The sequence below is a fragment of the Flavobacterium sp. B183 genome (genome assembly GCF_023539155.1).
GTDB lineage: Bacteria > Bacteroidota > Bacteroidia > Flavobacteriales > Flavobacteriaceae > Flavobacterium > Flavobacterium tructae.
The window spans coordinates 1384115-1440497 of the sequence record NZ_CP097434.1 but is presented as its reverse complement, the minus strand read 5'-3'; the positions used below and the strand labels follow the sequence as shown (position 1 = coordinate 1440497).

The 56383-nt window shown below is 35.2% G+C and carries 61 protein-coding genes, 2 tRNA genes and 7 pseudogenes (2 of these 70 cut by a window edge); 28 read left to right on the top strand and 42 right to left on the bottom strand.

The annotated features are described in order from the left end of the window. The 14 genes and pseudogenes from M4I44_RS06530 to M4I44_RS06470 form a co-directional block, all read right to left on the bottom strand. On the bottom strand, positions 1 to 667 hold the 5' portion of the coding sequence (locus M4I44_RS06530) for a nucleotidyltransferase (protein ID WP_249966787.1). The gene continues 179 nt to the left of window position 1, outside the view; only the first 667 of its 846 coding nucleotides appear in the window; it begins with the start codon at positions 665 to 667; its stop codon lies beyond the left edge, outside the window. Then, complete coding sequence (locus M4I44_RS06525) at positions 667 to 969, bottom strand: hypothetical protein (protein ID WP_249966789.1); 303 nt, start codon at positions 967 to 969, stop codon at positions 667 to 669. The genes M4I44_RS06530 and M4I44_RS06525 overlap by 1 nt, the downstream gene beginning before the upstream one ends. Further along, entirely contained in the window at positions 944 to 1315 is a 372-nt protein-coding gene (locus tag M4I44_RS06520; RefSeq protein WP_249966790.1) for a phage holin family protein, read from the bottom strand. The genes M4I44_RS06525 and M4I44_RS06520 overlap by 26 nt, the downstream gene beginning before the upstream one ends. Before the next feature lie 172 nt (positions 1316 to 1487). Continuing rightward, positions 1488 to 1796 (bottom strand): hypothetical protein, encoded by a 309-nt coding sequence (locus M4I44_RS06515; protein WP_249966792.1) that lies wholly within the window; start codon positions 1794 to 1796, stop codon positions 1488 to 1490. Position 1797: 1 nt separating this feature from the next. Further along, on the bottom strand, positions 1798 to 2013 hold the full coding sequence (locus M4I44_RS06510) for a hypothetical protein (RefSeq protein ID WP_249966793.1): 216 nt from the start codon (positions 2011 to 2013) through the stop codon (positions 1798 to 1800). Further along, entirely contained in the window at positions 2013 to 2495 is a 483-nt protein-coding gene (locus M4I44_RS06505) for a hypothetical protein (RefSeq protein ID WP_249966795.1), read from the bottom strand. The genes M4I44_RS06510 and M4I44_RS06505 overlap by 1 nt, the downstream gene beginning before the upstream one ends. After that, positions 2492 to 3499, bottom strand: coding sequence for a hypothetical protein (locus M4I44_RS06500; protein WP_249966797.1), 1008 nt, complete (start codon positions 3497 to 3499; stop codon positions 2492 to 2494). Before M4I44_RS06500 ends, M4I44_RS06505 begins: the two co-directional genes overlap by 4 nt. Before the next feature lies 1 nt (position 3500). Continuing rightward, positions 3501 to 4151, bottom strand: coding sequence for a DUF6046 domain-containing protein (locus M4I44_RS06495; RefSeq protein WP_249966798.1), 651 nt, complete (start codon positions 4149 to 4151; stop codon positions 3501 to 3503). Beyond that, a complete protein-coding gene (locus M4I44_RS22525) occupies positions 4151 to 4276 on the bottom strand; it encodes a hypothetical protein (protein ID WP_256472444.1) in 126 nt (41 codons plus the stop codon). Before M4I44_RS22525 ends, M4I44_RS06495 begins: the two co-directional genes overlap by 1 nt. Before the next feature lie 59 nt (positions 4277 to 4335). Further along, complete coding sequence (locus tag M4I44_RS06490; protein WP_249966799.1) at positions 4336 to 4671, bottom strand: hypothetical protein; 336 nt, start codon at positions 4669 to 4671, stop codon at positions 4336 to 4338. A 71-nt stretch (positions 4672 to 4742) separates the two neighbouring features. Then, on the bottom strand, positions 4743 to 5162 hold the full coding sequence (locus tag M4I44_RS06485; protein WP_249966801.1) for a hypothetical protein: 420 nt from the start codon (positions 5160 to 5162) through the stop codon (positions 4743 to 4745). Beyond that, positions 5162 to 6417: pseudogene (locus tag M4I44_RS06480) on the bottom strand (DUF2586 family protein). The gene M4I44_RS06485 and the pseudogene M4I44_RS06480 overlap by 1 nt, the downstream one beginning before the upstream one ends. 19 nt (positions 6418 to 6436) lie before the next feature. Next, positions 6437 to 7354 carry a hypothetical protein gene (locus M4I44_RS06475; RefSeq protein WP_249966804.1) on the bottom strand — a complete coding sequence of 306 codons (918 nt, stop codon included), beginning with the start codon at positions 7352 to 7354 and terminating at the stop codon, positions 6437 to 6439. Then, entirely contained in the window at positions 7355 to 8467 is a 1113-nt protein-coding gene (locus M4I44_RS06470) for an ATP-dependent Clp protease proteolytic subunit (protein WP_249966805.1), read from the bottom strand. Between the two features lie 126 nt (positions 8468 to 8593). Here M4I44_RS06470 and M4I44_RS06465 point away from each other — a divergent pair, with 126 nt between their 5' ends. The 10 genes from M4I44_RS06465 to M4I44_RS06420 all read left to right on the top strand — a co-directional run bounded on the left by M4I44_RS06465 (position 8594) and on the right by M4I44_RS06420 (position 16452). Further along, on the top strand, positions 8594 to 9025 hold the full coding sequence (locus tag M4I44_RS06465; RefSeq protein ID WP_249966806.1) for a helix-turn-helix domain-containing protein: 432 nt from the start codon (positions 8594 to 8596) through the stop codon (positions 9023 to 9025). Then, positions 9025 to 10593 (top strand): hypothetical protein, encoded by a 1569-nt coding sequence (locus M4I44_RS06460; RefSeq protein ID WP_249966807.1) that lies wholly within the window; start codon positions 9025 to 9027, stop codon positions 10591 to 10593. Before M4I44_RS06465 ends, M4I44_RS06460 begins: the two co-directional genes overlap by 1 nt. Further along, complete coding sequence (locus M4I44_RS06455) at positions 10593 to 11051, top strand: phage protein Gp36 family protein (RefSeq protein WP_249966808.1); 459 nt, start codon at positions 10593 to 10595, stop codon at positions 11049 to 11051. The genes M4I44_RS06460 and M4I44_RS06455 overlap by 1 nt, the downstream gene beginning before the upstream one ends. A 55-nt stretch (positions 11052 to 11106) precedes the next feature. Continuing rightward, a complete protein-coding gene (locus tag M4I44_RS06450) occupies positions 11107 to 11712 on the top strand; it encodes a hypothetical protein (protein ID WP_249966849.1) in 606 nt (201 codons plus the stop codon). A 26-nt stretch (positions 11713 to 11738) separates the two neighbouring features. Beyond that, positions 11739 to 12002 carry a DUF935 family protein gene (locus M4I44_RS06445; RefSeq protein WP_249966848.1) on the top strand — a complete coding sequence of 88 codons (264 nt, stop codon included), beginning with the start codon at positions 11739 to 11741 and terminating at the stop codon, positions 12000 to 12002. A gap of 143 nt (positions 12003 to 12145) precedes the next feature. Then, positions 12146 to 12337, top strand: coding sequence for a hypothetical protein (locus tag M4I44_RS06440; RefSeq protein ID WP_249966810.1), 192 nt, complete (start codon positions 12146 to 12148; stop codon positions 12335 to 12337). Between the two features lie 107 nt (positions 12338 to 12444). Next, positions 12445 to 13665, top strand: coding sequence for a phage minor head protein (locus M4I44_RS06435; protein ID WP_249966811.1), 1221 nt, complete (start codon positions 12445 to 12447; stop codon positions 13663 to 13665). Between the two features lie 10 nt (positions 13666 to 13675). Next, positions 13676 to 15421: a phage tail tape measure protein gene (locus tag M4I44_RS06430; protein WP_249966812.1), complete on the top strand. Its 1746-nt coding sequence runs from the start codon at positions 13676 to 13678 to the stop codon at positions 15419 to 15421. A gap of 1 nt (position 15422) precedes the next feature. Beyond that, positions 15423 to 15911: a phage virion morphogenesis protein gene (locus M4I44_RS06425; RefSeq protein WP_249966813.1), complete on the top strand. Its 489-nt coding sequence runs from the start codon at positions 15423 to 15425 to the stop codon at positions 15909 to 15911. Positions 15912 to 15930: 19 nt separating this feature from the next. Beyond that, positions 15931 to 16452: a hypothetical protein gene (locus tag M4I44_RS06420; protein ID WP_249966814.1), complete on the top strand. Its 522-nt coding sequence runs from the start codon at positions 15931 to 15933 to the stop codon at positions 16450 to 16452. Here M4I44_RS06420 and M4I44_RS06415 read toward each other — a convergent pair. From M4I44_RS06415 to M4I44_RS06365, 12 genes are all read right to left on the bottom strand, one after another. After that, positions 16449 to 17036 (bottom strand): hypothetical protein, encoded by a 588-nt coding sequence (locus M4I44_RS06415; RefSeq protein ID WP_249966815.1) that lies wholly within the window; start codon positions 17034 to 17036, stop codon positions 16449 to 16451. The genes M4I44_RS06420 and M4I44_RS06415 overlap by 4 nt on opposite strands. A gap of 232 nt (positions 17037 to 17268) precedes the next feature. Beyond that, the gene (locus M4I44_RS06410) at positions 17269 to 17697 is read right to left on the bottom strand and encodes a hypothetical protein (protein WP_249966816.1); all 429 of its coding nucleotides are present in this window, start codon (positions 17695 to 17697) and stop codon (positions 17269 to 17271) included. A 6-nt stretch (positions 17698 to 17703) separates the two neighbouring features. Continuing rightward, entirely contained in the window at positions 17704 to 17841 is a 138-nt protein-coding gene (locus M4I44_RS06405) for a hypothetical protein (RefSeq protein ID WP_249966817.1), read from the bottom strand. Then, on the bottom strand, positions 17841 to 18020 hold the full coding sequence (locus M4I44_RS06400; protein WP_249966818.1) for a hypothetical protein: 180 nt from the start codon (positions 18018 to 18020) through the stop codon (positions 17841 to 17843). The genes M4I44_RS06405 and M4I44_RS06400 overlap by 1 nt, the downstream gene beginning before the upstream one ends. A gap of 139 nt (positions 18021 to 18159) precedes the next feature. Beyond that, a complete protein-coding gene (locus M4I44_RS22595; RefSeq protein WP_371923043.1) occupies positions 18160 to 18351 on the bottom strand; it encodes a DUF3850 domain-containing protein in 192 nt (63 codons plus the stop codon). Between the two features lie 463 nt (positions 18352 to 18814). Further along, positions 18815 to 19093, bottom strand: a complete 279-nt coding sequence (locus M4I44_RS06395; RefSeq protein WP_249966847.1) for a hypothetical protein — start codon at positions 19091 to 19093, stop codon at positions 18815 to 18817. Continuing rightward, complete coding sequence (locus M4I44_RS06390) at positions 19083 to 19718, bottom strand: hypothetical protein (protein WP_249966820.1); 636 nt, start codon at positions 19716 to 19718, stop codon at positions 19083 to 19085. Before M4I44_RS06390 ends, M4I44_RS06395 begins: the two co-directional genes overlap by 11 nt. 209 nt (positions 19719 to 19927) lie before the next feature. Beyond that, positions 19928 to 20575, bottom strand: coding sequence for a DUF3164 family protein (locus M4I44_RS06385; protein ID WP_249966821.1), 648 nt, complete (start codon positions 20573 to 20575; stop codon positions 19928 to 19930). A gap of 36 nt (positions 20576 to 20611) precedes the next feature. After that, the gene (locus M4I44_RS06380; protein WP_249966822.1) at positions 20612 to 20920 is read right to left on the bottom strand and encodes a hypothetical protein; all 309 of its coding nucleotides are present in this window, start codon (positions 20918 to 20920) and stop codon (positions 20612 to 20614) included. Then, positions 20917 to 21843 carry an AAA family ATPase gene (locus M4I44_RS06375; protein WP_249966823.1) on the bottom strand — a complete coding sequence of 309 codons (927 nt, stop codon included), beginning with the start codon at positions 21841 to 21843 and terminating at the stop codon, positions 20917 to 20919. Before M4I44_RS06375 ends, M4I44_RS06380 begins: the two co-directional genes overlap by 4 nt. A gap of 11 nt (positions 21844 to 21854) precedes the next feature. Continuing rightward, positions 21855 to 24023 (bottom strand): hypothetical protein, encoded by a 2169-nt coding sequence (locus M4I44_RS06370; RefSeq protein ID WP_249966824.1) that lies wholly within the window; start codon positions 24021 to 24023, stop codon positions 21855 to 21857. An 8-nt stretch (positions 24024 to 24031) separates the two neighbouring features. Continuing rightward, entirely contained in the window at positions 24032 to 24211 is a 180-nt protein-coding gene (locus tag M4I44_RS06365) for a hypothetical protein (protein WP_249966825.1), read from the bottom strand. A gap of 96 nt (positions 24212 to 24307) precedes the next feature. Between M4I44_RS06365 and M4I44_RS06360 the strand changes: the two genes are divergently transcribed. After that, the gene (locus M4I44_RS06360; protein ID WP_249966826.1) at positions 24308 to 25168 is read left to right on the top strand and encodes a LexA family transcriptional regulator; all 861 of its coding nucleotides are present in this window, start codon (positions 24308 to 24310) and stop codon (positions 25166 to 25168) included. Positions 25169 to 25383: 215 nt separating this feature from the next. Here the strand turns inward: M4I44_RS06360 and M4I44_RS06355 are convergent, their stop codons facing one another. From M4I44_RS06355 to trxA, 6 genes and pseudogenes are all read right to left on the bottom strand, one after another. Next, the gene (locus tag M4I44_RS06355; protein WP_249966846.1) at positions 25384 to 26205 is read right to left on the bottom strand and encodes an AraC family transcriptional regulator; all 822 of its coding nucleotides are present in this window, start codon (positions 26203 to 26205) and stop codon (positions 25384 to 25386) included. Positions 26206 to 26423: 218 nt separating this feature from the next. Continuing rightward, positions 26424 to 26497 (bottom strand) — tRNA-Asp (locus M4I44_RS06350). A 675-nt stretch (positions 26498 to 27172) separates the two neighbouring features. Next, positions 27173 to 27246, bottom strand: a tRNA-Asp gene (locus tag M4I44_RS06345). Between the two features lie 86 nt (positions 27247 to 27332). Further along, entirely contained in the window at positions 27333 to 28259 is a 927-nt protein-coding gene (locus M4I44_RS06340; RefSeq protein ID WP_017494711.1) for a DUF58 domain-containing protein, read from the bottom strand. Further along, a pseudogene (locus tag M4I44_RS06335) lies at positions 28256 to 30828 on the bottom strand (M1 family metallopeptidase). The gene M4I44_RS06340 and the pseudogene M4I44_RS06335 overlap by 4 nt, the downstream one beginning before the upstream one ends. Positions 30829 to 31118: 290 nt before the next feature. After that, a complete protein-coding gene (trxA, locus tag M4I44_RS06330; protein ID WP_012023423.1) occupies positions 31119 to 31436 on the bottom strand; it encodes a thioredoxin in 318 nt (105 codons plus the stop codon). Between the two features lie 244 nt (positions 31437 to 31680). Here trxA and M4I44_RS06325 point away from each other — a divergent pair, with 244 nt between their 5' ends. Then, positions 31681 to 33222, top strand: coding sequence for a hypothetical protein (locus M4I44_RS06325; RefSeq protein ID WP_249966845.1), 1542 nt, complete (start codon positions 31681 to 31683; stop codon positions 33220 to 33222). A 178-nt stretch (positions 33223 to 33400) separates the two neighbouring features. Next, on the top strand, positions 33401 to 34141 hold the full coding sequence (locus M4I44_RS06320; protein ID WP_249966844.1) for an AsmA-like C-terminal region-containing protein: 741 nt from the start codon (positions 33401 to 33403) through the stop codon (positions 34139 to 34141). Between the two features lie 15 nt (positions 34142 to 34156). On the opposite strand, the gene M4I44_RS06315 is transcribed toward M4I44_RS06320, so the two are convergent. The 3 genes from M4I44_RS06315 to M4I44_RS06305 all read right to left on the bottom strand — a co-directional run bounded on the left by M4I44_RS06315 (position 34157) and on the right by M4I44_RS06305 (position 35519). Then, positions 34157 to 34555, bottom strand: coding sequence for an HNH endonuclease (locus M4I44_RS06315; protein ID WP_249966843.1), 399 nt, complete (start codon positions 34553 to 34555; stop codon positions 34157 to 34159). Positions 34556 to 34656: 101 nt separating this feature from the next. Next, the gene (locus tag M4I44_RS06310) at positions 34657 to 35157 is read right to left on the bottom strand and encodes a hypothetical protein (RefSeq protein WP_249966842.1); all 501 of its coding nucleotides are present in this window, start codon (positions 35155 to 35157) and stop codon (positions 34657 to 34659) included. A 128-nt stretch (positions 35158 to 35285) separates the two neighbouring features. Then, positions 35286 to 35519 (bottom strand): hypothetical protein, encoded by a 234-nt coding sequence (locus M4I44_RS06305; protein ID WP_249966841.1) that lies wholly within the window; start codon positions 35517 to 35519, stop codon positions 35286 to 35288. A 580-nt stretch (positions 35520 to 36099) separates the two neighbouring features. On the opposite strand from M4I44_RS06305, the gene M4I44_RS06300 reads away from it, so the two are divergent. Beyond that, positions 36100 to 36414 carry an HPF/RaiA family ribosome-associated protein gene (locus tag M4I44_RS06300; RefSeq protein WP_070906039.1) on the top strand — a complete coding sequence of 105 codons (315 nt, stop codon included), beginning with the start codon at positions 36100 to 36102 and terminating at the stop codon, positions 36412 to 36414. A 106-nt stretch (positions 36415 to 36520) separates the two neighbouring features. Here the strand turns inward: M4I44_RS06300 and M4I44_RS06295 are convergent, their stop codons facing one another. Continuing rightward, positions 36521 to 37060, bottom strand: a complete 540-nt coding sequence (locus M4I44_RS06295) for an oxidoreductase (protein WP_249966840.1) — start codon at positions 37058 to 37060, stop codon at positions 36521 to 36523. Positions 37061 to 37609: 549 nt separating this feature from the next. Here M4I44_RS06295 and wrbA point away from each other — a divergent pair. Then, on the top strand, positions 37610 to 38770 hold the full coding sequence (wrbA, locus tag M4I44_RS06290; RefSeq protein ID WP_249966839.1) for an NAD(P)H:quinone oxidoreductase: 1161 nt from the start codon (positions 37610 to 37612) through the stop codon (positions 38768 to 38770). 308 nt (positions 38771 to 39078) lie between these two features. On the opposite strand, the gene M4I44_RS06285 is transcribed toward wrbA, so the two are convergent. Continuing rightward, entirely contained in the window at positions 39079 to 39744 is a 666-nt protein-coding gene (locus tag M4I44_RS06285) for a hypothetical protein (RefSeq protein ID WP_249966838.1), read from the bottom strand. Between the two features lie 345 nt (positions 39745 to 40089). Between M4I44_RS06285 and M4I44_RS06280 the strand changes: the two are divergent. The 6 genes and pseudogenes from M4I44_RS06280 to M4I44_RS06255 all read left to right on the top strand — a co-directional run bounded on the left by M4I44_RS06280 (position 40090) and on the right by M4I44_RS06255 (position 44334). Then, positions 40090 to 40580: pseudogene (locus M4I44_RS06280) on the top strand (nuclear transport factor 2 family protein). A gap of 259 nt (positions 40581 to 40839) precedes the next feature. Further along, positions 40840 to 42217 (top strand): annotated as a pseudogene (locus M4I44_RS06275) (ammonium transporter). A gap of 258 nt (positions 42218 to 42475) precedes the next feature. Then, positions 42476 to 43151, top strand: a pseudogene (gene trmB / locus M4I44_RS06270) (tRNA (guanosine(46)-N7)-methyltransferase TrmB). A gap of 43 nt (positions 43152 to 43194) precedes the next feature. Continuing rightward, positions 43195 to 43473 (top strand): hypothetical protein, encoded by a 279-nt coding sequence (locus M4I44_RS06265; protein ID WP_249966837.1) that lies wholly within the window; start codon positions 43195 to 43197, stop codon positions 43471 to 43473. Between the two features lie 67 nt (positions 43474 to 43540). Then, positions 43541 to 43828 carry a hypothetical protein gene (locus tag M4I44_RS06260; protein WP_232424312.1) on the top strand — a complete coding sequence of 96 codons (288 nt, stop codon included), beginning with the start codon at positions 43541 to 43543 and terminating at the stop codon, positions 43826 to 43828. 179 nt (positions 43829 to 44007) lie between these two features. Next, positions 44008 to 44334, top strand: coding sequence for an MGMT family protein (locus M4I44_RS06255; protein WP_017494699.1), 327 nt, complete (start codon positions 44008 to 44010; stop codon positions 44332 to 44334). A 15-nt stretch (positions 44335 to 44349) separates the two neighbouring features. Here the strand turns inward: M4I44_RS06255 and M4I44_RS06250 are convergent, their stop codons facing one another. The 4 genes from M4I44_RS06250 to M4I44_RS06235 form a co-directional block, all read right to left on the bottom strand. Next, entirely contained in the window at positions 44350 to 44505 is a 156-nt protein-coding gene (locus tag M4I44_RS06250; protein WP_249967411.1) for an ATP-binding protein, read from the bottom strand. After that, entirely contained in the window at positions 44442 to 44993 is a 552-nt protein-coding gene (locus tag M4I44_RS06245; protein ID WP_249966836.1) for a hypothetical protein, read from the bottom strand. Before M4I44_RS06245 ends, M4I44_RS06250 begins: the two co-directional genes overlap by 64 nt. After that, complete coding sequence (locus M4I44_RS06240) at positions 44993 to 45673, bottom strand: hypothetical protein (RefSeq protein WP_249966835.1); 681 nt, start codon at positions 45671 to 45673, stop codon at positions 44993 to 44995. The genes M4I44_RS06245 and M4I44_RS06240 overlap by 1 nt, the downstream gene beginning before the upstream one ends. Positions 45674 to 45755: 82 nt before the next feature. Then, positions 45756 to 47102, bottom strand: coding sequence for a sigma-54 dependent transcriptional regulator (locus M4I44_RS06235; protein ID WP_249966834.1), 1347 nt, complete (start codon positions 47100 to 47102; stop codon positions 45756 to 45758). Between the two features lie 157 nt (positions 47103 to 47259). Between M4I44_RS06235 and M4I44_RS06230 the strand changes: the two genes are divergently transcribed. From M4I44_RS06230 to M4I44_RS06220, 3 genes are all read left to right on the top strand, one after another. Beyond that, positions 47260 to 48504, top strand: a complete 1245-nt coding sequence (locus tag M4I44_RS06230; protein ID WP_249966833.1) for an efflux RND transporter periplasmic adaptor subunit — start codon at positions 47260 to 47262, stop codon at positions 48502 to 48504. A 159-nt stretch (positions 48505 to 48663) separates the two neighbouring features. Beyond that, on the top strand, positions 48664 to 49371 hold the full coding sequence (locus M4I44_RS06225) for an ABC transporter ATP-binding protein (protein ID WP_017494695.1): 708 nt from the start codon (positions 48664 to 48666) through the stop codon (positions 49369 to 49371). A gap of 147 nt (positions 49372 to 49518) precedes the next feature. Then, positions 49519 to 51948 (top strand): ABC transporter permease, encoded by a 2430-nt coding sequence (locus M4I44_RS06220; RefSeq protein WP_249966832.1) that lies wholly within the window; start codon positions 49519 to 49521, stop codon positions 51946 to 51948. A gap of 170 nt (positions 51949 to 52118) precedes the next feature. On the opposite strand, the gene M4I44_RS06215 is transcribed toward M4I44_RS06220, so the two are convergent. Beyond that, positions 52119 to 53735, bottom strand: a complete 1617-nt coding sequence (locus M4I44_RS06215; RefSeq protein ID WP_249966831.1) for a murein L,D-transpeptidase — start codon at positions 53733 to 53735, stop codon at positions 52119 to 52121. Positions 53736 to 54153: 418 nt separating this feature from the next. Here M4I44_RS06215 and M4I44_RS06210 point away from each other — a divergent pair. The 4 genes and pseudogenes from M4I44_RS06210 to M4I44_RS06195 form a co-directional block, all read left to right on the top strand. After that, a pseudogene (locus M4I44_RS06210) lies at positions 54154 to 55295 on the top strand (P-loop NTPase). A gap of 76 nt (positions 55296 to 55371) precedes the next feature. Further along, a pseudogene (locus M4I44_RS06205) lies at positions 55372 to 55610 on the top strand (NifU family protein). 216 nt (positions 55611 to 55826) lie between these two features. Then, entirely contained in the window at positions 55827 to 56309 is a 483-nt protein-coding gene (locus M4I44_RS06200) for a hypothetical protein (protein ID WP_017494690.1), read from the top strand. A gap of 59 nt (positions 56310 to 56368) precedes the next feature. Next, positions 56369 to 56383 carry the start of a 2Fe-2S iron-sulfur cluster-binding protein gene (locus M4I44_RS06195; RefSeq protein WP_012023404.1) on the top strand. 303 nt of this gene lie beyond the right edge of the window, so only the first 15 of its 318 coding nucleotides appear in the window; it begins with the start codon at positions 56369 to 56371; the stop codon falls past the right edge of the window.

Below are 56383 nucleotides of genomic sequence, written 5' to 3'. Positions count from 1 at the left end.
TTATTGCTGATAGCCTTAATTCACCATTAAAATCTAGTTCCTTCATAAATTCTTTTAATGAATCTTGGATTGGATAATTACCGTTTAATTTGCTCATCCCTTTATCATCTAGCACTAAAGAATCTCTTTTAATAGTTATGTCTAAGTAAAGTCGGTCAGCTTTATAATTTATAACTGTAACCTGAACACCTGCTATTCTAATTTCTTTAATGTATTGATTGATTGCTTCTATTTGTGAATTGTCTTCAAATGCTGTCAAAACACCATCTGTTTCACCCGCAATTTTTAGAATCAGACGACTACTTTCAGCAGCTTCATTTACTGCAGCATATTTGATGATTTTTGAAGCTTCAATTTGCTGTTCTGTTGCATTACTATTATCATAATAGTCTTTATCTGCAACTAAATCAAAACCATACTGAAAGCGTAACGCCATTGTACGATACCATGGTAAACCTCCCGGCTTTTCATTCGCTAAACGGTTATCAACTTCTTTTGTATGCTCATCAAAGTACGTTTCCATTATCCAAATTGCACTTGCAATTATGAATGTAAAAGCACGATATATTGAAAACATGCTAGTTGAATTTAAGTAAGTTGATAAAACTTCATTAGAAGCAATATCCTTCAGCATGACGTTATGTATTTGTGTTATTGTTCGTGCCATTATTGAACTATGTTATCATTTTCTATTACCCAGTATCCTATTCCTGAATTATTTTCAATCAAATCAATGTTTTCTTGAGTTAAAGAAGTTGCAGGATCCATTTTGTTGTTAACAAAAAAATTTATCACTTCTTGATTTCCGTAGTCCCTAAAAGGAATATTTAAAATTTGTCCGGGAACAAGCTCTCGTGTAATACTAATACCATTAAGCAAAGCAATGTCAGCAATGGCTTCAATTGTACCACAATGTCTTATAGCAACATCTAATAGAGATTGATTATTCAGTACTGTTATTTTCGTCATCTAGTTCAAATTGTTTGTAAAACTTTTTGTTAATTATTCTAATTAGAGTTTTTGCATACTTAACTCCAAGACTGTCTAAATTCTCCAAAAGACTTACTAATAACTGCCAAATTATACCTAACAAAACAACCCAATACAACCAAGAAAAAGGATTAAGTTCTAAGTCTATAACCGTAATAAAATCAGAGTTTTGAGCAAAAGTGTTTAGAATGTAAATTGGGACTAAATACGTTGCTATTTTTAGCAACATTCTGCCAAATTTCCTGCTTTCATGACGCTCATTCCTTTTAAGAGAAGCTTTTATTCCTGTGTACCACTCTGAGACAAGCAATACAACATAAGCCATTAAAAAAGATGATTAAAGCCAAACAAAAAGCTAACTGTTGAGAAAATAAACGCCACGATTAAATCAATTTTGATAATAGAAGTTGATGTATAAAAGAAACCAAACGCACTTTTTAGGAATTCATTAAAATCAATAAAACCAAAACCTTTTAATATGTAATTAACTATTCTAATCATAAATCTATACTTAAATTCTCAATCCCGTTACTAGTGTCAATAACTGCATTATTATACCCATCATAGTTCAATTGTAGTTTTAAATCACGTTTAAATTCATCAGCACTAATTGTTTTGTTAATAAACTTGATGTAGTTTATTGCACCAAAACCGGCCAAAGGAAATTCTTTTATTTCACCCGGTTGTAAATCCAAAATATCTTCAACATGTTGTTGATCGCTTTGACCTGTTGCGAAGTCTGAACCCTCAGCACTCGTGCTGAATTTTAAACTACCATTGTCATTTCGCAATAAATCTAATCTCATTTTATTCTATTTTTCCAGTACCTGTTCCTGCCTGATTGGTTGCAGAACCAGTAGTAGTTACATTGACCGTCACGGTTCCTGATTTTATATACTTACTTATTGCTGCAGCTAACTTACTTGCATAAACTTCTTTTGCTTCATCGTAATTTGAGGACTGTATCATTTCATCCTGTAGTTCTACAACTTCTGTTATAAATTGTTGGTCATTTAGCGCCATCAGCTTAATAATTTGTTAGTCTTTTCATTTAACTGCTTAAAGAACACTTTATCAGCCGGTGAAAAATTACCAGGGCCACTTGGTGTCATAATTACAGCCTTATCAATTTGATTAAAAGCATCGTTTAAAATCGATTTAAGATTCGCATCTTTGTTCTCAATTCTAAACTTCTGATCTTTCAATTCGAATATTTGATCGCTTATTTTTATTTTAACTTTATCTATTTCAGAAACTCGCAGAATGAAGGCATTGTCTTCGTTCTCCAACCGTCCAATAATTACTTTTGAACCTATCTTTGGATAAACTGTAAATTGGCTCTCAAAATCTCCGATAATGGCATTTAAACGAACATCTTCGTAATGATCGACGGTACAAGTGTCGTTGTCTATTTCTTTAACTGTTCCAACCAGTAACGAAAACTTTGTTTTGCCTTTCGTTGAAGCATTTAAAGCATTTTTAAACAACTGATCTAGCTCGTTCATAGTTTGTAACTTAAATTGTTTGATCTCTTAATCCCTTCAGAACCGCTTACCTCAATTGTGACACTCTCAATAAAGTATCGTCCGTCTTGGTGTCGATCTTTGTAAAATGGTCTGTACAATTGTGCAGCGTGGCCGGGTTTTGTTCTTGGGTAACACCAACCGTCCAAAGTTCCTTCGAAACCACTATAAGAAACACTTGTTTGCTGTTTGTCTGCCCATAATTTAAGTTCTGCGGTTTTCATGTTTGGCCATAACTTGATTGTTTTTTCATCACCACCTTTTTCTCCAACAGAAACTTTTAAGACATTACCATCAGATTGTTTGCTTTCAACAGTTAGAAAGATTGGTTTACTTTCTTTTTGCGCAAATTTTAGACTACTACCTCTACGTACATTTTCACTAAAATTGTATTTATGAACCGTTTCAGCTTTGAAGTCAACTATCATTCCAACACATATTGTTGTAGGGTCTTTGAAATAAGCTCTTATTCCTGCTTTGTCTCTCAATTCGTCTAGTACATTGTATGGTGTAGCATCTTCAATTAACCATTTACCAATACTGTATTCAGCATTACATTCAATTTTATATTTAGGAGGCAAAACAGCAGTTAAAATATCAATGAGTTTTCCCGACTTAATGAACTTCGTAATTCTTGGAGCTTTTTTAAGTTGAAACATTTCATCTTCACACTCTAAAAGCATTGGCATTTCAGCACCAATTTTGGAAATGTATCCTTCAAATTCTGTTTGCAAATCATCATCATAACCGAGTTCTATTTTGATAGAGTCCCCTCGTTTCATAAAATCAAGAATTGATTTTCCTGATATGTTTATTGACTTGCCAATTTCATCAACTGCATTCCTAAACTCTCTTGGTAGTTCTAGTTTAGCAGTATTAGAAAGAACCTGAACACTTGATTCTATTTTGATTGACTGGCAGACACGAAAAACTATGTTATCAGCAATTGTAATCTTTATACTGATATTGTGATACAAATAATTCATTTTAACGATTAGGTTTCATGAGTGTAAAATTGACTGCCTTGATTGAACTGGCATTTATTGTAAATTGCACAGTGTCCTGATAACCTTCAACTGCTGTAAAGGAAATTGATTTAAAATACAAGCTGTCAATGTCACGTTCTTCAAACTGTTTGCCTACCACTTTTACTACTCCATTGTATCTCCAATTTTGATTCAATCTCCTGACTTCATCACTTGGATAGACCCTATTGTTAAGATCGATTAACAAACCATTCATTGTAATATCCCACGGTTTTGTATTCCAACGCTCAATAACTACAGGATCATCGTCATTTACTTCAGTTTCTATAAGAGATTTTTCCTGTGTAAACCCAACTAGCAATGGAGGCGCAAACAAATTTCCTTTATCACCGTGTAAAATCGCTGAAAATTCGAGAGGTTCTAAATTAGGAACAACCATTTTTACATACTCTACATTTGATTCTTGGAGCGGGTAGGTTTGAAATGAGTACTTTTTTTGATCTGTTTTATCAACAAATACTTTTTCAATTGCCTTTCCGGCAGCCATCATTCCAAAAGCAGCAGCATAACGTGCTACTAAATCGATCGTAATGTTTTTGGGGAACTCTGTAACATCACTAAATACCTTTTTGTAAGGTTCAGTTATCATCATTATACTGCCATTTTTGGAGCTATTATGCCCATATCAACTAAATATTTAACTTGCGCCCATTTCTCTGCCCAAACGATATCCGACAACTGTTCCGGGAAAGGGATATGAAGAATGTGACTTATCATTGCATCCATTTTAAAGATTAAATCTTTGTCATCATCTTGAATCAGCCCCGAACAGTCGTCTAATACTTTTTTATGACATTCTCTCTAATTGGAATGAGTTCGGCCAATCCGCTAACACATGTCAGAAATAAAGCATCATCATTTAAAATTTGATCTTTATCCGTTAATACACAGCTTTTAACTAAGATTTCTTGCGCCTTTGCAGGGTTGACATGTTGATACTTTAAATATTGCCCCATTGTTCTTCGATCAGGAACACACACAATAACTTCTAAAATTTCGTTGTAAGCATCATCCAACGGTATCTCAATTCGTCTTAACTGGTCAATGCCGCCAGCATTTTTAATTTGTTCATCACTTAGTTTTTTGATTGCTTTTTGGGTTTCTTGTGCCATTATTTTATATTGTTTAAATTTGATTTAAACGCCCTCTCATATAAGAGGGCGTGTTGAAAAATGATTATTGTTTAAGCTGCTACGTTTAATTCAACTTTGATAGCAAACATTGTGTATTCTTTTTTAAGCCCCATTTCACCTGTAACCTCGCGTCCTTCGTTTTGAAATTTCACTAATAAGCGATCTGTAACAATGATGTTAAACTCGTTTGTGAATGTTACAATAATGTTGAATGGCTTAATATTTAAAATACTTCCACCGGAGGCAGCTATTTCTAAAGGCACAATGTCGTGCATCATAAAACCAATTGTAGCATTAGGTGTAATTTTGCCTGAGCTCCAACTTGTAGCGTGATTTCCGAGAGTATAATTCAATTGATTTTCCTGTTCATTACCGTAAGTAATTGAGGTTACTTCAATTGTCACACCTTCGATAAATACTTCAACATCGGCGCTGTCATAGGCTTTTCCGTTTCTTGTGACTGTAGCCATTATTGATTAGCTTTTAAATTAATTGTTCCGTTTAAAAATCCTAAAACTCCAGTTGGTTGTACATTGAAAGAAACATTTAAAACCTTTTCAACCAGCAGATCACTATCCGGGTCTACTACTGTTCTACCGGAAGAAATTTCAACTGCATTTTGCATATCAGTAAAAATGTTATTTCCGATTGTTTCTAAATGTGTCACAACTCCTGTAGGCAATTTGCCGTTTTGGTTTACAGGATAAGTTTTTTTTACTTTTGGAAGAAAGGCAGTTCTAAGCTGTCTTGAGCAATCATCCATCATTCGACCATAAGCAATTGTATGCTCATTCATGTTGCCTTCAGCATCTATAATAATAGGTGCGCAAACATGGTCATTGTTGATTCGTATTCCCGCTAATCCGGCATAAGACAGCCCGAACACATAGCCTTTGTCTTCAAATGTTTGTAATTCTGCGTATAAATCTTTGTTTGTTTTGTGATTTGATAATCCGGGAATCATCCAAGCTGATTTTGCACCATCCATTAAATTAAAGGCTTCGTTATCACCAATATTTTGATTAATAGCACTTGCAGCACATACCCCAATATCGTTCCCACATCAGCGAATTTTTGTGCGATACCTGTTTTCGTTTCTGCATATTGCCAGTCTTGACCAATAACAATTGTAACTTTTGTAGCAGAGACAGTTTCAATGTCTCTCAAGTCAGGAACTACAGAAGCTACTCCGTTTAAACCGTAACCTTCAACAAAAATGTGTGTTGGCATAAATTGGTTATATGCCCATTCTGCTGTACCCTGTGCTAATGGAATACTTTCAAAAACATCATCAGGTAAACCGTTATTATATGTAATCGGGTCTTCTGAATCTGTGACAGGATTTAGAGCTATCGCAACTTGACGGACTCTGTAATCAGCATCGATTAATAATCGCTTTAATTTATCTCCCACTGTATCCGCAGCAATGGTTTCTAAAGTTTCTGTTTGAGAAACTACCATAAAAAACAGAGGTATTCCTTCACCGGCCATTCGATAAAATTCTCGTACATGTCTGTATACATTTACATTGTTTGCTTTATCAAACTCGGCCGTAATTCCATTTTGTTCAGCATCGTATAACCCATAAAACGTTACCGTTTTTTTGAATGCGAGAGTGGGAATAGCAGGAGAACTGACAATGATAGCCGATACACGTCTATCATTGTTTAGTCTATTTGCGCCAACTTTGCCTTTTTTTAGTTGTACAGCGTCTAAATTTGCCATTTTAAAAAGTTTTTAATTGTTATTCAACTATACCTGAAACTATTGCACCAGCACCATATTCTTGCTTTTTATCAGTTAGACCGTAACAGTGCAAACGAATTTCGGATTGTGGGTCAGGATTTCTCGTATCTTGAATCATTGGTTTATAAAGCACTTTTACAGCTTCAATATGATGCACAATATTTGGAGCATAATAAAGCAAAGAACCATTTCTGTCTGTATTTTCATTAACACCACTTAGAACTGGTTTGTCATTACCGTTGAATTTTACTGAACTGTTATTTTCAAAAAATTTAAGTTTGAAAAATCTTTTCAATTCACCGGTTACGGGGTCAATTTCGATATCACGAATGTTATTTGTGCTGCCTCTATCTTCGATAAGGTCTTGCCTGTGTTCAGCACAAAGAATCATAAATACCTGAGCCCAGTCTGTAAAATTCAATCCTTCAGCCAGACTATAGTATTTGATCATGTCAGAATACTTCATTTTTTTTCGACCTGTTCCGTCATCCTCTCCTGTTGTTCTAAGAATTGGAGTTTTTGATGTGTTTTCTTTCGGAGCAATTTTTCTTAAAGCGTAATCTCTCACCCCCATTCTAAACGCTTCATTGTGCAATCTTCGTAGCTCACTCTCTCTATCAAAGGCCATTGCTCGTAAAGATTTGTCCGTAACTATAGTCAAATCAGTATCTAACTTATCCCACTCAATTAAGCCCTTTTTGTTTGGTATGTCGACTGGTTCAAACTCAGTAGTTTTATTGACATGAAATTTAATTTCATTAATCAATTTGTTGAATTTAATACCGTCCTTATCGAGAGCATCCGCTGACGGCGCTTTGAACGTCCCTATAAAGTCATCTTTATAATTTCTAAATTCTTCTAAAAGTTGAGGCTCAACGTATTGTTCAAGCCATAATCCATCAACTAATTTTGCCATTTATTTTTTGTATTTTGCGTTAAATAATTCTTTGAATTTTTCAGGTTCTTTTTCAGCCATAGCCTCTAAATCTCTAGGAGCTTCGCTTTGCCACTTGTCAAAATCCCAGTTCTCACGGCCAGTAGAGCCATTTACATTTACTGGTGTTTGGATTAGTGATGAAACAGGTGTACGTACTGGAATAGCAGCTAAAACAGTATTTAAAGTTTCAATTCCTGATGCGGTTGCAATGCCTTCATAAATGGCAACCTGATCAGCGGTGATTCTGCCTTCTTTTTTTGCAGTTTCAATCGCAGCACTGATAACAGTTTTAGTATGATCAGCTAATTTGTTCTCAGCATCTTTCTGTTTTTGTTTAGCTTCTGCCAACTCTGTTTTAAGTGTGTTTTCTTTACCTTCAAAATGTTGTTTGATAGCTTCAATAACGGCTGTATCAGAGCTCTGCTCATTTAAACCTGTTAGGCCAAGAGCTTCAATAATGGGTCTTTTCATATTGGTATCTAAATTTAATTCTGTGTTTTGAGGAATAAGTAAAGCAGAGAATCGATTATATGTTTCTTTCACGCCTAATTGTTCCGGGTTGATGGTATCTGTAGTAATTGTTTCAGGTTCAATAATACCTGTAATTAATCCCTCTTTTAAAGCTTCTTGCGCAGAAAACCAGTTATCACCAGTAAGCCATTTTTTTACATAGCTCTCAGGCTTACCCGTCTTATCCATAAGCTTTTTAATGAAATTGATTTCTATAGCATTCAAAAGCTTTGCATTGTTCGTGTGATCTAATGCAGTACCGTAAGTACTGCCCGATGGAGCGTGAATCATCATATACCCATTTTCTACCATATAAACATTTTGTTTGCGGGCAAGACTGATTACTGCGGCCATCGAGGCAGCTATACCTACGATAATAAAATCAATATTCTTTTTTGAGCGTTCAATCGTATTGTACATTAAATTTCCATCAAATACTGACCCTCCATACGAGTGCATTTTTACAATTACTTTTTCGTATTGTGCTTCTAATTCTGTAAACAATGAGACGAACTCCATTCCGTTTCCATCCCATATTACACCGTATGCTGTGATTGTATTTTGTCTTACTGAGAAATTCATTTTTTAAACTTTGATGCAAAGATGTGGGGTTAAAATGAGGTACAAAAAATTGTTCGCAAGGGTTGCAACAATTTTAGTTTACACCTTGATTTAAAAGCATTTTTGCATTAAAAGTCAAAATTTACTATGTCAAAAACTATAACGAACCATGCAAAAAAAGCAATGGCCGAAAAGATGTTTGTTGAAGATGGCATGACTTGCAAAGCCATATCAGAACAGTTAGATATTTCAGAACAAACATTGTCCAAATGGAGAAAAGAAGGTCGATGGGATGATAAGCGAGCAGAAATGTTAGCCTCACCACATAAGATTCGCGAATTACTCATTAAAGAACTGAAAACAGTTGCTGAGGGAGGTACATCTGTAATAGATGCTGATGCATTAGCAAAAATTAATAAAGTTATTGAAACACTTTCCAGTAGCACCAGTGTACAGATTGTATTTTCAGTATTCAAAGAATTTGATAACTGGATGGCCGATCAAGACCCTAAAACAGCAGTGTTATTTACAGAGTATCACAAACAATTTATTCTTTACAAAATCAATCAGGAAGGCTAATGAGTCCAAAATGGGAAAAGTTAATTAAGCAGTACGAAGAACATTGCATTCGGATTAAAAAAGCAACTACAGTTAACATCAATGAGAAACCTACTGATAAATTAAACCGTATTAAGGAGCTTGAGAAAGATTATATAAAGTGGTTTGAATACTACTTCCCAAACTATGCGAAAGCTCCTTGCGCACCTTATCATAGAGAACTTGCCGATAAGATAATTCAAAACAAAATAGTTGATTTACTTGGTGAAATTTATCGCTCTGGTGCAAAAAGTGTGCATTTAGGCATGGGAATTCCTCTATTTCTGTATTTCACTAAAGATTTATTTTACATGATGCTAATAGGTCAAACAGACCCAAAAGCTAAAAAACTAATCGGAAAAATTCAGGCTCAATTAAAATCTAATTCGAGATTGATTAATGATTACGGAAAAAGGTTCAACTATGGCGACTGGACTACTGGAGACTTTACAACTGTAGACGGAGTAAAGTTCAAAGCAATGAGTATTGGTCAATCACCACGTGGGGAAAGTGAAGAGGAAAACCGCCCGGATTATATTCTGATTGATGACGTTGACACAAAGAAAAGAGTTAAAAACGATAAACTTTCTCGCGAGGCCTATGAATGGGTATGGGAAGATTTAAGAGGAACTTTTGACGAAGGAGGTGCAAGACAAAGATTTATCTGTGCAAACAACAACTTTCATAAAAATTGCATTATCAACCTATTAAAACAGGAATTTGTTCGAATAAACGAAAGAGCGAAAGAAGCGGGACGAAAGATCAGGCATTTTGTAGTAACTGCAAAAGCTGTCAAGGATTTAACAACATTTGAACCCAGTTGGCCGGGCAAGACAACTGCTGCATACTGGCGGGCTAAGTATGAAGAAACTCCCTACCGTTCATTTATGCGTGAATATATGCATGTCCATATACAGGAAGGTGTAATTTTTAAGCCTGAACACATGCAATATAAGGAAATGCTTTCGCTGGATAAATATGATGCTTTGTGCTTTTATGGCGATTTGAGTTATAAAGATGCGGGAGATTACAAAGGTATGGGATTAGTAGGAAAACATAACAGGGAATATCATTTGATCTTTTGCTTTTTAAGGCAGACAAGCAGAAAAAACCTTGCTAAATGGCTATATGATTTAGTAGAAGATCACAACTTACTAAACTACAATATCAGATACAAAATTGAAGGTTTGTTTGCAATGGATGAGTTTGTCAATGACTTTGACTTAGAAGGAGACGAAAGAGGATGGCATGTACCTGTGACAGCTGATAAAAAAGGAAAAGACGGCAAATTTGAACGTATTGAGAGTATGGAGGGATATTTTGAGAGATTAAATGTGTTTTTCAATATCCTTTTTAAAGGAAACAATGACTTTCAAACAATGGAAGATCAATTGTTAGCCTTTGAAAAAGGAAGTGGAGCAAATGATGACGGACCCGATTTCTTTCAAAGTGGAATTGCAAATGTTAACAAAACAACATTCGTAGCCAAGTTCCCACCACAATCAACGAGTCGTAAGGAAATAATAAAAGAAAAAAACAATAGGTACTAATGCGATTCATAAAAAATGCAGATTATGATGTTTTGATTCGTACAGAAATCAAAAACATTCTACTTGAAAATTACACAGAAAGAAAGCTTTTTTCTGCTGAGGAAATGGCTATTTCTCAAATCAAAAACTATTTAGCTGGGCGTTACGATGTTGAATTAATTTTTATGCCTTCTGCTGAGCCTTCAGATGACAACCCTGAGCCAAAAGAAACACGTAATGCATTTATCATTATGACTGTTATTGATTGCGCCTTATACCACCTGTATTCTTCGCAAGCACCTAACAAAATACCTGAACATAGATCAAACCGGTATCAAGATGCTTTGGAATGGCTAAAGTTAATGCTTGAGGGAAAAAGCACTGCTGACCTTCCTTTGATAAAAGACAAGCAAACCGGAGAAACAAAAGAAAGCTTCCGATTAACCAGTAATCACAAACGTAACAATAACAAATGGTAACGCCTTAGATTTAAAACCCGTTTAAACTCAATTTTAAGGCACAATTTTATTTTTAATGAGAAAGAATACCAAAACTATAATAAACAAGCGAAATAGAGCCGTTTTTTCGCCAAGCGCAAAAACTACTGCAAGACCTCATAATTCAAGTATCAACCCAGATGCAATTATAATGCAGATTGCAAAAGATTATAAAGACCGAAGCCGAAAAGATATCGATTCTTGGCGCAAGGCTTTAATGGCTATTGATCATGTAGAAAAACCAAGATACAATCGTTACTACGACTTGGTTGACGATCTTAAAACGGACGGTACATTAATCAAAAATGTAATTTTAAGAAAAACTGCAACACTAAGTGTAGGTTTCCAAATACGCAATGAGAAAACCAATCAAATCAACGAAGAAGCTACTAAATTAATTAATCAAAAATGGTTTTATCGTTATTTGAGTTGGCAACTGGATGCTATCATTTTTGGAGCAAAGGTTGTCGAGTTTTTAGAATTTAATGATAAAAAAATAAAGCTTACTGTTCTGCCTACAAGAAACTTAGTTCCAAGTCAGAAAAGGATATACCCTGATTTAACAAAAGACAATGTTTTCATTAATTATGATTCTCCGGGAGAAAAACCTTGGTTAATTGAGCTCAATGGGACGACCCATTAGGTTTAATAAATAACATTATTCCAAACTTGATTTGGAAACGTAACGTTGCTCAATCGTGGGCAGAATTCTGCGAAAAATTTGGAATGCCAATGATTTCGGCTACCACAAACAATAATAACCAAGCTCACATTAACAATGTTGAGAAACAGTTATTGGCTCTCGCTGAAGCTTCGGTTGGTGTGTTTCCTGAAGGAACAACTGTTAAGTTTGATGAAGCTAATAGAACCGATGCATACAATGTTTACTCAAAATTTATTGAGTACAACAGTAATGAGATTTCAGGGTTTTAGTTGGCTCTAATACTTTAGGGAGCAATGATGCAAATCGTTCTAACACTGAAGTACATGAACGAAGTTTAGATTACAAAATTAGTCAATCAGATCGCCGAGATATAAGCTTTACAATCAATGATGATTTACTCGAATTGCTTAAAATGCAAGGTTACAAAAGCATATCGGATGATGATATTTTCGAATGGATTGAAAGTAAAGAAGAAATTGATCTAACTAAATTTTGGGAAATTGTCAAAGGCATTATGGAAGAATACGAAGTAGATGAAGAATGGATATCAAAAACCTTTAATATTCCGATTATTGGCAAAAAAAAAGTACAGTCCCAACTATAACGGAGAGCCCGAGTAATATAACTGCTTTATTTAAAGCTCCTAATTATCCAATTTCGTCATGTTGTCCAGGAAACAATTTTCCAATTGCTGCATCGAACACAAATCGATTGAATGAACTAAACAACCAATTATTAGAAGCACTTTGGCATGATAAAGATACTGTAGGAACAGAAGGTAGTTTAATTGCAGAAGAAGCTTTGCAGTTAGTGGAAGGCTTAAAATCTGGGTATGGTGCAATTGCAGGATACAACACGCCCGATACTTTAGCATATCAGTTGATGGAATACAACCTGTTTGAATTTTCTGCTTCAAAGACCGAGGCACGTTTAGCTGCTATGACAACTTTGCTTGTGGATAAAGACAAAAATCAAATTCGATCTGAATCTGATTTTAAACGACTGGCTAATGAGAGAATTAAGGATTTAAACGATAATTATTTAACTACAGAATACAATTTATCGGTTTCAGTTGGTCAAAACTCTGCAGCATATCACCGATTTATAGCTGAGAAAGATACTGTCACTTCTTATGTCCAGTATGAAACTGCGGGAGATTCGAAAGTAAGAGACGAACATGCAAAACTTGACGGAAAGATATTTGATTTAAATGATAATGAAGCAATGAAGCTTTTTCCTCCTAATGGTCATGGTTGCAGATGTGAATTTAAACAATACCCAAGTACACCCAAAGCAGGAGAAGTTATGAGCGGGAAAATTGCTCAAGAGATTTTAAACGCTGAAAGTGGTAAATGGTCAGACAGCCAATTTAATATCAACAGAGGTGATTTAAATCAAGTATTTACAAAATCCCAGTTCTATAGTGATATTAAAGGATTACCGGCCAAATTGAACAATATGACCTACGACAAGTATGATTTAGATGCTTGGAGTACGTTTAAATCTGATTTAAACCCTATTTCTCTTGATGATAGTATTACACCTGAGAATGTAAAAGAGTTGTTCAAAAAAGACAAACAAGCCGATTTTATGGGCTTTACAGATTACTATGGACGTAAAATGGTGCTGACTGAAAACAGCTTTAATCATCATACAAGAGGCAAATATGTCAAGCCAAACGAAAATAAACATCAATTATTTGCCCATGTAAAGGAGGTTTTAAGTAAACCGGATGAAGTCTGGTATAACACTAGAGATAAAGTTAGTGGTAAATTCCAATCAAGATATTTAAAGTTTTACAATGACATGATACTTGTGATTGATTGTGAAATGACTGAAAATGGTTTAGAAATTAGATCTTGGTACAAAGCACAAATAGACGGCAGGAGCTTACGTAAAGGTCTTTTAGTCAGAAATGAAAGGAATCAATAATTAAAAAAATATGGCTAAAAAATCAAAACTAGAATTGATTATGGATCTTGCCGATAAAATGTTTAATAACAAATTGTCGAAAGTGCAAGGAAAGCTTTCAGAGGCCTCTGATAAAATGGAAGGAAAACTCAAAGGTTTCAATGCAACACAGGTTAAAATATTCTCAAAAATTGGAGATGCTTTTGACCCCGTTAAAATTAATCAAATGTCTGAGCTATTTGATAAAGTATCAGAACAATTAGATTTTACTAAAGAAATAAGCAACACTAAAACAGCATTGCAGCAAATGGGCGTTGGGAATTTAGAGGAAGTAAGTAAAGATGTACACAGGCTAAGTAAAGTTTATAGTGAGGACAGTTTAGAAATTGTAAAAGCGGCTAATACAATGACTAAGCAGATAGGTGGAACTTTTGAAAACAATTTAAAAATCCTTGAAGATGGTTATCAAAAGGGGGCAAATCTAAATGGCGATATGTTAGACCAGTTTAAAGAGTACAGCCCACAAATTAGAGAACTTGGTTTAGATGCATCGCAAACACTTGCTATTATGGCAAATGCCAATAAACAAGGAATATTTTCGGACAAAGCTATTGACTCTATAAAAGAAGCAAATTTGTCATTAAAAGAAATGGGAACAGCTCAGGTTGAAGCTTTAGCCGGTATTGGTTTAAGTGTAAAAGATTTAGCCGGGAAAACATCTTTCGAAGCCGTTCAAATGATTTCAAAGAGCATGGAAGGCGCAACTGCTCAGGCAAAGCAATTGGCATTGACAGACATTTTTAAAGGAGCGGGTGAAGATGCTGGAATGGCTTTTATACTTGGTTTGGGCGATATGGAACTAGACCCTAGTAAAATTGATTCCTTTAAAAAAGCTGATGAAGGTATAAATACGTGGATAGCCAATCTACAATCATCAATTGCTGAAGGAATGGGCAATTGGGCGCCTGCAATAGAAGCAATTGGTTCAGGTGCGGGAACTATTAATGAAATAACAGGTTTATTTAGTGGTTTTATAGGTGTATTGGATAAACTTGGCATTACACAGAAAATTGTAACTGGCGCACAATGGCTTTGGAATGCAGCAATGACTGCCAATCCTATAGGCATTATTATCGTTGCAATAGCCGCTTTGATAGGGATAATCGTTCTAGCAATACAAAAATGGGACGAATGGGGTGCTGCTTTAATGGTATTTTTAGGGCCAATTGGTTTAGTTGTTAGTGCCTTTAAATCAGTCTATGACCATTGGGAAAGTATAAAACTAGCGTTTCAGACTGATGGTATAATTGCCGGTATTAAGAGAATAGGATTTGTTTTACTAGATGCTTTATTAAAGCCATTACAGCAGGTATTAGAGTTAGCAGCAAAGATTGACCCAACAGGATTAGCTCAAAAGGGATTAGACAAAATAAAACAGTTTAGAGAACTTAATAGCTTGGTTACACCGGGAGAAAAAGAAGCAAGAAAACTGTCTAATTCAGCGACAGATAAAGCACCTAACAGTCCATTACTGAAAGCCCCTGTTATAGACGGTAAACTTGCACCGGATGGGAAGAAGAAAAAGCAAGGGGAAGATGTAAGCAGGGTCGCAGGTTCTGCAAACCAAATAAGAAAGATTGATATTCGAATCGATTCATTTAACAAAGGAGGTATAAACGTTGCTCAAAGTGCTTATGAAGGAATGACAAAAGATGATATTGAAGCATGGTTTAAGGAAATGATGAGACGTGTAATTATTAATGCTGAAACTGTTTAGTATGGTTGAATTTATGACCAAACTAAAAAGGCTATCCAAACTTTACAAAAAGTTTCCTGAATTGGCCGCTATAGAGGCGGTCAATTTCACTAAGGAACGTTTTGTACGTAAAAATTGGGTTGATCGAAGTGTAGAACCATGGGAGCCTCGAAAGAGAACAAAAAACAAAAAAGGAAACAGAGGGGCTTTAATGGTGAGATCTGGGCGTTTAAAACGTTCAATACGCAAACTAAAAGTATCTCGTAATAGTGTTACAATCGGTACAGATGTACCATATGCAGAATCACATAATGATGGGTTAGAGATCAACAAAGTAGTAAATATTAAAAGACACAGTAGAAAAAGAAAAGGAAGAACATCAACGGTCAAATCTCATAGCCGAAAAATGAATCTTAAACTACCTGAAAGAAGATTTATGGGAGAATCTGCATTATTACTACGTAGGATTGAGCGATTGATGGAACGAGAAATGAAAAACATTTTACAATAAGTTTAAACATGATTTAAATATGATCACATTTTATAGTAAGACAATAGAAATTTTTGAAAAAGAAGAAAATCAACAGAAATTTAGAGACAAAAATGTAACACCAGTTGGCTACATCGATTTGTATGCAGGACAAGAACAGGATGAAGATAATTTCGAACTTTTTTCACAACCAGCAATACTTATTGATTGGGATATTGACCACCAAACAGACCCAGCGACAGCAACAGTAACCTTTTATTGTTGCTACGAACAGTTACGTGACACCTCAAACATTTCGCTTAATAGAGAAATGGGGTTAAAATTCTTAGAATATGTTGGTATAATTGACAAAATAGCCGGCACAATTGAAACAGAAAATACAGGCAAGTTAGAAATTGTAACTGAAGGCTTCTTTAAAATGGATAGTATAGTTGATATCTATTTACTTACGTACGAATGTACCTTTAAGGGACGAAAAAACCCCCTTGATAAATATCAAGAGGGTCAATATGATAATCTTAATTTGAAAGCTAATCTAAAAGCTAAAATTGAGTTTGACTAACTTTTTAGAGCTTCTTTTGCAGTATTAAAATCTTTCACAAATTCGGTTGAATTACTTCCGTATTTTGTATTTGATATTAAAATTGAAGCTCTACCATCTTTTTCAACTGTAAAAAGCGCATAATCTTGTTTGTAATGCTTTTTCGCTTGGTTTATTGGCGTTTCATTCATCGAAAAATTAGTATCATACATATAGATAAATAGTTTAGCAACATCATTGAAATCTCCATTAACTTCTATTGACTTTACAACTTCCAAACCATAAACTGTAAATGTATTATACTTTATTTTCAAAGGCAATCTTCGACTTGGATTAGTATAAATTTCAAACTGAAATCCAGTACCGCTTGGTGCATTTTCTTTTGGATTCATCTTTAAGTTATCAGTTACCAATTTACGAACATTATTAAGTGTAATATTCAACTCGTAATAAGTGTTTTGTAATGGTAGATAATCATTAAAATAGGGTAATTTCTCCGGAAAATCTGTACTTATTGGTTGTTTTACATCATAATCCCAATCAGGTTGGTTCTGAGCAATTAAGAGTGCAGGAAAAAGAATAAATGTTAGTAGTATTTTTTTCATTTTTGACATTTTATTTGATTAGCTAAAGATAACTAAAATAATAATAGATACTAGAATTGATAGTACTATTGCAAAAATAAAGCCATAAAAAAAGCCTTTTAGAAAAGACTCTTTTTCTCAGCTTCTATAAGCATTCGTGTTATTTGTTCCATTTTTTAAAAGTATTTAAATGTGGATTAAACATATTACGGATTACCGTAATATGTTTAATTACTACTTGTTTAGTGTATTTTTAGTATTCATCATTGTACCTTTTCTGATTTAACCATGTTACCAAATGTGCTTTCGCTTGACCTGTCTTAGCTAGATCTGCATTGTATTTTGGAAGCTGATTAAAACATTTAATTTTAGTCGCTAAATCTAATTTGTCCCAAGCTTTACGTGCAAGATCTCCTTTTCTTTTTAGGCCATACTTGTCATAAAATGACTCAAAACTATAATCCTCAAGTTTAAGCTCAATGTTAACGATGTTTTTATATTTAGTCCATTCTTCAATCATTTGCACATTTCTTGGAAAAGTGTTTTTATCTAATAAATTAAAGAACCCTTGTCCACTTAAATTAAGAAAGCAATGTAATACTTCATCAGATTTACGATATTGAAAAATCCATCTTTCTTTCGTTGAAATGAAGGTAACTTCGTAAGTGATAATATCTTCCATAATCGATTATTTTAATAAAAATTTAGTTGGTTTTGTATGAATGAAATTCTTTGAAATTTCTATTGCTTCTTTCTTCAGACGAGCTTCAGTTTCCCAAATTGTTTCTGATTTGTCAAGCGGCTTTTTTGGTATTTTTTTATGCATTAGGCTAATTTTTGGTTTAGATCGTTTATCACACTTTGAATTGAATGATAAGAACTCTCGTACTTTGAAACATAACTCATTTTATGCATTAAGTACTGTTCTAAAAAGTGAGCTTCATAGTACTCTAAAGACAATTTGAATTTATCATTTGTACCTATTTTACTGATAGTTTTCTTCAAAAGCTTTTTATGTAAATTGATTAGAATGTTATATGAAATTCTTGAAGCTCGATCTCTCACTATAGGTTTTTCCATTTCGGAAAAACAATCATTTATATACGTTAATTGTATAAATGATATTTTGATGTTGCAGTCCATTTTATAAAAGTTTTGAGATTTGTAATACTACATATTCAGGGTCTAAACCGTCGACATTTTTAACCACAAAATCCACTTTTCTTTTAATTTGATTGCCCGTATATCTTTCTGTTTTCGGGTTATATTCATTGAGAATTAATATATCTCTCTCTTGAAAATTCCTGTCATTCTTTCGAACTTCAACTTTTTTAATCCCAAAATTACATTCATGTAATGTTCGGGATGAATTTTTAATTCGTGATTCATTTAAAAAAGATTTAATTGATTACTATGTTTTTTTTGCTGTATATCTTTCAACTGCTTTCGTGCGTTTATAGCGAGATAACTATCATATGTTCGCTTACAAATGTTGAATTGATTCTCTATATGTAAATAGTAGATTTCTTTGAAAAACAAGCCTTGTCTGCTATGTAGCAAAGCAATTTCCTGTACTTTCAATACTTTTCTTAAAAAATTTTCTCGATTATAAGCCATTTAATACTATCTTTGGAGCACTTTGCGAGAGTGGGCTTGAGATAGTATTATTTCAGGCTCTTTTTTTTAATTCGTAGATGGTTTGGGAATACCTGTTGCGTGATGCCACGCCTTTGTTCCCGTTTTTTCAGCACTACTTTTGTAGTTCGCTTTTAATCCTCTAAATTGCTTTGTCAGATCGTCTAATTCTTCATAATTATACGCGTATAGCTCTTTTTTAAGATAGACGAGTTTAGCATCCAATTATTAAATTTCGTCCAACTATCAGCTTCTTTTATACCTGTAGACGTTGCAAGGGTTAAGATTACACTGCGTTTACGTTTCATGATCAGTTCCATTTCTGCTGACTGTGATTGATCATCATTTTTAATTGGCTCAATGCCGTTCTGTCTATTGAAATAGGCGTTTACTGCACTGTCAGAATCTGAAAAGTTATCGAGTTTGTGCTTTTTAGTTCCCATTTTTAAAAAGTGTTTGTTGAACTGGCTGATCATCCTTCTTATCCCAAATAACAAAGGGCTTATTTCCTCCAAATCGACTTCTTGGGTATGCTTTAAAGTTTTTAACTACAACTTTAATATCAGTCATATATTCGATGTCTCTTGCTGCTTGATTTTTTGGTTTGTCATTTTTTGCCCAACTCACCACAATAATTGCTTTTTTAGGGAACGTTTTCTCAAGCTCTTTATATTGTTTTGTAGTCAATTCTGAATAATCCTGACTATCAATTACAATGATTTTTGCTGATGCTCTACGTTTAAGCCTTGTCATAAGTTCATCAAAAGCTCCACCTGTAACAAACATTACCTTTCCTTTAACATCTTCCATGTTGTTGCGCTTAATTGCACTTTGTAATGATTTTGAATGACCTTGCTCATAAGAGTAATAATCAACTTTTGCTTTAAAATGTAAGGCTAACTCTTTAATGAATTGAATCACAAGTTCTGTTTTACCATTACCCGAGTCGCCAGTAATTGACATTTTGAAATTCTTTTCAATTTGCCCAAAACTGTCTAACCATCGATCTTCAATATCATAAACATCAAAGGACTTTTCCATAAACTGCGTTATTCCGATTGCTTTCATATTTACTAATTTTTCATTTTTCGCTCCCGCTTACGACTCGAACGTAAGTGCCTGCCTATCGGGATTTGCCAACCTATTCGGTTAATTCTTCTTCTATTTCTTTGCCTTGGCTTGCAAGTTTTCTCAGTAGTACTTCTAAATTATCATTCCACTCGAAGATTCTACCACTTATCCAACATTCCCAAGTACCATTGTTATTATCTATTTTATCATAAACTTGAAAAATTAAGTGAAACATCTTTCCATCTGTTATCTTCCCTTGTATAAACTCTAACATACTTCGCAGAGCCAGTGACCACAAGACAATCGTTCAATTTGTCAAATTCCTCAATCAAAGATTCGTCACCTAAATCCTTAACCTGACGTCTTGCTTTAGTCAGTAATTTGGCATCATAATCGCCTTTCGAGTTTTTCATTAGAATACCATCTAAAAGGTTATAAAAGCCTTTATTCCTATTCTCGAATTTCTCTCTAAAAATGTCTTTAATAGCAGTTATATGAACTACAGCCTGATCGTTGAAAGAAAGACGGTCTTGTGATTCGACAACAATCTTTACATTGTCATTTTTAAGTTCAAAACTCTTTGCTTCTTTAACTGATTTGCCTTCTACACTGTATTTCTGAGTATTGAACATTTCAGAGTTTATAATTGTTTCCTTTTTCAAGGTTTCGAGAATGTCCTTCGCGTCTTTAAACCTGTTTAAAACCTCGTTTAAAAAGGTTTCTTTGTCGTTTAAATACTCTTTTTTGATCTTTTCCTTTTGTTGCTTTTCCTCTGTTTCTTTGTTTTTTAAAAGCTCTCTTAATTGATCAGCTGAGAGGTTATTTATTGGAATTGTTACGGGTGTTGTCTGCATGATCTTAATTATTTATTGTTGTACTTATCTTAATTTTTAAACTTCAATGCTTGTTAATTTCCTTTCTTCTAAATCAATTATCTTTCGCACATAGTAATCTCGTCTATGTCTGTTTAGTGCAAAATCTGAGTGTTTTTCATTGTCAAAAAGCCAGTCATTCAAATCTTTAATTTTGTTTTCTAACCATTGCTTTGATACTGTCATAGTTTGAAGTTTTGGAGTTTGTTTATTATTCGTTTCGTCTTGCCAAATCATTTTTGCAATTGCACCGCTATAGGCTTTTACGATCTTGCTTAAATCATCTTTAATGATTAAAAGGTTGCTTGAGGTATAGAATGTCATCATAATGGAAATAGTTCGTTTAATAGTGAGATATTTACTTCTTGATTTTCTTTTTCTGCCTCTTCTAAAGCAGTTGTACAGATATTTCTTAAACTGTCGAAATCTTTAACACGTGCATTAAGCCAATTTTGGGCAGGTTTGTTTGTAATTCCTAATTCTTGGCATATTGCGATTATATCTTCGCTTATGGATGGGTCTAAGTTTGTCCATCCGAAAGACCAGCGACGATTCGTTTGCACAAAACCGTTCTTACGACGTTCAGCGCCTTTTAGAAGCATTTTTTGAACATCTATCCCAATTACAATAACTGCCGCATGTCCTTCTAACTCGTCAGCAATTGTTTTAACTGTTGGAATGTTTCCAGATTTAGAGTTTTCAAATTCGTCAATGATTAGCAAAGGATTATTACCTAAATTTTTAATCTTTTCGCAAACTCTTTTGATGATAGCTCCTTTTGTTCCTGTAGTAACTACACCAACTTCATTAGCTAAATTGATTGCAAATTCTTTTGAATTTTCGATACCTGAACACTTTACAAGGAACACTTGTGTAGGATACTTTCTTTTGTACATTGAAGCAGCATAACTTTTCCCTAAACCTGTATCACCATCAACACCTAATCTAATTTTCTTTTCACGTGCATTTTCAAATGTTAGGATTGATTGTTTGAAATTGAATGTGTTGAAGTGTTGCCAATAAGTTTTCTCCAATTTTAAACCTATCGCTAGAGCAATAGCTTCATAGTATCTGTCAGCAATTTTTGCTTTACCAATTGTCTCATTTCCTTTTACAATTTGATTAACATAAGCTTTATCAATGCCTGCTAATTTTGCTAAAGCAACTTGAGTTGTTGTGTTTTCCTGTAAATACGCTTCGATTGCTGAAGGGATTTGCTGTAATTTCTGAATTTGTGTTAACTTTGCCATACTTGTAAGATTTAGGCCGACCACTCAGAGTGATTAAAGTCTCTATTTACTCTCTGTTTGGTCGTGTTTTTAAGGTTATTATTCTCTTTATTTATCTGATTTTCATTGTAATTTTCTTTGTTTCCGCCAAAAGCTATAGCGTGACTGTAACCTAAATCGTTGATCACTTCATTTAATGAAGCCTCAAATTCATCGATTAATTCAGTTTGTTTTGATTTTCTACCTTTTAAGTGACCTAAAGCATTAGATTTTTGGTCGTCAGTCTCAGCATGAGACTGGGAAGCTCCAACAGAACGAGGACAAGTCATTATAAACTTTTCATCAAGTGTATATAAGTCTGCAAAATCTTCATCCCAAACCACTTTTACCTCAGCTCCGGTTGTGTAACCTACTGCTTTCGCGATCATTTCAGTTCCTGCGCCACCAAACTGTGGTATTTCAAATTGGAACTGCTCATTAGCATATCCTTTTGAGCGATATACATTCACATAACCTCTCATGTAGCTAACATCTACTTTCGTGTGTTTTGCAAACAAGTATCGCATTACAACAGGCTCTAAAGGAGAACATTTAGGATGCTTAATTGTGAAACGTTCTGCCGGTGATACACCGTCACGTAACTTTGCATTGTTCCAACGGTTAATTAAATCATTCATTTGGATTAATGCATCTTGATAAGTAGGCAGTTCATCAATATCTAAATGATCAGGATTTGCCTGTCCTTCAATGCCTGTTCCCCAAGATGTAGAAAGAAAGTTTTTAATGTCTTTTAAACTTCGTTTAAACAATCTGAATTGAGTTTCGGCAGGGTTAGCTTGTGAGTTACCCGATTCAATTGTTCTCACTTTGTTGAAAGCAAGATTTAAAAATGATTTGCTTTCTTTAGAGGTAAATGCACCGTGATTATCTGATACAAATTCAAACATTGTTTGATTTCCTCCTTTTTCGATAGCCATTTTTACAGCTTCCTTTGTCATTACTTCAGTTTCCTTGTGAGAACCACATGGAGATGCAGACCATCCTGCAATAAAACGGCTAGAAACATCAGTAATAAGAATTACATAAAGTTTCATTGTTGACCATTTGCCATTTGCTTTTCTGTATTTATAATTGATAGTTCCCGAACCATCGCCTGCAAATAATGAATGTGCAAATTGTAAACGTTCTGTTGTCACATACGTCTGTACATGTTTTTTATAATAATCTTCACCATGTCTTGCACGTGAAGTTTGTATCTGTTTGTTAAATCTTGTTAAGTGATGGCAAAATGTGCGGTAAGCAACAGGTTGTAAATCAAATTCCTTAACATCTTCGATGTAGTCACGTTCCCATAATGTGCGGATATATTCTTTTGTTGAGCCTCCCGGATTCATGTATAAATGAAACATCATTGCCTGATGAATATCGAACTGATAAATTTGACCTGTTGTTTCGTCAACTAATGGGTATTTACCAACAATTTGGGCGTTATCATTTCCATATTTGCCTGAGATAAAAAAGTTCAACTGATCTTTTAACGTCCCTGACAATGGAAATTCATTAATTTTGTTTCTTAAATAAGCTGCTGAATTAATTCTAAAGCCTTCAAGTTCCAACGGTGCTAACATATCAGTACACATTTGGTAGAAATCCTGCTTTTTATTAATTCCTAATTGTTTGAAATTATCATTATATAGTTGCTTTAAAATCCACAAACACCAAGCTCTACCAGTTGCCATTTGCTCAGCTTGTTTTTGACTAAAACCAACCATTGCACTATACATGTAGTATGTTATATCAGTATTATCAACTAATGAGTTTACTTGTAATTCAATGTTGCTTTTTAAGTGATTTTGTTTGTTCGATTTTTCGGCACCTTGCAGAGCTTCATACGCTTGTAGAAGCTCATGCTTTGCGCCAAATGTTGAACGATAGTAAGTTGGTTTTCTATCAGGCAGAGAGTCGAAATCATAATAAAATGTTCCGTTTACTTTGCCCCAACGCCATGAACTACCAGTATTTGGTAAAAAGTCACCGTATTTGTAACCTTTTTGAATTGACTTTTTAAACAATGCTCTTGCACGGGTTCTTAAATATTCTTCCGTTACCTGACATACTTGTAGTATAAGACGTTGAGACAACCAGATAGTTTCCCCGTCTTTATAGTTACGAATTAGTATGTCGTTAGGTAATAATTGCATTTTGTTGACTAGTTGATTAAGATTTTTTCAAGTTCTGCGAACTTTTCCATGATTAATTTTGCAGCTGCAGACTTTTGATTTCTTTCGTTTATAACAACCTTTTTACAATAAACTTTGCTACTACCAGTCATACTATGAAGCAGTTCCCATGTTTTAAATTTCCTTGCTTGTGTGATTAATATGCTCATATCTTAAAAATTTATATACCTTTGTATCGTTAGAGTGATACAAATGTAAGCAATTTGCATACAAAAGCAACAAAATGAGTACATATTTTACGCAATATGAGTACAGAAATTAACAAAAGCCTTATTTTAAACGACTTAAAAGCACATTACGGTTTTGATACCGATAGTGATTTTGCTGATTTTTTAGGAATTAAGCGACAAACCTTGTCATCTTGGCACACTCGAAACACATTTGACATTGATCTTTTGTATGCAAAATGCGTCAATGTTGATGGTAATTTTTTGTTGACAGGAAAAGGGACAATTACAAAACGAAATGTAAAAGAATTGTCACAGTCTGAAAATGTCACAAAAACTGTCACATTTTCGAATGAAACGAAAAATAAAGAAAATGTACCACTTTTAGTAAATTCGGACAAGTTAGGTAGGATGCCAGCAGTAGTTACTGTTGATAGATCAGGAAAAGATAATGTTGTTTTAGTTCCTGCAAAAGCAGCTGCAGGTTATTTGGTTGGTTTTGGTGATCCTGACTTCGTTGAGACTTTACCAACGTTTAGTTTACCTAATATTAATAATGGTACATTTAGAATGTTTCAAGTTTCAGGACATTCTATGTTTCCGACACTAAGTGATGCCTGTTACGTAGTTGCTGAATGGGTAGAAAATTGGAATAAAGATATAAAAGACAACCGTATATATGTGGTTGTCAGTAATGATGGTATATTAATAAAGCGAGTATTGAACCGATTAAAAAAATATGATAATTTATATTTGAAATCGGACAATAGAAAGGATTACCCGAATATGGTTCTCGAAACATACCAAATAAAAGAAGTCTGGGCAGTAAAAATGCACCTCTCGTTTGATTTACCTGACCCTGCAGTATTATACGATCGTGTTGGTGATTTAGAAGCAGAAATCGACCATATTAAATCCCTTTTAAAAGGCAAAAATTAAACCCTTTTTTTGCCTTCGTTTAATTTTCGACCTTTTTTATTAAAGTGAAATTAAACCTTTTTAAACCTTTTTTAGTATTAAAGCCTTTATTTATAGTATATATTTGGTTTAGCCCCTAATATTATTAAAGAGTTAAAAAAAATCTGCGGAATCTGCGAGAGAAAATTTTTAGCGTGAAATAACGAAATCTGTCAAATCAGCATGAAACAAAGTTTTTACTTTTGCTCCAAAATCTCTTCACCATTTAAGTAATCGGAAGGCCTTTGTCCTAAAATCTTAAAAAAAGTATTACTGAAAGTTGGAACACTATTATATCCAACTTCTTCGGCTACCTCTTTCACCGAAAGCTTTCTTTCTAACAGCAATTCGATTGCTTTTAAAATTCTTCGAATAGTATAATATTGAATGAAAGACATTCCAAGATCTTTTTGAAACAAGCGATACAAAGAGCGTTCGCTATATCCGAATTGATGTGCTACATCAGCAAATAAAATCGTTTCTCCCAGATTATTCTCGATATGACGTAAAATCTTTCCAAGTCGTTTGTCTTTTGGCTGCGGTAATCCCAAAGGCAAATTCGTAGTACATATTTGAGGCAGAATCGCTTTTATAGCTTTGGCGATGGTAAAGTTTGGAGTTCCTTTCTCAAGATCGCCATTCCATCGATTCGTAAAAAGCATCATTTGAAGCAGTAAATTATTCACCGGATAAATTCCCTCGTTCTTATAAAACTCATTTTCGTCTTTTTCAACCGGAAAATACAGGTTTCGCATCGTAACATTTTCCGATTTCGGTTCAATGCTGTGCTCCACCCCACTCGGAATCCAGATAAAATGACGTGCCGGTAAAAAATAGGTTTTAGTTTCGGTGGTTACAAAAACAACATCCCCTTCGGCATACAACAACTGTGCTTTGTCGTGTTTATGTGTAGGCACAAACAACTCCCCCATCAAATCGTGGTGACAGTAAATGCTTTTTTTATCGGCATCTACTTTTTTGATGTAATACTTATCTAATTTCTGACCTGAATATTCCATTGGAGTTTATACAATGTTTTTGCAACTTTAAATATAAGAAAATTAAATTCCAAAGCTGAACCATTAAGACTTAACCGCAAAGTTCGCAAAGAAAAAAACGCAAAGTTCGCAAAGCTAAATTAAAACTTTGCGAACCTTGCGTAAATCTTAGCGCACTTTGCGGTTAAATACAAAAAACAAAAAAGCCTTTCCGTTAAGAAAGGCTTCTTCCAATATTGCGGTCTGGACGGGACTCGAACCCGCGACCCCATGCGTGACAGGCATGTATTCTAACCAACTGAACTACCAAACCGTGCGTTATTGCGAGTGCAAAAATACAACAGAATTTCGTTTCTGCAAGCATTTTTTACGAATAAATTTCAATTAATTTTTAATCAATTAAATTCCAATATTTTAAAATTTGACCATAAAACCAAAAAAGAAGAATTTACTTTCTTTTTAACCTCAAAGACTGCGAACCTCAAAGCGCAAAGTGTACAAAACTTATAAAAAACTTTATGGACTTTGCGTAAATCTTAGCGCACCTTGCGGTTAAACCAAACAAATAAAAACCAAAAAACCCACAAAGCTTATAAAAAACTTTGCGGACTTTGCGTAAATCTTAGCGCATCTTACGGTTAAACCAAACAAATAAAAACCAAAAAGCCCACAAAGCTTATAAAAAACTTTGTGGACTTTGCGTAAATCCTAGCGCACCTTGCGGCTAAACCAAACAAGTAAAAACCAAAAAATCCACAAAGCTTATAAAAAACTTTGCGGACTTTGCGTAAACCTTAGCGCACCTTGCGGTTAAAATCAGAATAGCCTTAAATCAAAAAAGCCATCCACAAAAGTGGAAAGCTTTTCATTGGTCTAACTACTAAACCAGCTACGAGTTACAAAGTCGTAGCAAAACAACACAACTAATCTTAGATACCGTATTTGGGCAAAAAAGCCTTTCCGTTAAGAAAGGCTTTTCCCAATATTGCGGTCTGGACGGGACTCGAACCCGCGACCCCATGCGTGACAGGCATGTATTCTAACCAACTGAACTACCAAACCTCTGCGTTATTGCGGTTGCAAAGATAGTACAGAATTTCGTTTCTGCAAGTGTTTTTTGAAAAAAAATTAAATAAATTTTAAATTGTTTAGCCAAAGTTTTGTTTTTCAACTAAATATGTCGTCAATATTTTTTCAAAATTGTCACCTACATTTACCGGAACGTACTTAATATGGTTCTTTGCACAGGTTAAAGCCAGATTTTTAAAATAGCCTTCTACCCTTTTTTCATATTCCGCTTTTACGTTATCAGCAAAAATCGATACTTCTTCACCTGATTCCAGGTCAATAAATTTGCGCGGCGTGTTATCAAAGTCAAATTTCAATTCGGTTTGATCGTCAACTACATGAAACAGTACTACTTTATGTTTGTTGTGTTTCAGATGCTGTAAGGCGTTAAAAAGCTTCTCATCCTCTTCGGCCTGAAACATATCTGTAAAAAGAATAATCATCGAACGACGATGCATTTTCTCTGCAATCTGATGCAGATACGTAATCGTATCGGTACTTTTTTTACCTTTTGGCTGTTCCAGTAACTGTTCTAATTTATTGAGCAGCATTCTGTGATGGCGATCACTTCCTTTCTCGGGAGCATAATATTCATAACTGTCCGAGAACACGCTCAAACCAACAGCATCACGTTGTTTTTTAAGGATATTCATCAATACGGCAGACGCCAGAACAGAAAACCCAATTTTCTTTTCGTAAAAGGGCTGATTTGATTTTAGTTCAGGATAATGCATAGACGATGAATTATCGACAATAATATGACACCTCAAATTGGTCTCCTCCTCAAAACGTTTGGTATACAAACGATCTGTTTTGGCAAACAGCTTCCAGTCGATGTGTTTGGTACTTTCTCCGGCATTATACACTTTATGCTCGGCAAATTCGGCCGAAAACCCATGAAACGGACTTTTGTGCATCCCCGAAATAAACCCTTCTACCACCTGATTCGCCAACATTTCGAGATGTTGAAAACTGGAGACTTTTTCTATTTCCGATTCAATTTTCATTCGGTTTCTTTTTTAATATTTTGTGCGCGGTACAAACCGTCGGTTGCCTGCATTAATTTTCTTTTCAGAATTGGACTAAAATTAGGATTCTCTTTTAAAAATCGCTGTACCTCATCAAAAGCATATTTCGACGAATATTTCCCAATGGTATTGTTCAGCCAGTCTTTTGGAAAGAAGATATCTCCCGTTCTCTGAATTTCATCAACCAAATCTAGTGAAAATCTAATATACCTCTGAGCACTTTCCTGACGTAACGGATGATTTATATTCGCTAAACCAACAGAAACCCATGCTTCTTTTTCTCTGTTGGTATCGTCTTTTAAAGATTGTACAAAAGCATCGCGTACCCTTCGTCTTTAGATAATGAAGGAAGCAGAAATTCAAATCGTTTTTGCTTGTCGGGATTACTAATCGAAGTTTTGGTTTTATTCAGAATCTCATCTGCTTTTTCATGCTTAAATATAGCCAGATTCATGGCCATGTTCGTATAATCGTCTTCGTTTAATTTCAAACCTGAAATTACCGTTTCTTTACTCCAAATCGCATATAGTTTTACTTTTCCTGAATCTGAATAAGCAATCGAACTGAACAGATTAAACAATGTTTTCTTGATATTGCTAGGTAAATTGGTCTTCAAACGATCAAAAACTACTTCTTCAAGCTGTTTTTGTGCTCTATTTTGCTGTTTTTGCGTGAGATATTTCCAAAAAACAGCACTGGTTTGATTCGTAATTATTTTCAGCACCAATTCGTTTTGCTCCTGCTGAATTCCTTTCACAAAACAATCGAAAGCTTTTACCGGAGCGACATTTCCCGTTAAGGTATTTTCATAAATATTAATGTAAGTCGAAGCTCTTGCCACCTCATCCTGTAGGCTTAAAACAGAATCTAAATTATTCCCGTCAAGCGGAAAAACACCATACCCAAAACCATTATAATTGTAAATAACAGCTATTGGTTTTTCGAGCCCAATTGCTTCTTTCAGCGACAGACTTTTGTCTTTTATAGTAGCACTGATCACTTTTACGCTGTTAGGATAAATCAAACCAATATCAAAAATCTGAGGCCATACGTTAGCCGAACGATCTTCTGCCTGCTGTGTAATTTCAAAGCTCGAAATTCGGTTTTGAGCATCGTAGGCAATCTTATCTGTAAAAATGGCTCTTCCAGATTTATTTACCCAGACTTCGCTCCATTTTTTCATATCCAAAGGTGTTTCGGCATCCAGAATTCCTACCAGATTGTTCCAGTCAGCATTATCGTTGGCGTACTTTTTAATATACTTTTCGATTCCTTTCTGAAAAGCTACTTTTCCCATCGAAGCTTCTAACTGACGCATCATAATAGGTGCTTTGTTGTAAATAATGGCTCCGTAAAGTGATCCTGCATTTTTAAGATTGGCAAGATTTTGCTTGATTGGATGCGTACCCAACGAACGATCCTCGCCATATGCATTAGGATAGTGTGCCGTTAAAAATTGTAAATTATGATTGACTTTAGGAAAAATCGGATTCATGATTTTGTCGGCCATGAAATTAGCAAAAACCTCTTTCATCCAGACATCGTCAAACCATTTCATGGTAACCAAATCTCCAAACCACATGTGTGAAGTTTCATGCGCAATTAATTTGGCACGATCGAGTTTCTCGCTATCTGTAGCACTATTATCCAGAAACAAAGTTGATTCTTTATATTGTATCGCTCCAACATGCTCCATTCCGCCATACTGAAAAACAGGAATCGAAGCAAAATCTAACTTCTGAAACGGAAATTTATAATGCGTATATTTTTCTAAAAAATCTAAGGATTGTTGGTGCAGTTTAAAAATAGTATCGGTGCTGCTTTTTAGTTTTTCTGCATTGTTTTCGCGGTACAACATGGTCATTTCTAAACCTGGTTTCTCCGTGATGCTTTTAAACTTTCCTGCTACAAAAGAGAACAAATAAGTACTCATTTTATCGGATTCTCCAAAGGTGTAACTTGTAAAATCATCTTTTTCAAACTTCTCCTCTACATATGCTCCAGCCAGAACCGACCAGTCTTTTGGAACCGTTAGCTTCAATTTATAAGTTGCTTTGATATCCGGCTGATCCAAACACGGAAATAAAGTGCTGGCACGATCGGGAACCAGTAAAGTATACAAGAAATCATCGTTTCGGTTTAAAGACAAGTCACCTGCAATAAAAGAAATTGCAATCGTATTTTTTCCTTTTACCAAACCCTCTGCAGGAATTATAATATGCCCTTTTTGATGCACAATTGGGATATTTTTCCCGTTTGCTGTAACTGATTTAATATTTTGAGTCTTCTCTTTAAAATCGAGATACAAAGGCTCGCTACCGTCAGCAAGAACAAGATCCAACACCAATTCGGCATTAATGGATTGCGCTTTTTTCTCCGGAATTTCAAAAGACAACCCATAAGTGAGTTTCGAAATCTGCTTTTTTCGAAAATGTGCTAACTGCTCTGAAACACCGTCCTCTAAAATTAATTTTTCTTTTTGTTTCGACTGGGAAAAACCAATTGTAGTAAACACAAAAAAGCAGAGTAAGCTATAGGAAATTTTCATTTTTAAAGGAATATAAGATTCGTTAAAAATAAAAAAGTTTGCCACTAATCTCACGAATTAGCATGAATTAAAATTCTTTTGCCACAGATTACATAGATTAAAATAATTTTCCAATCTGTGAGAATCATTCTAATCTGTGGCAACCTTTTATAAACACTATTAAAATAAATAATTCGTACTAATTCGTGAAATTACTTCGCCAGTTCGCTATCGCTCAGGTCGTGGCAAAAACCAAATAAAAAAGGTCCGACTTTCGCCGAACCTTTTTTATATAAATTATAATCTTTCGATTACAACAAAGCGTCTAAACTATCTGCGTAGGTTTGTTTCGGAGCAACTCCTACTTGTTTTCCTACTACTTCACCGTTATGAAAAACCAAAACAGTTGGTATATTACGAACACCGTATTTTGCAGCAAATTCCTGGTTAGCATCTACATCTACTTTACCTACTACAACTTTACCTGCGTATTCGTCGCTTAATTGGTCAATGATTGGACCAACCATTCTACAAGGACCGCACCATGCTGCCCAAAAATCTACCATTACCGGTTTATCTGACTTCAAAACTACTTCATCAAAAGTAGCATCTGTAATTGCTAATGCCATAATTTTTTGTCTTTTAAAATTATTGTCTGAATTGTTTCGTTTCAAACTAGACCACAAATTTAAAAATTAAATACAAATGAAACACCATAACCAAATTAGTTTTCATTATAAATGTATTGTCATTAATTATATTCATTCAAAAAACAAAAATTATAAGTTTTAACCTACTCAAGTCTGAATTATATCTTTTTAAAGAAACCTCCATATTTTACCTTATCTTTAAGGATTCAGAAAATTCTTCCCGATGAAAGCCGCTTTACTCCACATCAAAAACTTTTTTCAATCGCTTCGTTTAAAAAAATATGTCAGACGTTTTTGCTTTTTCATATTAGGAATCATTGCTTTACTCCTTCTTGCCTGTGGTGGATTATCGATTTATTTTAACCAAAATAAAGCCGAAATCATTACCAAGATCAACACTAAAATCAATGAAAACATCAACGGGAAATTTCATATTGGAGATTTTCATTATAAGTTTCTGACTGGTTTTCCCAACTTTACCCTGGCTTTAAAAGAAGTTGAAGTCAAAGACAATCAATGGGCCACGCACCAACACACTTTACTGAAAGCACAGGAAATAGAAGTACGCCTGAACGTTTGGAGTTTAATTCAAAACGAAATCAATATTCACAAAATCCTCATCAACGACGCGGCTATCTACGTATATAAAGCACCGAACGGTTATTCGAATGCTAATATTTTTAAGCCAAAAAAGAAAAAAGCACCAAAAGACAAATCAGATACCGAAACTACAATTGACCAGATTGAACTAAACGGAGTTCACTTTACTTTAAACAATTTGCTTGGGCATAAATTGTTTGATTTTGATATCGATCGCTTACAATCGAAAGTAGAGCATGACGGCGACAACTGGCAAACCGATGTTTATCTAAACACCCAAATTAAAAGTCTTGCTTTTAATACCGTACATGGAAGTTTTGCAAAACAAAAAGAACTCAAAGGTACTTTTGCAGTAGCTTATTCCGCTCCAAAAGAAAGAATTGACGTGGTGACTAAGGACCTAAAAATTGGAACAGACTCTTTTGACATCATCGCTTTTTTTAATCTGGCTAAAGGAAATGCACTTTTCGGAATCAATATTAGTACGTCTATTTTATGGCAAAATGCATCGAACTTATTATCGGCAAATATCAGTTCTAAGCTTAACCGATTTAATCTGAAAAAAGAAATTGAGGTAAATTGTGACATCAAAGGCGATTTTAATGCCGAAGGTGATCCCAGAATTGTCGTTCAGGCGATCGCCAAAAATAACGAACTTTCTATACCGGATGGATTGATTAAAGACTGTCATTTTAAAGGCATTTTTACCAATAATTTCAAACCAACGGCCGGTTATAACGATGCCAATTCAGCTATTATTCTAACACAATTTACAGGCGAATACGAAAACATTCCGCTTACCATTCCGCAATTATCGATCAATAATCTTGAGAAACCGCTGGCCACCGGAAACCTCAGTTCTGATTTCGATATTGAAAGACTCAACCAAATAAGCAACGACAAGTGGATTCAGTTTACAAGCGGTCATGCCAAAGCCAACCTGGCGTTTCAGTTTGACATTGTTGATCTGTACATTACCAAACCGCGTTTTATTGGCAAAATAGATGTTGACGACGCCTCGTTTCATTATATTCCGAAGAATGTTCGTGCTGTAAAACCAACATACATCTTGACTTTACCGAGAAAGCTTTACTCATCAAACAAATTGCCTACAAACACAATAAGAATACGATTTTCATCGAAGGAGAAATTGACAATTTCCTGAACCTCTATTATAATGCTCCCGAAAAAATGATTGTCAACTGGAAAATCTATTGCCCGAATATCGATCTCAAACAATTTCTGGGCGTTCTGGCCAGTTCACAAAAAGTAAAAGGCCCGGCCAAGACTGCCAAAAGCCCACGATTTCGAATCATCTGAGAAGTGTAATCGACAAATGCTCGGTGGTAATCGATATCAAAGCCGACAAAATCAATTACAACAAGCTCGTTGCCACCAATACCACCGCCCGAATTCAGATGCTGGACTCGAAACTGGTCATCAAAAACGGTTCGCTGCAAACGTCCGGAGGCACTATTACTTTTGACAGTGAAGTGGTGCCAAACGGAAAAAACTATGCTTTCAGTTCGAATGCTCAGGTAAACAGGGTCGAAATTGCAAGCTTTTTAAAGTCGTTTAACAATTTCGGGATTCAGTCTTTTAGCCCCAACAACATCAAAGGAAAGCTAACGAGTACAGCCAGCGTAAACGGTTTTATCAATAGCCGTGGCGAATTGATTAGCAACTCGATGCGCGGAAAACTGGGGTTTAAAGTCAATCAGGGCGCTTTGGTTAACTTTGAGCCTATTGTGAAAATCGGCAAGTTTGCCTTTCCGTTCCGTGATGTCGAGAACATCACCTTTAGCGATTTATCCGGTCAGCTCAATATGCGCGGAGAGCAGATCGACATCAACAATCTCACTATAAGTTCCAACGTGTTAAACATCGATGTCAACGGAATTTACTCTTTCGGCCAAGGCACCAATCTCGCCCTCACCGTCCCCCTTCGAAACTCGAAAAACGACGCCAAACTCGCCACCCAAGCCGAACGCGATGCCGTCCGCGAACGTGGAATCGTCCTGCATCTACTTGCCGTTGACGATAACGGAAAAATGAAAATTAAGTGGGGGAAGAGGGATAAGTAGGATATTTTTACGTTCTTATTTACGGAACAAATCCCATCTAATCCCCAGTGCAGCTGCTGATGGCCCTTTACCTTCTTCAAAAGCCAAACTAGCATTATTTAGTCCTTCATATTCCGTTTTAAATAAAGATTTACAAACTTCAATTTTAAACGTTTCTGGATTTACTCCGATTAAATTTAAATCGAAAAGAGTATGAATATCCGATCTCAAAAGTAAACCATTAGTAACATGATTATCCTTCTTTCCCTTGTAAGGATTAATATGTGCAGCTTCTATCACATCTAATATTTCACAACCCGTCACCATACATTTGTCACCATACCGCTTGCGTAAAGAATCTCTAAATTCCTTTTGACCACGACGAGCATATATGGATTGAATTATCTTAGGTCTTTCATCTTTATATGATGGCAAATAATCATCTTCAAAAGAATCACTTAAATAATTTAGTGCTTCTTCAGCTGAAGGATAAATAAATTCTTTATTTAACTTTTCTATTTCCGCTTTATAATACTTTATAAAAAATCTTCACTCATGCTTTGCATTGAATTATTTGAATTATACCCTCTATGATAAAAGGGTTTTAAAATATCAATGGAGAGTATCTTTTCTGGCAATATAAAACTTGTACTATAATATGCTTCAAAATTAGTTACATTAATTTTTTCTTCCTTTGGTTCATCAAATTCATACTTACATTCACAGCGATATTTAGGAGTTCTAGTTTTTCGAGGTTCATAACTAATACTTCCACATTCAGGGCATCTTCTTCTTGTCTTTTCTCCATTGAAAACAACGATTTGGGATATTTTCGCTAAACCAAGAACATTTTTCTTATCAATAAGAACTACGACATCACCTGACTTAATTTGTTTATGATTGGGAACTGATTCGTCATACACATATTTTGTTTCGATTTCATCCTTATAGCCGTCAATACTTTTATATTTAAGATCATCGTGCGAAACTGATTTGAGGCTCCAATAAGATATTGTGGTATTTTCTATCTTGGTCATTTATGTAGTTTTTAGTAAAAATAACTTTATATTTTTAAAATTATATCCCAAATTAACTTTTCCTCATTCTTCGAAATGACAAAACTGAACGGAAATAAAAAAGCCACTTTCACAGTGGCTTTTCTGGTTTATTCAACATCCAGATACGGATTTAAAATCTCGGCTAATTGATTGAGCCAGTAAAAACCATTTTGGAGGTTTGTTTTCTCGGATTGTAGGGATTCGTGTTCCTGCATTATGCTTAAAGCAAGCGCATAGTTTACCTGGCGAATGGTTTTGGCCATTGTTGCAGGATCAATCGAATTGCTGAAAAAATCAGTTAACCTTAATTCGGTTTCTTTGGAAAGGGTGTTTGTACTCATAATCTTTGTGTTTAGGAAATATAAAACCCGAATGGGTTAGGTGTCCTACGCCACAAAGAGCGTTGCAGTTGTTTCCAATACCGCCACCGTACCACGCGGGCAAAAGTTTTTCTGAGTTCATGATCTTTGTGTTTAGGACTGCGAAGATATAAAAAGCAAAAAAGTTATGGAGGGTTTTCTTAGTTTTTAACTTAATAACTGGGGCTTCGACTTCGCTCAGCCTGACACTGGGTGTGACACTCTACATGTCGCTCAGCCTGACATTTCTAAATTTAATAGCCACAGATTGCACAGATTTTTGTAATCATTTTAATCTTATAATCTGTGGCATTTTTTCTAAATTGAGGGTGAGGGTTTCGACTTCGCTCAACCTGACACTCTGCATGCTGCTCAGCCTGACGCTCAACTTGATATTCGGTATTACAAACTAGGCGGAGTTTCTGGTGTGATTCCTCGTGCCTCGGAATGCCAAACTGAGCGTAAAAAAGCATAATTTATTTCTTAATGTTTTATTAACCTACTTGTGTTTTTGTCTAAAAAAAGATAGCTTTGAGAGACAATCATTAAATACAAACCAATTATGAAAATTCAGATCAATACCGACAAGAACATCGAAGGACACGAAAGATTAGAAGCTTATTTCTCTGGTGAATTAGAAAAAGGCTTGAAGCGTTTTGAAGATAAAATTACCCGCGTTGAAGTTCATTTTGGAGACGAAAACGGGGAGAAATTTAGCCTGCACGACAAAAAATGTGTGATTGAAGTTCGTACTGCAAAATTACAACCAGTAACCGTTACAGACCATGCCGATACGCTTGAAAAAGCTTTTATTGGTGCATTGGCTAAGGCAAAAAAATCTCTTACTACTACTTTCGAAAAAATGAAAGCGTATTAATTTATATACCATCCATAAAAATGGCCTTATCTCTAATCCGGATAAGGCCATTTTTATTTTAACAAAGCCGTCATTTCTTCCCAATGCAGTATTTTTACTTTCTGATCTAATTGCTCTGCGCTTTTACCATTGCTTTGGCGATATCTTCGGCTTCTATTCCTTTGTACTTACTTAGCTCTCCAACAAACAATGGGTTGATTAATTTGAATATTCCAATAAATACTTTTTCCATCGGTCGGCTTTCTTTTCGGTCTCCTAAAATCATCGAAGGACGAAAGATATAAGTATGCTCTAAATTCAGACTGATGATCCCCTGCTCGGTTTCTCCTTTTAACTTCGTATAAAATATCGACGATTTCGCATTTGCACCAAGTGCCGAAACCAGAAAAACAGCTTTTGCACCGTTTTCTTTCGCCAGTTTTGCTGCCAGAATTGGGTAATCGTGATCTATTTGATAATATAACTTTTTATCAGGCGTTTTCTTCTGTGTGGTACCAAGAGCTATAAAAACATCATCGGCCTGAATGTCTTTTATTACTTTGGATAGGGTGTTAAAATCACCTATCAGTGTTTTTAGTTTTGGATGCTGGATGTTTAGATCTTTCCTTACTACAACTATTACTTGTTCGTAGTTATCGTTGTTCAACAAATTTTCGAGAATATAGGAACCTACTAGTCCGCTTGCTCCGTACAGAATTGCTTTTTCATAAGTAAGGCGATTTGTTTGCTCGAAGTTACTTTTTTTGCCACAGATTTCACAGATTAGAATAATTACTTTTTTTTGTTTCCCGCAGATTTCTTTGTTTTTTTGATTTAAAGCTCCAACGGAGCAATATATCTATAGACTAATTTTAGTATGCGTTGTTACAATCCAGCTCCAGCGGAGCGACATATAATTTTAGCACAATTTGATAGGTCACCCCGATGGGGTTCTGTTGATGTGCATTTTTAATTTCCTATAAATTTATTGCTCCTCCGGAGCTCTAAATATATTATTCTTGATTTTTTTTATAAATATATTCGTCCTGATGGAACCTAAAATAAATTATACCCAAAAACCTTAATTAAGATAATAATAACGCTTTTTGATATTGTAAGAAGTAATTTTGCAGTCCCAAAAGAGAAACTTGGTTGTCAAAATAGAACAAATTTCTTAATTGAGATTATCCATTACAAATTATTAAAAATTACCCTCATGAAAAAGCAACTACTCGTATTATTAATCGCAGTATTTATAGGCTTTGGCGTAAATGCGCAAGTAAAATCATCTGAAATAAATGTCCTGGTTTTGATCTATTCTCAAAACGGCGGAACTTATAAAATGGCCAAGTCTATTGCCGACGGAATTCAGGAATATCCCAATGCAAAAGCAATTATAAAACGTGTTCCTTCGATCAATCCTAAAGAAAAACTGAATGCTGATGTAGAAAAATTACCCATTGCAACAATCGAAGAATTGGCCAATTATGACGGAATCGCATTTGGAAGTCCTGTTCATTTTGCAAATATTAGTGCCGATATAAGTTCCTTCTTCAGCCAGAGTATTCCGCTTTGGACTTCAAGAGTTCTGGAAGGAAAACCGGCTACTGTCTTTATGTCGGCAGGATCTGGAGCCGGAAAAGAAGCTGCGATTTTATCGTTCTGGAATATTCTTGCTTCTCACGGAATGGTAATCGTTCCAACGGGAATCATGGGAACGGCCACTTTGGACAAAACAGTTCCACAAGGAAATACTCCGTTTGGAGCTACTTCATTAGCAGGATCTGTCGGAACACGTCCGTCACAAAGCGAATTGAATTTAGCCAAAGAACAAGGAAAAGCTTTGGCAAGAGTGGCTTCGGGATTGAAAAATACTGAAAATAGTAAAGGAATAAAAACAACTGCTATTGAAGTTAAAAGCGATATCAACAAAACCTTAAAAGACAATAATATTACGCTTCCTGAAGCCCCTAAACCGGTTGGGAATTATGTTCCGTTTACGATTTCTGATCATAAAGTGTACATTAATCAGGTGGCTTTAAAAGACGGAAAGATTCTAAATCCCGGAAAAGTTGGCGCAACAGTTACCGATGATCAGGCCAAAGAAGCTACCTATCAAACGATGCTAAATGTAATTGCGGTTTTAAAAGAGGCTTGCGGTGGCGATTTGAACAAAGTAAAACAATGTGTACAGTTAACAGGATATTTCAACACCACTCCTGATTATACACAACATGCAGCCCTTATGAATTCGGCTTCAAACCTGACCGCGCTGGTTTTTGGAGAAAAAGGAAAACATGCCAGAGCAACCATTGGCGCTGCTTCGTTACCGATTAATTCGGCTGTTGAAATTCAGGCAATTTTTGAAATTGAATAAAGGAAAATTTTACCGCAAAGTTCGCAAAGAATTACGCAAAGACCACAAAGTTTCGTGAATTACGCTTTGCTTTGAAATCGCAAAGGGATTGTGTTTAAAAAAACTTAGCTTAATGACATCGCTCATAAGGACTACCCATATTTTATAATACAACCTAGTTTTTCGCGTGAGGGATAGAGCTAAGCTACCGAAGTAGCAGCGAAAGCCCGACAGCAATATAAAAAGGGGCGACTAAGCGATTGCAATAGTCAGCCCCTTTTTATATTGGTGGCACGCCCAGATTATTATTTATACAATTCTCGACTTCCTTATGATTTCGGTAATGGCGCCCCAACTGCAATATCGCAGCGATGCCCGGGTTTTCCGTGTGCGGGATTTTTTCCATCGGCTACAGTTGCTGTTTCTGTACTTAACAAAGCCGGAACAGCATTGTCTGTCGCCGGAGGTGTTACGGTAAAGGTTTGCGAAGCAGTTCCGCTTTGTGCTGTATTGGCGACAACAGGTTGTTTGGCAGCAGCTGGAGAATTTAACGGAGCTCCCACCGGAATATCGCAACGGTGTCCGGGTTGTCCGTGGGCAGGATTCATGCCTTTAGCCACTTTTGTTGGCGTAACAGTTGTTGTAGTCACTACATTTTGCTGCCCCGGTTTTACCTGAACGGTTTGTGCAGGCTGTGTCGTTGTGGTTTGTCCTTGTGTAGGAGCCGAATTTAAAGGCGCCCCAACAGCAATATCACAACGATGTCCGGGTTGTCCGTGTGCAGGATTCATTCCGCCATTAGCACTCAAAACTGTATTTGGATTTGCTGCAGTAGGAGCCTGAACAACAGGGGCTGCTTTTGTCGTATCTTTTGCCAATCCCAGTTTTACCAATTCAGAATTTGGTGTGTTTTCCTGAGGTTCTAATTCCTTTTTGCAGGAAGTTAAAAAGATAGAGGAAAGTACTAATGAGGTAATGAGTATTTTTGGATTCATGATGTATCGATTTTAAAGCTATCAAATATACTAAATCCTATTATACCATATAAGTGATGTAAGATAATTTAAGTTTTACTTGGCTATTTGGGCTCGCGAAGACGCAGAGTCGCAAAGTTAATGTTTCATGCAGGTTTAAAAATAAGAACATTACAGAGTTACTTGCAAAGATTTGCTTCACCTGTTCGCTATCGCTCGGGTCTCCTTCGTCGAAATGACAAACGGTATGTTTAATCATCCAAAAAACTGCACCATTGTACCTTTGCATCTTTGAACCTTTGTACCTCAATACCTCAGAACCTTTCAAAAAATATTTGCTACCTTTAAATCCAAAACAAACCACTTATGAAAAAACCAATCTTACTTTTATTATTTGTTACCTTTTTTGCAAACGCACAGACTTCTGAAAAAGACAAAGTCAACCAAACCATTGATGCCTGGCACAAAGCAGCAGGCGAAGTAAAATTTGATGCTTATTTTGATTTAATGGCCGAAGATGCTATTTTCATCGGAACTGATGCCACCGAAAACTGGATCAAAAAAGATTTTAAAGTTTGGGCCAAACCCTATTTTGACAAAGGAACGGCCTGGAATTTCAAAGCTTTAGAACGTCACATCTTTTTCGACAAAACCGGAAAAATTGCTTGGTTTGACGAACTGTTAAATACACAAATGAAAATTTGCCGCGGATCGGGGTTTTGATTAAAGTAGGGAAAGAATGGAAAATCCAACATTATGTTTTATCCATGACGGTTCCTAATGAGGAAGTAAATGCAGCGATCAAAATTAAGGCTCCTATCGAAGACGTTTTGATTGCAAAGCTTCAAAAAAAATAAACATTTTTGGACTTTCTTTTTACAATCCTAACTTTTTACGCCCTTTACAGTACACTTTGCCAATTTTATTATAATACAATTGGCAATTTTGTCTCTTTTTTAGAAGTGCAAAATAAAATACCCTCAAAAAACAGGGTGTATTTTACAAAATCCACTAAAATAAAAACAACACCTCTGTTTTTACACCCCTAAAAACCATAATATTCATTTTTTCATAACTTTAACCCTAAAAAATAGGGACACATAAAGTATTTGAAAAATGAAAATAGAAAAACGCTGGATCATTTCCTTTATTATCATCAGTATTGTTTGCGTTACTGGTGCTTTTTGGCCAACTATCACCGAAAATAGTTACGTATTAGCTGAATTTGGCACAACCGATCATATCGTTCCTGCCGATGTCGCCTGGATGTTAACGTCCTGCTGTCTGGTTTTAATCATGACTCCGGGACTGTCTTTTTTTACGGCGGAATGGTTGGCAAGAAGAATGTGATTTCGACCATGTTGCAGAGCTTTATCTGTTTGGGGTTGTCACGCTTTTATGGGTTGTAGTGGCCTTTAGTCTGGCTTTTGGCGATCCTGTAGGGCTAAATTTAGGAGGTCATTTTATAGTTTCTTTGGTGATCCAACCACTTTTGCTTTTATGGATTATGTGGGAGTTCTGCCTCATAAACAATTGGCCAGCACGATTCCGTTTATGCTTTTTGCATTGTTTCAAATGAAATTTGCGATTATTGCTCCGGCCATTATCACTGGTTCTTTTGCAGAGCGCGTTCGTTTTATATCGTATTTACTTTTTATCAGTCTTTTTACCATTTTTATTTACGCGCCATTGTGCCATTCTGTTTGGTATCCAACAGGTATTTTAGGCAGTTATTTTGGCGTAAAAGATTTCGCAGGAGGAACCGTTGTACACATGAGTTCAGGATTTGCGGCTTTGGCAGGAGTACTGGTTTTAGGAAAAAGAAAAAACAATCAGCACATTCCAACCAATATTCCGTTTGTATTATTAGGAACCGGAATGCTATGGTTTGGATGGTTTGGCTTCAATGCCGGTTCGGCTCTTGCAGCCAATGGAACCGCCGCAATGGCTTTTGCGACAACTACAACCTCATCGGCTGCAGCCATGTTAACCTGGGTTTTCTTTGACCGAATGAACGGCCGAAAAGTTTCGGCTCTTGGCGCTTGTATTGGAGCTGTAGTAGGCTTGGTTGCCATTACTCCGGCTGCTGGTTATGTTTCAGTTCCTGAAAGTATGTTTTTTGGATTTATAACGGCTCTGGTTTCTAATTCGGTTGTAAACTGTCGCTTATCAAAAAATTCGATGATACCCTTGATGTTTTTGCCTGTCACGGTGTAGGTGGAATTATGGAATGATTCTAACTGCTATTTTTGCTCATGGTGAAGATGCGAGTTTGTTACACGGAGGCTGGAATGTATTTGCACATCACATGATGGCGTTGGTATTGGTTTCTATTTTTACTTTTTTCGGAGCGTACTTTTTATTTAAGGTAACCAATTTCATTATTCCGTTGCGTGTTTCTGAAGAGAACGAACATATCGGATTGGATTTATCCCAACACGATGAAACACTTGACCCTAAATTAAAAGCTATTACTGAAGTCCATTATGGTTAATTCTTTTGCCACAGATTAAATGGACTAAAATGATTTTTCAATCTGTGCTAATCCATAAAATCTGCGGCTAAAAAAGGGTTGCCACGAATTCCACTAATTTACACTAATTTTTTCCAACCAAACCGCTTAAATTAATTCGTGAATTCGTGGCGAAAAAAAAATATCCTTGATGAAAATTCGTGAAGGCAAACTTTTAAAGCTAATTGTACTATTTACATTCGTTTATATTCCTTAATTTTGCTGAAAATTTTTGTAAAAGTGGGAAGTAAAAATAAACTAAAAAGATTCAGAGAAAACGAAACATTTCAAAACGTTTTTCAACCAACCAGAGAAGAAGTTGTAGGCGATTTAATGCCTTTGAAAGGTAAATGGAATTCTGATTTCTTTAAAAATGATAATCCATTAGTTTTAGAATTGGGATGTGGAAAAGGAGAATATTCTGTAGGATTAGCGGAAAGATATCCAAACAAAAATTTTATTGGAATTGATATTAAAGGAGCCCGTTTCTGGAGAGGTGCCAAAACCGCTGTTGAAAACGGATTACACAACGTTGCATTTGTTCGAACTCAAATCGAACTAATCAATCATATTTTTGCCGACAATGAAGTGGACGAAATCTGGATTACTTTTCCGGATCCGCAAATCAAATACAAGAGAACCAAACACCGTATGACCAATTCGGAGTTCTTGAAATTATACAAAAGAATCCTCAAAAAGACGGTGTCGTAAACTTAAAAACCGACAGCGAATTCATGCACGGTTACACGTTGGGATTACTTCACGGTGAAGGTCACGAGGTTTTATACGCCAATCATAATGTATATAAAAATGAAGGAAGCCCTGAAGAAGTTACGGCATTCCAGACTTTTATGAAAAACAATATTTAGAGATTAACAAGGCAATTACGTATATTCGTTTTAAAATTAAAGACTAATTTAATTTTAAAAACTTTTTTTCATAACCCATCAATCAACTGAATGGCATTACTTACCCCATTACTTTCAGGTTTTCTTGCCGCTTTCATTGGGATTATTCCACCAGGTTTAATCAACATGACGGCAGCCAAAGTAAATTTGAAAGAGGGGAAAAAAAATGCTTTATGGTTTGTTGCGGGAGCTGTCTTAGTGATCTTTTTTCAGGTTTCTTTAGCCGTTTTTTTTGCACGCGTCATCGACAATCGGCCGGATGTAGTGACATTGTTACGCGAAGTAGGATTTGTTATTTTCTCTGTTTTAACCGTTTATTTTTGTTTATAGCCAAAGAACCGAAAGCCAAAAAATCGAAAATAAAAAAACCAGTAAAAAAAGTCGTTTCTTTCTGGGAATGCTGCTTTCAGGACTTAACTTCTTCCCTATTCCGTATTATGTGGTTGTAAGTGTTACTTTGGCCTCTTACCACCTTTTTGCATTTGAAAACAACATTATTTTTACTTTTGTATTCGGATCTGTTTTAGGCTCATTTGCCGCTTTATACAGCTACATTGGTTTCTTTGGAAGAATCGAGAAGAAAACAGACTATCTGATGAAAAACATGAATACCATTATTGGAAGCATCACAGGATTAATTGCCGTACTCACGCTTTTTAATATTTTGACTTACTATTTCAGCTAATAAAATGTAAGTTCAGATTATTATTTATTTGTAAAATTTTAGTTTCACGCAGATTTTGCGGATTAAGCAGATTCTTTCCTTCATAAATTAAAAAAATGGGCTTCATTTTAATGCATAAAATCTGCGTGAAAATTTCGTTAGTAAAATCATTTCTCACCCTTTAACCTGTGCTACAAATTATGGCTGAAGATAATTTTTTTGAAAGAGTTTATGCAATCGCCCGACAAATTCCGTACGGAAAAGTAACTTCTTATGGCGCAATTGCCAAAGCTTTAGGAACAGCCCGCTCTGCCCGAATGGTAGGCTGGGCCATGAATGCCTGTCACAACATGGATGATGTTCCCGCCCACCGTGTGGTAAACAGAAAAGGGCTTCTCACCGGAAAACACCATTTTGACGGAACCAATTTAATGCAACAGTTACTTGAAAGCGAAGGCATTAATGTTGTAGACAATCAAATTATAGATTTTGAAAAACATTTCTGGCAGCCGAAAATAGAACCTTAAAACCGCTCCTTATAACTAAATCAGACAAATTACAAAGCTGGTCTTGTCTTCATCGGTTTGATAACTCAAATACCCTCCGTGCGCTTCGATGATATTTTTAGAAAGCGTTAGTCCAATTCCGGCACCATCTTTTCTGGTGGTGAAAAAAGGCAGAAAAACTTTATCTCTGATCTCGGTATCAATTCCTTTTCCGTTATCCGAAATGGTAATAAAAAGCGATTGTTTTCAGTATACGATGACAAGAACATCTTCTTTTCGCGCTTTTCTTTCAAAGCATAAATACTATTGGTAATCAGATTGATAATTACCTGTTCTATCTGACTTTTATCAATTAAAATCGATCTTGAACTATTAATTTCGTTTACCAGTTCTATATTTTCCGTCTTTAAAATTGGACTCATTACCCGAAGACAGTCTTCAAAAAGAACCTTTATAGGAGTCATTTTTTTAGTCGGAGTCGGCAGCATGGCCAGTTTTCGATAATTTTCTACAAAAACCTGCAAATGATCGCTTCGATTGATAATAGTCGAAATACTGCTTTTAATATCTTCAAAATCATCCTCTTCTAATTCGTCCTGATCAACTATTTGCAGTAAATTTTGCGAAAGTGCACGGATTGGCGTTAGCGAATTCATTAACTCGTGCGAGATAATTTTCATCAGATTGATCCAGGCTTCCTTTTCTTTTTTCTCGATAACACGCTGAATGCTGTCCAGCAGAATAATAAAATATTCTTTGTCATACATTTCGTATGCGAAGTCTGAAGCACAAAAGTCTGTAAATCCTGATCTTCGATCTTGATCGAAATAGCCGTTTTCAATTCTATAAAATTGGTCTTTTCGATTTCCTCACAAAGGGAGGGCAAATAGTTTTTAAGATACTTCCACTGGCTTACTTTTGGCACTTTGAATAAGTTTGAGAAGCAATCGTTCATTAAAAAAAGATTCCAGTCCTCACCTTCTTTCTCGAGAATTAAAGTAGCGGTGTCGATATTATTTAAAATGGACTGATAGATGCGCTCTTTTGACGTCTGTTCCTGTCGTTGAACTTTTAACTTATCATAAAGTAAAAACAAGTTCCTGAAATTCTCCTTTTTGCTTTCTTCCGGAAAATTATTCGAAAAATCATCCTGCAGGATCGATAAAAGCATTTTATCGTAAAACAAGGTTTGCCCTTTAACAAAAAAATACATTTCAGACAACAATAGAAAAACGACAAAACCAACCAGAATTGCATTGTAATACAGTTCTTTGTAAATCAAAAAGACACAAAAGAAAAAGGGAATCATCACCAACAGAATCCTTGCAAACAAAGCGTTATAAAATTTCCAGTTCTTCATTGTTTTATTTTTTATTCCGACAGATTCAAAAGTTTACTATCTAATGAAAATCTTTCAAAGTCGTTCGAAACTATTTTTAAGTTTAGATGTTTCTCAGATCGTATTTTTCAATTCTTCTGTACAAAGCGGCTCTTGAAAGCCCAAGTTCTTCAGCTGTTTTGCTGATATTTCCATTATTCTTAAACAATGTTTTCTCGATGGCACTTTTTTCCATTTCAGACAGTGGATTTTCGTCGTTTTCCTGAAGTTCTTCGAAATCCAAAATATCCAGATTGGTTACCGAAATAGTATGATTATCGGCCAAAATTAAGGCACGCTCAATCTTATTCTCTAATTCCCGAATATTTCCTTTCCACGGATATTTTTCTAAATAGGGTCCAACATTATCATCAAAACACCAATTCTCCTGATTGTATTTTTCAGCAATTTTATCCAAAATAAAATTAGCCATCGGGATAATATCGTCTTTTCGCTCACGCAAAGAAGGTAAATGAATCTCCATGGTGTTGATTCGGTACAGTAAATCTTCCCTAAACGTTTTATTTTTTACTTCTGCTTTTATATCGGCATTGGTAGCCGCAATGATCCTTACATTCAACGGTCTTGCTTTGCTTTCGCCCAAACGGGTTACGGTTTTGGTTTGTAAAACATGTAACAGTTTGGATTGCAGATGTAACGGAATATTCCCTATCTCATCCAGAAAAATCGTACCACCCGAAGCCGCTTCAAATCTTCCCGCAGTATCTGTTTTAGCATCTGTAAAAGCCCCCTTGGCATATCCAAAAAGTTCACTTTCAAACAAGTTATCACTCAGTGACCCCAGATCGACATGCACAAAAGGCTGCTCTTTTCGTTCTGAATTCAAATGGATGAACTCAGCAAAAACATACTTTCCGGTTCCGTTTTCACCTAAAATTAAAACGTTAGCAGCTGTCCTGGCAACTCTCTCGGCAATACCGTAAGCCTGCTTAATTTTAGGAGAGGTTCCTGTAAAATAACTTTTGGTTGGTTTTTCTACTATTTCTTTTTTACCATTCTTTCGACTCTCTACTACAGCCTTATCAATAATTTCCAGTAGTTTTTCATTGTTCCAGGGTTTCAAAACATAATCAAAAGCCCCAATTTTAATTCCTTCAACCGCAGTGTCAATTTTACCAAAAGCAGTCATTAAAATCACAACAGTCTTTGGCGAAAGTGTTTTAATTTCCTTCAACCAATGAATTCCTTCGCGTCCATCTTCAAAACCAATTCGATAGTTCATGTCCAATAAAACCACATTTATTTCATTCTCGTTTAAAATGGAGATAATTTTTTTGGGACTGTTGGTCGTAAAAATGGTTTCAAAATGTTTTTTGAGAATCATTTTTGCCGAAAAAAGAATTTCTTCCTGATCGTCGACGATTAAAATATGGGCTTGTTTCTTTCGCATGCTGTCTTTTTTTGTCCGATTCTGAACGGTCAACTGTTCATTTCCGAACACTTCTTTTTTAGATGGTTTTTAAAGCTTCTTTAAAATCAATACTTTACAGATTATACTTTTTATGGCACAGTATTTACCTATTGGTAATCAGTAAATTATTAAAGAAATGGACAAGATAATTCCTCGTAAAAATAGAAAATTTAGATATCTCACAATAGCAATTGGAGTTTTTTTAGTTTTGGCAACAATTGTATTTTTCTCGTTTAATACCAAAAGAAGTTTAAATGTAAAAGCCGATGAACTTAGCGTTCAAAAAGTAGAAAAAGCTTTCTTTGAAGATTTTGTTGTTTTTCAGGCCAAAGTAGAACCTCTTAACGTAATGCTTGTGAATGTTACCGAAGGCGGATCTGTCAAAGAGATTTTTGTTGAAAATGGCGCAATGGTTACCAAAAGTCAGCCTTTAGCACGTTTGTTCAATCCGAACACAGAACTGAATTACCTGACTCAGGAAACGGCGATTATAGAGCAAATCAATAATTTAAACACCGGAAAACTGAACATCAGAAATCAGGAGCTGAATTTAACCAAGGATCTGGTTTTAATCGAACACGATTATAATGACGCCAAAAGGTTGTACGACATGAACGCGAAATTGTTTGAAAAAGATGTGATCTCGAGAAATGACTGGAATAATTTTAAAGAAAGTCTGCGTTTTCAGGACGAGCGTAAAAGAACGATCCAACAAAGTATTCAAAAAGAAAAACAAACCAATCAGGTTCAAATTTCTCAAATCAACCGTTCGATTCAGACTATGGAAAAAAGTCTGGATATTTTAAGAAACAATAAAAAGAACTTCTTAATTACAGCACCGGAATCGGGGAGATTAACTTCTTTTCAACCTGTATTGGGAAAAACGTTTCAGGCAGGTGAAAGTATCGGAAAAATAGATTCTAAGCAAGGTTACAAATTAGCAGCCGATGTAGATGAATTTTATTTGGAAAAAGTACGCGAAGGATTGAAAGGTCAGGTAGAATTTCAAGGAAAAAACCTGGAAGTTATAGTTACAAAAGTAATTCCGGAGGTAAAAAGCGGACACTTTAGAGTGGAACTGGCTTTTATATCCAAAGAAAATATCACTTTACAAGACGGTCTTAGTTTTGGTGTAAAACTGATTCTGTCCGAAAAAAACAAAACACTTGTGGTTTCAAAAGGAAGTTTCAATCAGGAGTCTGCAGGAAAATGGATTTTTGTAGTAAAAGGAAATAAAGCAGAAAGAAGAAACATAAAACTAGGCAGAGAAAACCCATCGTATTATGAAGTTCTCGAAGGCTTAAAAGAAGGTGAATCAGTTATCACTTCATCGTACACCGATTATAAAGACATTGAAGAATTATCGATTAGTTCTCAGTAGTAGTTTCCAGTCGCGGTTTTCAGTCACAGTAAACGGTCACAGTATACAGTCACAGTTTACATTTTACATCTTACAATTCACGATTCACGATTCACAAAGTTTCAATCATCAATCATCAATCAAAAAATAGAATTAACAACCACTAAAATTTCAAAACTTATGATAACCATTCAAAACCTAACCAAAGTTTTCAGAACAGAAGAAGTAGAAACAGCAGCTTTAAGCGGGATTTCTTTAGAGATTAAAAAAGGTGATTTTTTAACCATTATGGGACCTTCAGGCTGTGGAAAATCAACTTTACTTAATATCATAGGTCTTCTGGACAGCGCTTCAGGCGGGAGTTACAAGTTATTAGATCAGGAAATGATTGGTTTAAAAGAGAAAGGAAGAGCAAATGTCCGAAAAGAAAACATTGGCTTTATTTTCCAAAATTTTAACCTGATCGACGAACTTTCGGTTTACGACAATATCGAATTGCCTTTGATCTACAACAATGTAAAAGCAACTGAGAGAAAACAAAAAATCGAAGCTATTGCCGAGAAACTGAATATCTCTCACCGCCTTAAACATTTCCCGCAGCAACTTTCAGGAGGACAACAGCAAAGAGTTGCCGTTGCAAGAGCTTTGGTAAACGATCCTAAAATTATTCTGGCCGATGAGCCAACCGGAAATTTAGATAGTAAAAACGGTAATGAGGTAATGGAACTCTTAACCGATTTACATGCTAAAGGAGCTACCATTTTAATGGTTACCCACTCTGATTATGATGCTTCGTTTTCGCAAAGAACGATCCATATGAAAGATGGTGTGGTATTCTCTGAAAAATTCAATCAACGAAATGTTGATGTTTTTATGGACGCTAAATAAAAGTAAAATGATCAAATTCATCGTAAGCGCAATCATAATCCTGATGGGGTTTGTTTGCAAAATACTATCCGGCCTATAATGCCTTGCAGATTATAAAACCTGCAAAACTATTTCAAAACCAACCGTAACAACTATAAAAAATAAAACATGATTTTTAACTGGTTTAAGATATTTATATATCATTTGAAACAAAACAAACTGTTTTCGTTTTTAAATGTCCTGGGATTAAGCATTGGAATCTCTGGAGTAATTTTCGCCATTTTATACTGGAATAACGAAAATGCCTATGATCAATGGAATCCTGAAAAAGATAACGTTTATCAGGTTTTAAATAAAATTGGAGCAACAGGAGATACCTGGGCCTCCAGCAGTATTCCTTTCGGAAGAACTTGTAAAGCAACAATTCCCGAAATAGAATCGATCTGTTTTTTTAATTCCTGGTACAGCAATGATATGATTAAATATCAGGGGCAAAAATTCTTTCACAAAAAGATTGCAGTTTCCGACAATGGTTTTTTTGATATGTTTCCGCTGCCTATCGTAAAAGGAGCCAAAACCAATATCCTGAAAGAAAAAAACAGTGTGGCATTATCAGAAGAAACTGCAAAATTACTTTTTAAGAACGAAGACCCAATTGGCAAATCAATTACCTATAATTACAAAGATTACACGGTAAAATCGGTTTATAAAATTATAGCTCCTTCAGCTTTTGAACCCAATTACGTTTTTAGCGGAGTTGCCCGTGATGGCGACGAGCAAAGTTGGGGCAACTTTAATTATGGCTTAATGATTAAAGTTAAAAAAGGAACTGATATTGCAACTGTTTTAAAGAAAATACAAAATGTAGATTACGTTAACCGAACTTTGAAAGATGCCAAAGCCAACGGACAGACTCCGGAACAATATGTAAAAGAAAATGGACAGACAACTGTAATATTAGATAAATTAAGCGATACCCGTTTGCACGGTACAAAATCGTCACAGGGAGCAAATCTTCCAGAAGGAAAAGGAAATCTGCAATTGCTTTACATTATGGTCGGTCTCTCTATTTTGATTCTGGCGCTTTCTTTGGTCAACTATATCAATTTAGCGACCGCTTCAGCAATAAAACGCGCTAAAGAAGTGGGCGTTCGTAAAATTGTGGGAGCCACTAAAAAGCAGATCGTCCTTCAGTTTATTTTCGAAACCGCGATAATAGTAGTTTTAGCCATTATTTTTGCTTTGGCAATTGTAGAACTTTCTCTGCCGTACTACAATACTTTTTTGAAAAAATCTCTGACTATGAATGGCAGTGAATTTTACCTGCAGCTCCTTTTTATATTTGGATTAGTGATCGTTCTAGCAGGTGTTTTTCCTGCCGTTTACATCTCAAATTTTGAAACGCTTAAGGTTTTAAAAGGAAACTTCTCCAGAAGTAAAAGCGGCATCTGGATTCGAAACTCGATGCTTATTTTCCAGTTTGGTATTGCTGCTTTTTTTATTATTGGTGCTTTAATCGTGAATTCACAGGTAAGCTATATGATGAACAAAGATCTTGGTTTTAGTGGAGATCAGGTTATCAAAATTCCTTTTAATTATCAGGAATATGACAAGAAATTCCTTAAATATCAAACCACAAAACAAGAACTTTTAAAAATGCCTGGAGTTACAGATGTATCCACCTTTGCCGGTACTTTTGGAAACAGCACCAACTCCAGTTCAGGATTTACACACAATAGTATTTTTGTACAATCCCGAAATGTCGAAATGGATTTTGGCTTTCTGGATATGATGAAAATCAAAATTGTTCAGGGACGCGATTTATCTCCGAAATTTGCTTCGGATACCATTGACAATTGGCTGGTCAACGAAACTCTTGTTAAAACCTTAGGAATTAAAAATCCTATTAATACGGTTATAACATCGGGTTGGGGAAATGAAAAAGGAAACATGAAATTTAAAATTGTTGGTGTGGTAAAGGATTTTCACATCACGGGATTACAGGACAAAGTACCACCAATGGTTTTTATCAATCTTAAAACTTTAAAGTGGAATAATTATGATAATATTTATGTGAAAGTTTCTCCAAACAACTTAACCGAAACCTTATCAAAACTAGAAAAATTCTGGGCAAAAAACATCAATCAGGATTATCCATTTGAATATGAATTTGTCAATAAAGGCTTTGCCCGAACCTATCAGGAACAGGTAAAACAGAAGAATTTGTTTTTCATTCTAAACCTTGTGGTCATCATCATCGCTATTTTTGGATTGTTTGCTTTGGCCTCTTTTTCAATGGAGCGAAGACTAAAAGAAATTGCCATTAGAAAAACATTGGGCGCTGAAACTGACGCTTTATTAAAAGAATTATCCAAGCAATATGTTGGTTTTTGTTTACTTGGATTTGTGATTGGTATTATTCCGGCATACCTTTTGCTACAAAAATGGCTGGAAAACTTTGCCTTCCGAATTGGAGTCTCGGTAATTCCATTCAGTATCGCTCTGGCTTCCCTATTGGCTTTAACGCTTGTCATCGTTTTAGCAAAAGCTTATCAGGTAACTAAGATTGATATCTTAAAATACCTAAAATACGAATAATACCGATTGTATATTCAATATAGTCCAATTGCATTGTACTATTTTTCATATTACATCGGCATTATATCAGAAAACATTGAACTAAAATGTAAGTAAATTTGATATAAACTTGTAGACCATTTTTTTTTTTAAAACCCGCCAAATCATATTGATCTGGCGGGTTTCTTTTTTTATTTCGAAACAACTGAATCGGAATATAATAACTTATCCAGCTGTTTATCTCTGTCGTAAACATCGGGATAAAAACCAATTTCTCCGTCATCCGTTACCCAGGCCGTAAAATATCCAATATAAATTGGAATTTTGGTTTTCAGCATACAAGTGGTTTCTTTTTCACCGCTCATCGCTTTATCGATTTTATCTACCGGCCAGTCGGGATTGTCTTTCAAAATAGCCAAAGCCAATGGTTTTGCTTCTTTAACATTAATACAGCCATGACTGAAAATACGTTTTTCGAAATCAAACAAACTTTTTGCAGGAGTGTCGTGCAGGTAAATGTCATTTGGATTTGGGAACATGAATTTAACTAATCCTAAAGAGTTTTTAGGTCCCGGTTTTTGTCTTACATTCCCTCCGTTCCATTCCATATTATGATCTGCCAGATAATTTTTATCCTCTGCCATTTTCAGTTTCAGCTCATTTTTGATGATGCTCTGCGGAACATACCAATACGGACTAAATACAATTCGATCCATATTACCGCTAAAAATTACGGTCTCGGTCATTCGGGTTCCCACAAAAACATCGGAAACGAGTTCATATTTACCATTTTTCACATAAATCAGCCTGAAGGACGGAATATTAACCATTATGTACTCGCTGGCCTTTGCTAATGAGGCAGGTATCCATCGGCAACGCTCCATATTCAGCATGATCGTTTTGATACGATTACCAATAGGTTCATTCATCTGATTGATATGATCACGGGTTAAGGTATAATTCAGTTTTAGTCCGTACCTTTTTTTATACTTTAAAACTCCGGCCATCATCTCCTCGTCATAGACATCTCTTTTAGAATCTTGCGCCAGATCTCCCACCACAAACAATCGCTGTCTGATTTGCTTGATGGCAACACCGCTATCAAAAGGCTTCAGGTCTTTATAATTTATACTGTCAATATCAATTTTTGTCCATTGATTGTTTTTCTCAATGTTTCTGTATCTTTTCAATACTGATTTAAGTTTGTAGTACTGTCCAAACAAAAGATCCTCGTCTTTATTCAGTCGACCGGGGTCAACCATAAGAGAATCTAATATTTTAGAGTAAGAAATCGTTTTTGCCGGAAGAAACCATCCAATTTTTTTTAGTGTCTCCGGATCAACTCCTGAATAAACGTTGCTTGCGTAAAAAACATACATATTAGACAACAACAGTTCTGTATCAATTTGCGGAAGATCATTCGTTACGTTCTCATTAAAAACATCATCTACCAGATTCATATAAGGCATCATAGCTTTAATTCCCTGCTCATTTAGCAAGCGTACCTTATGATACAGCAGTGCCCCAAATTCACTCACACTTTTATCATCGTACCAGATCATTTTGTATTCCTTTTTCTTATACAGGTCTAAAACGTCATTTTGGTATTTTTTTAAATTGGGATATTTTTTGTAAAACTGACTGATTGCTGCCGCATCAACAGCGGTTTTAAAAAGGTACCTATTCGATGCAGAAACATTATCAAACTCTTTGAATTTGTGGTTTACATCGCTCTCTTTAGCGGAAGATCCGAAAGAAAACAGCAAAAAACTAACGGCAATAATTACAGAAGAAGTAAAATTTCGCATATTTTTCAGATTTAAATTTTAAGATTAAATTCTATTCAGAAAATACCGGAAACCTATAATTGTCCCCCAAAGACAAGTTCTCGTATATTTTTCAGAATATTTGGAAATCGCAAATTTAGGGTACTCAAATATAGCTAAGATTATTGATATTTTAACGATCTTATTCTTAAATTTTATCTGTTTACCTGTTATGTTTTCCCCGTTTTTTTATTTCTAAATAAAACACAATCTCTCGTTTTTCAGATTCCGGAATCAAAAACTAGGTGTAAGAATCATTTTGAGCAATCTCAATATCAATAAATACAATTTAAAAAGGGTTTGAATCCGAACATAATCTGTTATCTTTGCAGTCTGAAATCAGTTTAAATTAACACAATACTTTAAATCGATTTCGATCAATCGAAAATAGTCCATTAAAATGAAATTAGACAGAAAAGAAATTCTTAAAGCTCTAGAAACAATTACTATAGCGGGAGAAGGAAAAAATATGGTTGAAAGCGGCGCTGTTGCCAATGTCATTACTTTTGGTGATGAAGTTGTGGTAGACCTGGTGTTGCATACGCCAGCAATGCACATCAAAAAAAGAGCTGAAGATGATATCAAAAAAACAATCCATGAATTGGTATCCCCTGAAGCTAAAATCAAAGTAAATATTAAAGTAGAAACTCCGGAGAAAAACGAAATTAAAGGTCGTGCTATTCCCGGAATCAAAAATATTATTGCAGTTGCTTCTGGTAAGGGAGGAGTTGGAAAATCGACTGTTACCGCAAATCTTGCTGTAACACTTGCCAAAATGGGCTTTTCAGTTGGTGTTCTTGATGCTGATATCTACGGACCATCGATGCCAATTATGTTTGACGTTGAAAACGAAAAACCGGTTTCGATTACTGTTGACGGAAAATCAAAAATGAAACCTATCGAAAGCTATGAAATCAAAATACTTTCTATTGGTTTCTTTACAGCGCCAAGTCAGGCTGTAATCTGGAGAGGTCCAATGGCTGCAAAAGCACTGAATCAAATGATTTTTGATGCCGATTGGGGAGAATTAGATTTTATGTTAATCGATTTACCTCCGGGAACAGGAGATATTCATCTTTCGATCATGCAATCGCTTCCAATTACAGGAGCTGTAGTAGTAAGTACTCCTCAGGCTGTGGCTTTAGCCGATGCTAAAAAAGGAGTAGCGATGTTCATGCAGGACAACATTAATGTACCTGTTTTGGGAATCATAGAAAACATGGCTTATTTTACACCCGAAGAATTACCTGACAATAAATATTATATCTTTGGACAAGAAGGAGCAAAAAATCTTGCCCAAGACTTAAACGTTCCTTTTTAGGAGAAGTTCCAATTGTACAATCTATTCGTGAAGCTGGTGATTATGGTCGTCCGGCTGCTTTACAAACTGCTTCGGTAATCGAAACCGTTTTTGAAGGGATTACACGAAATGTTGTACAAGAAACTGTAAACAGAAACGATAGTTTACCTGCGACTGAAGCCATAAAAATTACAACTATGGCGGGATGTTCAGCGGTTAAAAAAATTAATATAATGAGATAATGAGAAAATTAGATAATTAGATAATGCACAAAATTGTCTAATTATCTAATTGACCAATTTTCTAATTGATAAAATTATGACAACAGAAGAATTAACAAGCAACGTATTATTAGCTCTTGATGAAATCAGACCTTTTTTAAATTCTGATGGAGGAGACATTACGCTTATTTCTATAGAAGATGACAAACATGTTAAAGTTCGTCTTGAAGGAGCATGTATCAGCTGTAGTGTAAATCAAATGACGCTAAAAGCGGGAGTTGAGACCACTATAAAAAATATGCCCCACAAATAGAAACGGTGGTTAATATAATGTAATAAAAACGCGATTTTTCTCAGCAATTCGATTTCGTCGATTTAACAAGAATATTAGCGCTTTATATCGTTTAATTTATAATTTCGCAAAAAAACAGTGCTAAATAAATGAGTTGTTGCATTTTTAGCAAAATATAATACAAATATTTAAGAGTTTTAGTTAAGGAATTGTCACTTATTTAATTAAATTTGTCACATAACCCTTAAATCTTAAATTTTATGAAGAAGTTTTACGCTCTGTTTTTATTATTATTTTGTGTTTCTGTAAATTATGCGCAACAAACCACTCAAACGTTAGTAGTTGACAAAGCCTGGCTAAATGATTCTGAAGAATGGTCGGATTTTAAATACACAGGTCAGATTGTATTTTCGACTAATGCCAACGAAGAAGAAGGAAGCCTAAGAATTGGAAACTATGATTTTCTGTTCGACATTTGTGGAGGAAAAGCAAAGTTTGCCAACAAAGCAACTTATAGTGTTGCACAATTCTCTCACCCGAGAAAAGTATCTGTTACCACAGACAAACAGGGAGTAATGAATTCAACTTATGAAGGAACTTTGGTTTTTCAATCTGATAAAGATTATTATTCTGTAATTGCTATAGTAACGATATTAGAGAAAAACGGAAATACTCTTGGAGTAAAAATGCACCTTAAAGAAGGCAGCAAAAAAGAATACGCATTTAGTATCAAAAACAGTTAATATAATTTAAGGATTTTTCACGTTATAAAATCCGAACCAGTAAAATTCCACTAATTAAAATGGATGTATTAATA

Bases quoted from the DNA above. Each gene is read 5' to 3' on its own strand.
- M4I44_RS06370 (WP_249966824.1), bottom strand. From the start codon at position 24,023: ATGCAATTATTACCTAACGACATACTAATTCGTAACTATAAAGACGGG.
- M4I44_RS06430 (WP_249966812.1), top strand. From the start codon at position 13,676: ATGGCTAAAAAATCAAAACTAGAATTGATTATGGATCTTGCCGATAAA.
- M4I44_RS06285 (WP_249966838.1), bottom strand. From the start codon at position 39,744: ATGAATCCAAAAATACTCATTACCTCATTAGTACTTTCCTCTATCTTT.
- M4I44_RS06325 (WP_249966845.1), top strand. From the start codon at position 31,681: ATGAAAGCCGCTTTACTCCACATCAAAAACTTTTTTCAATCGCTTCGT.
- M4I44_RS06525 (WP_249966789.1), bottom strand. From the start codon at position 969: ATGACGAAAATAACAGTACTGAATAATCAATCTCTATTAGATGTTGCT.
- M4I44_RS06460 (WP_249966807.1), top strand. From the start codon at position 9,025: ATGAGTCCAAAATGGGAAAAGTTAATTAAGCAGTACGAAGAACATTGC.
- M4I44_RS06240 (WP_249966835.1), bottom strand. From the start codon at position 45,673: ATGAAGAACTGGAAATTTTATAACGCTTTGTTTGCAAGGATTCTGTTG.
- M4I44_RS06245 (WP_249966836.1), bottom strand. From the start codon at position 44,993: ATGAAAATTATCTCGCACGAGTTAATGAATTCGCTAACGCCAATCCGT.
- M4I44_RS06500 (WP_249966797.1), bottom strand. From the start codon at position 3,499: ATGAATTATTTGTATCACAATATCAGTATAAAGATTACAATTGCTGAT.
- M4I44_RS06230 (WP_249966833.1), top strand. From the start codon at position 47,260: ATGGACAAGATAATTCCTCGTAAAAATAGAAAATTTAGATATCTCACA.
- M4I44_RS06360 (WP_249966826.1), top strand. From the start codon at position 24,308: ATGAGTACAGAAATTAACAAAAGCCTTATTTTAAACGACTTAAAAGCA.
- M4I44_RS06485 (WP_249966801.1), bottom strand. From the start codon at position 5,162: ATGGCTACAGTCACAAGAAACGGAAAAGCCTATGACAGCGCCGATGTT.
- M4I44_RS06265 (WP_249966837.1), top strand. From the start codon at position 43,195: ATGGCATTACTTACCCCATTACTTTCAGGTTTTCTTGCCGCTTTCATT.
- M4I44_RS06375 (WP_249966823.1), bottom strand. From the start codon at position 21,843: ATGGCAAAGTTAACACAAATTCAGAAATTACAGCAAATCCCTTCAGCA.
- M4I44_RS06390 (WP_249966820.1), bottom strand. From the start codon at position 19,718: ATGAAAGCAATCGGAATAACGCAGTTTATGGAAAAGTCCTTTGATGTT.
- M4I44_RS06255 (WP_017494699.1), top strand. From the start codon at position 44,008: ATGGCTGAAGATAATTTTTTTGAAAGAGTTTATGCAATCGCCCGACAA.
- M4I44_RS06470 (WP_249966805.1), bottom strand. From the start codon at position 8,467: ATGAATTTCTCAGTAAGACAAAATACAATCACAGCATACGGTGTAATA.
- M4I44_RS06365 (WP_249966825.1), bottom strand. From the start codon at position 24,211: ATGAGCATATTAATCACACAAGCAAGGAAATTTAAAACATGGGAACTG.
- M4I44_RS06490 (WP_249966799.1), bottom strand. From the start codon at position 4,671: ATGGCACAAGAAACCCAAAAAGCAATCAAAAAACTAAGTGATGAACAA.
- M4I44_RS06510 (WP_249966793.1), bottom strand. From the start codon at position 2,013: ATGGCGCTAAATGACCAACAATTTATAACAGAAGTTGTAGAACTACAG.
- M4I44_RS06495 (WP_249966798.1), bottom strand. From the start codon at position 4,151: ATGATGATAACTGAACCTTACAAAAAGGTATTTAGTGATGTTACAGAG.
- wrbA (WP_249966839.1), top strand. From the start codon at position 37,610: ATGAAAAAGCAACTACTCGTATTATTAATCGCAGTATTTATAGGCTTT.
- M4I44_RS06410 (WP_249966816.1), bottom strand. From the start codon at position 17,697: ATGGAAGATATTATCACTTACGAAGTTACCTTCATTTCAACGAAAGAA.
- trxA (WP_012023423.1), bottom strand. From the start codon at position 31,436: ATGGCATTAGCAATTACAGATGCTACTTTTGATGAAGTAGTTTTGAAG.
- M4I44_RS06520 (WP_249966790.1), bottom strand. From the start codon at position 1,315: ATGGCTTATGTTGTATTGCTTGTCTCAGAGTGGTACACAGGAATAAAA.
- M4I44_RS06515 (WP_249966792.1), bottom strand. From the start codon at position 1,796: ATGAGATTAGATTTATTGCGAAATGACAATGGTAGTTTAAAATTCAGC.
- M4I44_RS06225 (WP_017494695.1), top strand. From the start codon at position 48,664: ATGATAACCATTCAAAACCTAACCAAAGTTTTCAGAACAGAAGAAGTA.
- M4I44_RS06475 (WP_249966804.1), bottom strand. From the start codon at position 7,354: ATGGCAAAATTAGTTGATGGATTATGGCTTGAACAATACGTTGAGCCT.
- M4I44_RS06300 (WP_070906039.1), top strand. From the start codon at position 36,100: ATGAAAATTCAGATCAATACCGACAAGAACATCGAAGGACACGAAAGA.
- M4I44_RS06385 (WP_249966821.1), bottom strand. From the start codon at position 20,575: ATGCAGACAACACCCGTAACAATTCCAATAAATAACCTCTCAGCTGAT.
- M4I44_RS06220 (WP_249966832.1), top strand. From the start codon at position 49,519: ATGATTTTTAACTGGTTTAAGATATTTATATATCATTTGAAACAAAAC.
- M4I44_RS06235 (WP_249966834.1), bottom strand. From the start codon at position 47,102: ATGCGAAAGAAACAAGCCCATATTTTAATCGTCGACGATCAGGAAGAA.
- M4I44_RS06260 (WP_232424312.1), top strand. From the start codon at position 43,541: ATGCTGCTTTCAGGACTTAACTTCTTCCCTATTCCGTATTATGTGGTT.
- M4I44_RS06405 (WP_249966817.1), bottom strand. From the start codon at position 17,841: ATGCATAAAAAAATACCAAAAAAGCCGCTTGACAAATCAGAAACAATT.
- M4I44_RS06415 (WP_249966815.1), bottom strand. From the start codon at position 17,036: ATGAAAAAAATACTACTAACATTTATTCTTTTTCCTGCACTCTTAATT.
- M4I44_RS06440 (WP_249966810.1), top strand. From the start codon at position 12,146: ATGCAAGGTTACAAAAGCATATCGGATGATGATATTTTCGAATGGATT.
- M4I44_RS06380 (WP_249966822.1), bottom strand. From the start codon at position 20,920: ATGATGACATTCTATACCTCAAGCAACCTTTTAATCATTAAAGATGAT.
- M4I44_RS22525 (WP_256472444.1), bottom strand. From the start codon at position 4,276: ATGATAAGTCACATTCTTCATATCCCTTTCCCGGAACAGTTGTCGGAT.
- M4I44_RS06450 (WP_249966849.1), top strand. From the start codon at position 11,107: ATGAGAAAGAATACCAAAACTATAATAAACAAGCGAAATAGAGCCGTT.
- M4I44_RS06425 (WP_249966813.1), top strand. From the start codon at position 15,423: ATGGTTGAATTTATGACCAAACTAAAAAGGCTATCCAAACTTTACAAA.
- M4I44_RS06420 (WP_249966814.1), top strand. From the start codon at position 15,931: ATGATCACATTTTATAGTAAGACAATAGAAATTTTTGAAAAAGAAGAA.
- M4I44_RS06310 (WP_249966842.1), bottom strand. From the start codon at position 35,157: ATGACCAAGATAGAAAATACCACAATATCTTATTGGAGCCTCAAATCA.
- M4I44_RS06215 (WP_249966831.1), bottom strand. From the start codon at position 53,735: ATGCGAAATTTTACTTCTTCTGTAATTATTGCCGTTAGTTTTTTGCTG.
- M4I44_RS06305 (WP_249966841.1), bottom strand. From the start codon at position 35,519: ATGAGTACAAACACCCTTTCCAAAGAAACCGAATTAAGGTTAACTGAT.
- M4I44_RS06455 (WP_249966808.1), top strand. From the start codon at position 10,593: ATGCGATTCATAAAAAATGCAGATTATGATGTTTTGATTCGTACAGAA.
- M4I44_RS06465 (WP_249966806.1), top strand. From the start codon at position 8,594: ATGTCAAAAACTATAACGAACCATGCAAAAAAAGCAATGGCCGAAAAG.
- M4I44_RS06340 (WP_017494711.1), bottom strand. From the start codon at position 28,259: ATGAAAATTGAATCGGAAATAGAAAAAGTCTCCAGTTTTCAACATCTC.
- M4I44_RS06200 (WP_017494690.1), top strand. From the start codon at position 55,827: ATGAAGAAGTTTTACGCTCTGTTTTTATTATTATTTTGTGTTTCTGTA.
- M4I44_RS06395 (WP_249966847.1), bottom strand. From the start codon at position 19,093: ATGGGAACTAAAAAGCACAAACTCGATAACTTTTCAGATTCTGACAGT.
- M4I44_RS06355 (WP_249966846.1), bottom strand. From the start codon at position 26,205: ATGGAATATTCAGGTCAGAAATTAGATAAGTATTACATCAAAAAAGTA.
- M4I44_RS06505 (WP_249966795.1), bottom strand. From the start codon at position 2,495: ATGAACGAGCTAGATCAGTTGTTTAAAAATGCTTTAAATGCTTCAACG.